The 55,966-nt window shown below is 69.4% G+C and carries 59 protein-coding genes and 1 pseudogene (1 of these 60 cut by a window edge); 30 read left to right on the top strand and 30 right to left on the bottom strand.

What is annotated here, in order from left to right:
- Positions 1-75: 75 nt before the first annotated feature.
- On the top strand, positions 76-1,926 hold the full coding sequence (locus tag HNQ79_RS27265) for a zeta toxin family protein (RefSeq protein ID WP_185035535.1): 1,851 nt from the start codon (positions 76-78) through the stop codon (positions 1,924-1,926).
- Here HNQ79_RS27265 and HNQ79_RS27270 read toward each other — a convergent pair.
- On the bottom strand, positions 1,890-2,195 hold the full coding sequence (locus tag HNQ79_RS27270; protein WP_185035536.1) for a hypothetical protein: 306 nt from the start codon (positions 2,193-2,195) through the stop codon (positions 1,890-1,892). The genes HNQ79_RS27265 and HNQ79_RS27270 overlap by 37 nt on opposite strands.
- A 184-nt stretch (positions 2,196-2,379) precedes the next feature.
- On the opposite strand from HNQ79_RS27270, the gene HNQ79_RS27275 reads away from it, so the two are divergent.
- Complete coding sequence (locus HNQ79_RS27275) at positions 2,380-5,064, top strand: ATP/GTP-binding protein (protein WP_185035537.1); 2,685 nt, start codon at positions 2,380-2,382, stop codon at positions 5,062-5,064.
- Between the two features lie 708 nt (positions 5,065-5,772).
- Here the strand turns inward: HNQ79_RS27275 and HNQ79_RS27280 are convergent.
- The 10 genes and pseudogenes from HNQ79_RS27280 to HNQ79_RS27325 all read right to left on the bottom strand — a co-directional run bounded on the left by HNQ79_RS27280 (position 5,773) and on the right by HNQ79_RS27325 (position 16,272).
- Complete coding sequence (locus tag HNQ79_RS27280) at positions 5,773-5,985, bottom strand: hypothetical protein (RefSeq protein ID WP_185035538.1); 213 nt, start codon at positions 5,983-5,985, stop codon at positions 5,773-5,775.
- Positions 5,986-5,995: 10 nt separating this feature from the next.
- Positions 5,996-6,580, bottom strand: a pseudogene (locus HNQ79_RS27285) (RHS repeat-associated core domain-containing protein); the annotation flags it as partial.
- A 303-nt stretch (positions 6,581-6,883) separates the two neighbouring features.
- Positions 6,884-10,183 (bottom strand): RHS repeat-associated core domain-containing protein, encoded by a 3,300-nt coding sequence (locus HNQ79_RS27290; RefSeq protein WP_229923740.1) that lies wholly within the window; start codon positions 10,181-10,183, stop codon positions 6,884-6,886.
- A 563-nt stretch (positions 10,184-10,746) separates the two neighbouring features.
- A complete protein-coding gene (gene lexA, locus HNQ79_RS27295) occupies positions 10,747-11,478 on the bottom strand; it encodes a transcriptional repressor LexA (RefSeq protein WP_185035540.1) in 732 nt (243 codons plus the stop codon).
- 281 nt (positions 11,479-11,759) lie between these two features.
- Positions 11,760-12,128: a PIN domain-containing protein gene (locus tag HNQ79_RS27300; RefSeq protein WP_185035620.1), complete on the bottom strand. Its 369-nt coding sequence runs from the start codon at positions 12,126-12,128 to the stop codon at positions 11,760-11,762.
- Between the two features lie 8 nt (positions 12,129-12,136).
- Positions 12,137-12,394 carry a hypothetical protein gene (locus tag HNQ79_RS27305; RefSeq protein ID WP_185035541.1) on the bottom strand — a complete coding sequence of 86 codons (258 nt, stop codon included), beginning with the start codon at positions 12,392-12,394 and terminating at the stop codon, positions 12,137-12,139.
- 96 nt (positions 12,395-12,490) lie between these two features.
- Positions 12,491-12,709, bottom strand: a complete 219-nt coding sequence (locus HNQ79_RS27310; protein WP_185035542.1) for a hypothetical protein — start codon at positions 12,707-12,709, stop codon at positions 12,491-12,493.
- A complete protein-coding gene (locus HNQ79_RS27315) occupies positions 12,706-13,824 on the bottom strand; it encodes a DNA polymerase Y family protein (RefSeq protein WP_185035543.1) in 1,119 nt (372 codons plus the stop codon). Before HNQ79_RS27315 ends, HNQ79_RS27310 begins: the two co-directional genes overlap by 4 nt.
- A gap of 114 nt (positions 13,825-13,938) precedes the next feature.
- Positions 13,939-14,163 carry a hypothetical protein gene (locus tag HNQ79_RS27320; RefSeq protein ID WP_185035544.1) on the bottom strand — a complete coding sequence of 75 codons (225 nt, stop codon included), beginning with the start codon at positions 14,161-14,163 and terminating at the stop codon, positions 13,939-13,941.
- A 60-nt stretch (positions 14,164-14,223) separates the two neighbouring features.
- Entirely contained in the window at positions 14,224-16,272 is a 2,049-nt protein-coding gene (locus HNQ79_RS27325) for an AfsR/SARP family transcriptional regulator (protein ID WP_185035545.1), read from the bottom strand.
- 111 nt (positions 16,273-16,383) lie between these two features.
- On the opposite strand from HNQ79_RS27325, the gene HNQ79_RS27330 reads away from it, so the two are divergent.
- Positions 16,384-17,262 carry an alpha/beta fold hydrolase gene (locus HNQ79_RS27330; RefSeq protein ID WP_185035546.1) on the top strand — a complete coding sequence of 293 codons (879 nt, stop codon included), beginning with the start codon at positions 16,384-16,386 and terminating at the stop codon, positions 17,260-17,262.
- 136 nt (positions 17,263-17,398) lie between these two features.
- On the opposite strand, the gene HNQ79_RS27335 is transcribed toward HNQ79_RS27330, so the two are convergent.
- Positions 17,399-17,710 (bottom strand): hypothetical protein, encoded by a 312-nt coding sequence (locus tag HNQ79_RS27335; protein ID WP_185035547.1) that lies wholly within the window; start codon positions 17,708-17,710, stop codon positions 17,399-17,401.
- A 129-nt stretch (positions 17,711-17,839) separates the two neighbouring features.
- Between HNQ79_RS27335 and HNQ79_RS27340 the strand changes: the two genes are divergently transcribed.
- Complete coding sequence (locus HNQ79_RS27340) at positions 17,840-18,115, top strand: hypothetical protein (RefSeq protein WP_221508215.1); 276 nt, start codon at positions 17,840-17,842, stop codon at positions 18,113-18,115.
- Positions 18,116-18,618: 503 nt separating this feature from the next.
- Here HNQ79_RS27340 and HNQ79_RS27345 read toward each other — a convergent pair.
- The 8 genes from HNQ79_RS27345 to HNQ79_RS27380 all read right to left on the bottom strand — a co-directional run bounded on the left by HNQ79_RS27345 (position 18,619) and on the right by HNQ79_RS27380 (position 24,874).
- Positions 18,619-19,242, bottom strand: a complete 624-nt coding sequence (locus tag HNQ79_RS27345; RefSeq protein ID WP_185035548.1) for a restriction endonuclease — start codon at positions 19,240-19,242, stop codon at positions 18,619-18,621.
- Positions 19,243-19,346: 104 nt separating this feature from the next.
- Positions 19,347-19,556 carry a hypothetical protein gene (locus HNQ79_RS27350; RefSeq protein WP_185035622.1) on the bottom strand — a complete coding sequence of 70 codons (210 nt, stop codon included), beginning with the start codon at positions 19,554-19,556 and terminating at the stop codon, positions 19,347-19,349.
- Positions 19,557-20,277: 721 nt separating this feature from the next.
- Positions 20,278-20,814, bottom strand: coding sequence for a hypothetical protein (locus HNQ79_RS27355; RefSeq protein ID WP_185035549.1), 537 nt, complete (start codon positions 20,812-20,814; stop codon positions 20,278-20,280).
- Between the two features lie 3 nt (positions 20,815-20,817).
- Positions 20,818-21,363 carry a matrixin family metalloprotease gene (locus HNQ79_RS27360; protein ID WP_185035550.1) on the bottom strand — a complete coding sequence of 182 codons (546 nt, stop codon included), beginning with the start codon at positions 21,361-21,363 and terminating at the stop codon, positions 20,818-20,820.
- A 639-nt stretch (positions 21,364-22,002) separates the two neighbouring features.
- On the bottom strand, positions 22,003-22,995 hold the full coding sequence (locus HNQ79_RS27365) for a hypothetical protein (RefSeq protein WP_221508216.1): 993 nt from the start codon (positions 22,993-22,995) through the stop codon (positions 22,003-22,005).
- Positions 22,995-23,573, bottom strand: a complete 579-nt coding sequence (locus tag HNQ79_RS27370; protein ID WP_229923741.1) for an RNA polymerase sigma factor — start codon at positions 23,571-23,573, stop codon at positions 22,995-22,997. Before HNQ79_RS27370 ends, HNQ79_RS27365 begins: the two co-directional genes overlap by 1 nt.
- A 604-nt stretch (positions 23,574-24,177) precedes the next feature.
- On the bottom strand, positions 24,178-24,492 hold the full coding sequence (locus HNQ79_RS27375; protein ID WP_185035552.1) for a hypothetical protein: 315 nt from the start codon (positions 24,490-24,492) through the stop codon (positions 24,178-24,180).
- A gap of 46 nt (positions 24,493-24,538) precedes the next feature.
- Positions 24,539-24,874, bottom strand: coding sequence for a hypothetical protein (locus HNQ79_RS27380; RefSeq protein ID WP_185035553.1), 336 nt, complete (start codon positions 24,872-24,874; stop codon positions 24,539-24,541).
- 199 nt (positions 24,875-25,073) lie between these two features.
- Here HNQ79_RS27380 and HNQ79_RS27385 point away from each other — a divergent pair, with 199 nt between their 5' ends.
- Positions 25,074-26,315, top strand: a complete 1,242-nt coding sequence (locus HNQ79_RS27385; RefSeq protein WP_229923742.1) for a hypothetical protein — start codon at positions 25,074-25,076, stop codon at positions 26,313-26,315.
- A 155-nt stretch (positions 26,316-26,470) separates the two neighbouring features.
- On the opposite strand, the gene dnaB is transcribed toward HNQ79_RS27385, so the two are convergent.
- The 5 genes from dnaB to HNQ79_RS27410 all read right to left on the bottom strand — a co-directional run bounded on the left by dnaB (position 26,471) and on the right by HNQ79_RS27410 (position 32,776).
- Positions 26,471-27,817 (bottom strand): replicative DNA helicase, encoded by a 1,347-nt coding sequence (gene dnaB, locus HNQ79_RS27390; RefSeq protein ID WP_185035554.1) that lies wholly within the window; start codon positions 27,815-27,817, stop codon positions 26,471-26,473.
- Positions 27,818-27,908: 91 nt separating this feature from the next.
- Positions 27,909-28,559 (bottom strand): DciA family protein, encoded by a 651-nt coding sequence (locus HNQ79_RS27395; protein ID WP_185035555.1) that lies wholly within the window; start codon positions 28,557-28,559, stop codon positions 27,909-27,911.
- Between the two features lie 205 nt (positions 28,560-28,764).
- On the bottom strand, positions 28,765-29,280 hold the full coding sequence (locus HNQ79_RS27400) for a hypothetical protein (RefSeq protein WP_185035556.1): 516 nt from the start codon (positions 29,278-29,280) through the stop codon (positions 28,765-28,767).
- A gap of 197 nt (positions 29,281-29,477) precedes the next feature.
- The gene (locus HNQ79_RS27405) at positions 29,478-30,317 is read right to left on the bottom strand and encodes a DciA family protein (RefSeq protein ID WP_185035557.1); all 840 of its coding nucleotides are present in this window, start codon (positions 30,315-30,317) and stop codon (positions 29,478-29,480) included.
- Positions 30,314-32,776, bottom strand: a complete 2,463-nt coding sequence (locus tag HNQ79_RS27410; RefSeq protein ID WP_185035558.1) for a hypothetical protein — start codon at positions 32,774-32,776, stop codon at positions 30,314-30,316. The genes HNQ79_RS27405 and HNQ79_RS27410 overlap by 4 nt, the downstream gene beginning before the upstream one ends.
- 239 nt (positions 32,777-33,015) lie before the next feature.
- Here HNQ79_RS27410 and HNQ79_RS27415 point away from each other — a divergent pair, with 239 nt between their 5' ends.
- Entirely contained in the window at positions 33,016-33,522 is a 507-nt protein-coding gene (locus HNQ79_RS27415; RefSeq protein WP_185035559.1) for a hypothetical protein, read from the top strand.
- A 929-nt stretch (positions 33,523-34,451) separates the two neighbouring features.
- On the opposite strand, the gene HNQ79_RS27420 is transcribed toward HNQ79_RS27415, so the two are convergent.
- The 5 genes from HNQ79_RS27420 to HNQ79_RS27440 all read right to left on the bottom strand — a co-directional run bounded on the left by HNQ79_RS27420 (position 34,452) and on the right by HNQ79_RS27440 (position 38,354).
- A complete protein-coding gene (locus tag HNQ79_RS27420) occupies positions 34,452-34,772 on the bottom strand; it encodes a helix-turn-helix transcriptional regulator (RefSeq protein WP_229923743.1) in 321 nt (106 codons plus the stop codon).
- Positions 34,773-34,846: 74 nt separating this feature from the next.
- The gene (locus HNQ79_RS34605) at positions 34,847-35,326 is read right to left on the bottom strand and encodes a deaminase (protein WP_185035560.1); all 480 of its coding nucleotides are present in this window, start codon (positions 35,324-35,326) and stop codon (positions 34,847-34,849) included.
- The gene (locus HNQ79_RS34610; RefSeq protein WP_185035561.1) at positions 35,326-36,006 is read right to left on the bottom strand and encodes a RibD family protein; all 681 of its coding nucleotides are present in this window, start codon (positions 36,004-36,006) and stop codon (positions 35,326-35,328) included. The genes HNQ79_RS34605 and HNQ79_RS34610 overlap by 1 nt, the downstream gene beginning before the upstream one ends.
- 2 nt (positions 36,007-36,008) lie before the next feature.
- Positions 36,009-37,442, bottom strand: a complete 1,434-nt coding sequence (locus HNQ79_RS35015) for a helix-turn-helix domain-containing protein (protein WP_185035562.1) — start codon at positions 37,440-37,442, stop codon at positions 36,009-36,011.
- 123 nt (positions 37,443-37,565) lie between these two features.
- Positions 37,566-38,354: a GntR family transcriptional regulator gene (locus tag HNQ79_RS27440; RefSeq protein ID WP_185035563.1), complete on the bottom strand. Its 789-nt coding sequence runs from the start codon at positions 38,352-38,354 to the stop codon at positions 37,566-37,568.
- A 394-nt stretch (positions 38,355-38,748) separates the two neighbouring features.
- Between HNQ79_RS27440 and HNQ79_RS27445 the strand changes: the two genes are divergently transcribed.
- From HNQ79_RS27445 to HNQ79_RS27555, 24 genes are all read left to right on the top strand, one after another.
- Positions 38,749-39,561 carry a hypothetical protein gene (locus tag HNQ79_RS27445; protein WP_185035564.1) on the top strand — a complete coding sequence of 271 codons (813 nt, stop codon included), beginning with the start codon at positions 38,749-38,751 and terminating at the stop codon, positions 39,559-39,561.
- A gap of 168 nt (positions 39,562-39,729) precedes the next feature.
- Positions 39,730-39,939, top strand: coding sequence for a hypothetical protein (locus HNQ79_RS27450; protein ID WP_185035633.1), 210 nt, complete (start codon positions 39,730-39,732; stop codon positions 39,937-39,939).
- 253 nt (positions 39,940-40,192) lie between these two features.
- The gene (locus HNQ79_RS27455; RefSeq protein ID WP_185035565.1) at positions 40,193-40,495 is read left to right on the top strand and encodes a WhiB family transcriptional regulator; all 303 of its coding nucleotides are present in this window, start codon (positions 40,193-40,195) and stop codon (positions 40,493-40,495) included.
- Between the two features lie 204 nt (positions 40,496-40,699).
- Entirely contained in the window at positions 40,700-40,888 is a 189-nt protein-coding gene (locus HNQ79_RS27460) for a DUF5999 family protein (protein ID WP_308437371.1), read from the top strand.
- Positions 40,889-41,009: 121 nt separating this feature from the next.
- Positions 41,010-41,387, top strand: coding sequence for a hypothetical protein (locus tag HNQ79_RS27465; RefSeq protein WP_185035567.1), 378 nt, complete (start codon positions 41,010-41,012; stop codon positions 41,385-41,387).
- A 55-nt stretch (positions 41,388-41,442) separates the two neighbouring features.
- Entirely contained in the window at positions 41,443-43,650 is a 2,208-nt protein-coding gene (locus HNQ79_RS27470; protein WP_185035568.1) for a coiled-coil domain-containing protein, read from the top strand.
- Positions 43,651-43,772: 122 nt separating this feature from the next.
- On the top strand, positions 43,773-44,261 hold the full coding sequence (locus HNQ79_RS27475) for a hypothetical protein (RefSeq protein WP_185035569.1): 489 nt from the start codon (positions 43,773-43,775) through the stop codon (positions 44,259-44,261).
- Positions 44,258-44,494, top strand: a complete 237-nt coding sequence (locus HNQ79_RS27480) for a hypothetical protein (RefSeq protein ID WP_185035570.1) — start codon at positions 44,258-44,260, stop codon at positions 44,492-44,494. Before HNQ79_RS27475 ends, HNQ79_RS27480 begins: the two co-directional genes overlap by 4 nt.
- A gap of 584 nt (positions 44,495-45,078) precedes the next feature.
- Complete coding sequence (locus HNQ79_RS27485; RefSeq protein ID WP_260421818.1) at positions 45,079-46,896, top strand: ATP/GTP-binding protein; 1,818 nt, start codon at positions 45,079-45,081, stop codon at positions 46,894-46,896.
- A 17-nt stretch (positions 46,897-46,913) separates the two neighbouring features.
- Positions 46,914-47,330: a conjugal transfer protein TraB gene (locus tag HNQ79_RS27490; RefSeq protein ID WP_185035571.1), complete on the top strand. Its 417-nt coding sequence runs from the start codon at positions 46,914-46,916 to the stop codon at positions 47,328-47,330.
- An 80-nt stretch (positions 47,331-47,410) separates the two neighbouring features.
- Positions 47,411-49,531 carry a chromosome segregation protein ParM gene (locus HNQ79_RS27495; RefSeq protein WP_185035572.1) on the top strand — a complete coding sequence of 707 codons (2,121 nt, stop codon included), beginning with the start codon at positions 47,411-47,413 and terminating at the stop codon, positions 49,529-49,531.
- 76 nt (positions 49,532-49,607) lie between these two features.
- The gene (locus HNQ79_RS27500; RefSeq protein WP_185035573.1) at positions 49,608-49,796 is read left to right on the top strand and encodes a hypothetical protein; all 189 of its coding nucleotides are present in this window, start codon (positions 49,608-49,610) and stop codon (positions 49,794-49,796) included.
- Between the two features lie 67 nt (positions 49,797-49,863).
- Entirely contained in the window at positions 49,864-50,394 is a 531-nt protein-coding gene (locus HNQ79_RS27505) for a DUF6197 family protein (RefSeq protein WP_185035574.1), read from the top strand.
- Between the two features lie 175 nt (positions 50,395-50,569).
- On the top strand, positions 50,570-51,376 hold the full coding sequence (locus tag HNQ79_RS27510) for a hypothetical protein (RefSeq protein ID WP_185035575.1): 807 nt from the start codon (positions 50,570-50,572) through the stop codon (positions 51,374-51,376).
- Between the two features lie 134 nt (positions 51,377-51,510).
- Positions 51,511-51,720 (top strand): hypothetical protein, encoded by a 210-nt coding sequence (locus tag HNQ79_RS27515; RefSeq protein ID WP_185035576.1) that lies wholly within the window; start codon positions 51,511-51,513, stop codon positions 51,718-51,720.
- 197 nt (positions 51,721-51,917) lie between these two features.
- A complete protein-coding gene (locus HNQ79_RS27520) occupies positions 51,918-52,349 on the top strand; it encodes an RRQRL motif-containing zinc-binding protein (RefSeq protein WP_185035577.1) in 432 nt (143 codons plus the stop codon).
- A gap of 127 nt (positions 52,350-52,476) precedes the next feature.
- Complete coding sequence (locus HNQ79_RS27525) at positions 52,477-52,713, top strand: hypothetical protein (protein WP_185035578.1); 237 nt, start codon at positions 52,477-52,479, stop codon at positions 52,711-52,713.
- Positions 52,710-53,309, top strand: coding sequence for a hypothetical protein (locus HNQ79_RS27530; protein ID WP_185035579.1), 600 nt, complete (start codon positions 52,710-52,712; stop codon positions 53,307-53,309). The genes HNQ79_RS27525 and HNQ79_RS27530 overlap by 4 nt, the downstream gene beginning before the upstream one ends.
- Before the next feature lie 12 nt (positions 53,310-53,321).
- Positions 53,322-54,011, top strand: a complete 690-nt coding sequence (locus tag HNQ79_RS27535) for a hypothetical protein (RefSeq protein WP_185035580.1) — start codon at positions 53,322-53,324, stop codon at positions 54,009-54,011.
- 93 nt (positions 54,012-54,104) lie between these two features.
- Positions 54,105-54,572, top strand: coding sequence for a Pycsar system effector family protein (locus HNQ79_RS27540; protein ID WP_229923745.1), 468 nt, complete (start codon positions 54,105-54,107; stop codon positions 54,570-54,572).
- Positions 54,569-54,700: a hypothetical protein gene (locus tag HNQ79_RS34065; RefSeq protein ID WP_260421819.1), complete on the top strand. Its 132-nt coding sequence runs from the start codon at positions 54,569-54,571 to the stop codon at positions 54,698-54,700. Before HNQ79_RS27540 ends, HNQ79_RS34065 begins: the two co-directional genes overlap by 4 nt.
- A 2-nt stretch (positions 54,701-54,702) precedes the next feature.
- Entirely contained in the window at positions 54,703-55,278 is a 576-nt protein-coding gene (locus HNQ79_RS27545; RefSeq protein WP_185035582.1) for a hypothetical protein, read from the top strand.
- 109 nt (positions 55,279-55,387) lie between these two features.
- Positions 55,388-55,783: a hypothetical protein gene (locus HNQ79_RS27550; protein WP_185035583.1), complete on the top strand. Its 396-nt coding sequence runs from the start codon at positions 55,388-55,390 to the stop codon at positions 55,781-55,783.
- Positions 55,780-55,966 carry the 5' portion of a DUF6919 family putative SAM-binding protein gene (locus HNQ79_RS27555; protein WP_185035584.1) on the top strand. Its footprint extends 413 nt past the window's final position, so only the first 187 of its 600 coding nucleotides appear in the window; its start codon is at positions 55,780-55,782; its stop codon lies beyond the right edge, outside the window. Before HNQ79_RS27550 ends, HNQ79_RS27555 begins: the two co-directional genes overlap by 4 nt.

Below are 55,966 nucleotides of genomic sequence, written 5' to 3' on the forward strand. Positions count from 1 at the left end.
CGTTGTTGCCCGCTGAGCGGGCCAGGTCCGCCGCGTACCGCACCGATCACCGCACGACTACGGCTAGGAGCTTCAGTGGGGGAACAGGTTCCCTTCGTCCAGGACGACGCCTTCCGGCGCATTCTGCCGACCTGGACCGCGGCGGCCGCCCGTCAGGACCGGCCGGTCCGCGTGTTCGTCGCCGGACCGCCCGGCAGCGGGAAGACCGCGGTCGCGGACCTGGTGCAGGAGGCCTTGGACCGGCGAGGTGGGGCGGTCCGTATCAGCAGCGATCTCTACAAGAGCCTGCACCCGCAGTACGCCGGTTTTCTCGCCGACGACGTTCGCACCGCCGGGGTGCGGGTCCGGGCCGACATACGCCGGTGGCAGGAGCAGCTCGCCGCCCAGGCGCGCGCCCGGGGGTATGACGTGGTGATCGAGACGGCCCTGGCGGAGGTGGAGGAGCTCCGGGCGGCCGCGGCCGCCGCCCGTCAGGACGGCGCGCGCCTTGAGCTGGTCGCGGTGGCGGCTCCGCTGGCGCTGAGTCAGGCGGGCATCCTGGACCGGTTCCTGGACGGCGCGATGGAGGGGTCGGGTGGGCGGTATGTGTCCTGGGACAACCACGACACCTGTGCGCAGCGGCTGCTGGAGAACCTGGCGGTGGTCGAGGAGGAGCAGCTGGTCGGGCGGGTGACGGTGGTACGGCGTGACGGTGCGGTGCTGTACGACAACTCCCTCACCGGCGGCACCTGGCGGCGCCGGCCGGGTGCGGCGCGGGCGGTGGTTGCTGAGCGGGAGCGGCCCTGGACGGCCCGCGAGACGGGCCAGTTCCTTTCGGGTCTCGCCCGTACGGAGCGGCGTGTGCACACGGCGGGGATCCCGGAGGACAGCCGTCTGGCGGTGCAGCGCGACGTCGCCAGGGCGGCGGCGCTGGCCGAACCCCTGCGCCGGATCGCGCAGCCGACCCGGCGTGCGCCCGGGGTTGACTACCACCGGCTGTCCCCCGCCGAACACGACTGGACTTTCACGGAGCTGATCGTGCCGGGCTATCTGGATGACGTCCTCACTCAGGAGCGGCCGCGGGTGGTGTACGTGATGGGACAGCCCGGGGCAGGCAAGACGCGGGCCGCCCGTGGGGTGCTGCGGGAACTGCGGGAACAGGGTCGGCGTCCGGTGCGCGTCGTGGGCGAACGGTTCAAGACGCGGCACCCGGACTACCTGGAATTACTCCAGGGCGAGCCGCGGACCGCCGGGGCCCGGATCCGCCCCGACTACACGGCCTGGCAGGAGCGCGCCGAAGCGTGGGTGCGGGAACGGTCCGGCGACATGGTCATCGAGATCGCGCCAGGCAGTGCCGGGCGGTTCCTCGAGGGGGCCGCGCGGTGCCGCCGGGCGGGGTACCGGGTGGAGTTGGTGGTGCTTGCGGTGCGGGCGGCCGACAGCCGTCAGGGCACTGCCGCCCGGTACGCGGAGGTCAGCCGCGGCGGCATGCCCGCCCGTTTCACCAGCACGGCCGGGCACGACCGCTGCTTCGCGGCTGTCACTGACGCCCTCGCGGCCGCCGAACACGACGGCGCGGGTCCGCTGGTGGACCTCGTGCAGGTCGTACGGCGCGATGGCAGCGTGGTGCACCACAACACCCGGGCCCCGGACGGACGGTGGGACCGCCCTGCGGACGGGGTACGGATGCTGGTCCAGGAGCGGCTGCGCCCGTACACCCAGGACGAGGCGAAGGTCTTCCTCGACCTTCACGGTGAGCTGTGGAGCCTGCTTCCCCGGTACCGGGGCGAGTTGGAGGAAACCCTCCAACTCGCCCGCCTGCTGCTGCCCGGGGCCCGTCGCCTGCACGCCGTGGGCACACCGCTGGCCGCCGTGCCCGAGGCAGAGCATGCGGTGCCGCTCGCGGTGGGCTACTGCCCGGTGAGCTCTTCCAAGAGAGCGGCGTAGCGGGCGGCAATGCGGCTGATCTGGGCGGCGTCGGCGCCCTCGGGAGCGTCTTCAAGGGCCGTTTCGTCCTTGGCTGCCTCCCGCTCACCAGCGGCCAGAGCGGCGAGACGTTCCTGATCGGGTTCCGGCGCCCGGCGCTCTGCCTGGATCTGCCGCCGGTACCAGGCGATGACCTGGCCCACGAGCTCAAGGGCGGCCTCGTGACTGACCGGCCGCGGCTCCGGGGAACCGGATGCGGGCGCGGGGTCGTGGGGGGTCGGGTCGTTCATGGGGTCCGCCTTCACATCGGGAATGAAAGATCATTTTGGGTGGCCGGGGCCAAGCCCACCAAGGCAACGCTGGCCAGGCCCGGTCCTCTACGCACCTGGCGGGTGCGTGCCGTTACGCCTCCTCTGCCCAACCGGGCCCCCGTGCACATAGGTTGGTGGCCGGTGATCACGCGCGGGGGTGGGTATGGCGGGGCGGGACTTACGGGCACTGTTCGGGTCGAACGACCGAGGCGTCACGGCCGGGGAGGCGTTCACGAACCGGGAGGGCCAGTGGCAGCTGGTCGCGGCCGCGCTCACCGAGCACCTGCAGCAGCTGGCTCAGCCCGGCTTCCGCATCGACGACTTCGAAGCACCCCGCCGTAATCTCCTGGCCTTCCACGGCGTCGGCGGCATCGGCAAGACGGTGCTCTCCCGCAAGCTGGAGAGCACCCTGAAGGACACGACGGACCGCCCGGCGCAGTGGGGCGCGCCCGTCTGGCCCGCGGGATGGCGGATCTGGCCGGTGCGGATCGACCTCGCCCGCTCCGCCGGCACCGACTTCGAGCACGTCATCCTCACGATCCGTCTCGCGCTCGCCGAACTCGGGCACCCGCTGCCCGCCTTCGACATCGCCCTGCGCCGCTACTGGGAGCGTCAGCACCCCGGGGAGCCGCTGGAGGAATACCTGCAGCGCAGCACCCTTACCACCAGGTTCGGGAAGAACCTGCCGCAGCAGATGCAGTCCGCGCTCTCCGACGTCGCCCAGGCGCTGCTGCTGCCCGGCACGGTCGGCACCGTCGTCGGCCAGGTCACCGGATCCCTGGTCAGTGCGCTGCGCGAACGCCGCCAGTCCGTACAGGCCCTGGCTGGGTGTGCCCGGCTCGCCGACCTCCTGGAGGCGGAAGCCGACCTGGACGCCCTCTCCTACTACCCGCACCTGCTGGCCTTCGAGCTCGCCCAGCTCCCCGCCGACAAGCGCGTGCTGCCGGTCATCCTCCTCGACACCTTCGAGGACGTCGGCGACCGCACCCACCGCGACCTGGAACGCCTGCTCCAGCGACTGGTGTGGCTGATGCCCAACAGCTTCTTCGTGATCACCGGGCGCTCCCGGCTGCAGTGGGCGGAGCCCGCCCTCGAAGGTCAGCTCGACTTCACCGGTCCCCACGCCTGGCCCGGCCTCGCCGCCCACGACATCCCCCTCCCCCGCCCCGCCACGGGGACCTCCCGGGGACGGCAGATCCTGGTCGGGGACTTCAGTGCCGAGGACTGCGAGGACTACCTCGCCCGCCGCCTCACCACCCCCAGCGGGCAACCGCTCCTCCCCGCGGGGCTGCGGGCGGAGATCGCCGCGCGCTCGCACGGGCTGCCGCTGTACCTCGACCTGGCGGTAATGCGGGTACTGGAGATCCGCCGCACCGGCCGCATCCCGGTCCCGGCCGACTTCGACGGCGGCTTCCCCGCCCTCATCACCCGCACCCTCCAGGACCTCACCCCCGAAGAACGGCACGTCCTGCGAGCCGCATCCCTCTTCGACGCCTTCGACACCGAACTCGTCGTCACCACCGCCGGCCTCACACACGAGGGCGCTGCCCGCCGGCTCATCGAGCGGCCCTTCGTCCGCGACAACCCCTTCGGCCTGTGGCCCTACTACCTGCACGCCCTGATCCGCACCACCCTGCGCACCGCCCCCGACGCCACCGACGACACCTGGACCCCCACCGACTGGACACAAGCCGCCGACCGCGCCCTCACCTCGCTGGGCACCCAGTGGCAGGCCCACACCGGACCCGGCGGCCGCCGGCTTCTGGTCGGCGCCCTGCGCCAAGGCCTCGCCCTGGCCCGGGACTTCCACCTCGACCTCGGCTGGCTCGCCGACGGAGCCTGGGCGTACGTCGGCGACTCCGTATGGGAGCCGCTCGCCCCGCCCGCCCCGCACAGGCCCGGCCCGGCACGGCTGGAGACGGCCGCCGACGCCCTGGTCGAACTCCTCAGCACCCTCGCCCGGCGGCAACACCAGCACCGCTCGCACACCGTCGCCCGCCTCACCGCGGTCATCGACAGCCAGCTGCTCCCCGACGACCTGCACCACATGGCCCTGTACTACCGGGCCAAGGCCCACCGCGACCTCGGGAACAGCCCCGCCTCCCGCACCGGCATGCAGGCCGTCGCCGACGGCCAGGGCCGCCTCGCTCCCGCCGCCCGACGCGGACTCGCCCATCTCGCCCGCATGGCCGGCGACTTTCCCACCGCCCTCACCACCGCCCGCACCCTGGGCTGGAACGGCCGCCACCACCGCGTCCAAGGCGACATCTGGTGGCCCCACGGCGACATGGACCGAGCCGCCACCGCGTACGCCGCAGCCCGCGACGAAGCCGAAAACCACGGCGTCACCGGAGAACGCGGCAACAGCCAGGCCCACCGCGCCTTCGCCCTCGCCTTCACTGACCCATCCGTCGCTGACAACGAACTCGCCCTCGCTGAGCATCTCCTGGCGGGCGTGGACCTGCGCGCCACCACCCTGATCACCCACATCGCAGCGCTCGCGCGCGACGCCGGCCGCACCGACGCCGACATCGACCACCGCGCTCAGGTACTGCGCGCCGAAATCACCGCAGCAGGCGTGACGTACACCGAACTCGCCCTGGACCTCGCCCTCGCCTTCCACTACGCCGTCCGCAACGACCAAGACCAAGTGGCAGCGACGATCGCCCGGCTGCGAGACAACACCCGCGGCGACGACTTCGCCTACTACAGCGACATCGCCGCCTTCATGGCCGACCTGCCCCCTGAGGAAGCCTCCCCCACGCGATGGATCGACGGCCCCGAGCGCGCCCGTACCCGCTGGCACACCCTGGTCAACGCCCGCCGCGCACACTTGAACGAGACGTAAAAGCGGATATCGAGCCGGTGACCGTCGACGCCCGGTCCGGGTTTTGTCCTCCGTCGATATCCGCCCGGCGCAAGATGCGCTGGGGTACGTGCACCGATTACAGGACGCCTGATTTTCTGCATGCATGCCGACGCAATTGCGCGTGCCCGCCCCGGCCGGAGCCGGGGCGGGCACGCGAAACAATTACCGAGTGCTGCGCACCCAGAGAGCGTCAGATTGCAGATAGATCGACTCCACTGCCGTAGGAAATCTTTCTACAAACCTTCCTCTTTGCGCCTATTTTTCGTTGTGCGCTGCCATATGAAGGCAAGCGGGTATGCGACAAGCCCCACTACCACCGCCCACGCCACGAGCCACAACATATCCAGCGTTCCCCATTGCACTGAGGGGATCACAAAGGGACCTGAAGCCAATAGCAGAATGATAGCGATGATGAGCCTTGTTTGATCATCGCCGTTTCGCACAGCTCGCACTCCTCGATCAGATAATTCGCTGTCTCCAGGCCGGCGGGGGCCGATTTGGAGAAGCGTCCGATGTGGGGGTCGTGGTAACGGGGCCTGAGGTTTTCAGGTTATCCCTTTCGCTGGGGCGGACGCGTAAAAATTGACTAGGCGGGACCTAGCAGCGACACGGGGCCGGGCAGAGAGTGTCTGCCTGGCCCCGTGTCTCATCGCCCGTCGGTGCACCTCTGGCCGTGTCGCCACCGCCTCAAATGACGCCGACCGCCATGAGCAATCCAGCGATTGCCATGATGGAACCTACGAGGATGAACATGATCCGACTGAAAACCTTCATCGGCTTGCCGCCGGTGATCCCGAATATCTCCTTAGAGCTCGCTACGCTTCCTCGGGTGAATCGCCCCGAAAAGATGGCAAAGCAAGCGCCAAAGATCGCGAGGAAAATGCCGAGCAAGCGGTCCATATGGTGTCCTTCAGTATCGGTTCATGAGGTCTCTTGATCCTACGTATTCTACTGTGGCTGAGCATTTACCTGTGCTCCAAGCAGTGCCGACTCCACCACCGCCGTCCCACCCCCCGGCGTCCCTGCTGACGGTGCCCACTACGGGCCCTACACCGCAGCTGCCCTGGGCTGACCAGCCGCTGTCCGTGTCTCCGCTGTCTGCGGTGAAACCACCGTCGACTCCAGGCGATCCTGCGCCGAAGGACACGGTCGGGTGCAGTTCTTTGCCATCACCCTTCAGGCCAATGCCGATGCAGATTCCGAAACAGGCTTCGATGCCGATGTTTCCGGTCGCCAGCCCTGACGGGTCGATTTTGTTGACGGGGTCGCCTTCGGCGTACAGATACGGGTTCTGCTCCTGGCCGGAAGGGTCGGGGCTGGTGAAGCGACCGATGCGCGGGTCGTAGTACCGCGCCTTGAGGTGGTACAGGCCCGTCGGGTCCTGGTAGCCGCCCGCGAAGCGGTAGGGCTGGGGGACCTTTTCGGTGAAGGTGCCGTCGACGCCGCGGGGGCTGTAGCGGTATTCGTTCACCTTGGTGCCGGTCTCGTCCGCGAGGCGAGGGCGGAACCGAGTAGAAGCCTTCTACTGCGCATCGCGCAGTAGAAGGCTTCACCTAGGCCAGGATGCCGGTAGCCCGCCGGAACTCGAACATCATGCTCACTCTCTCTTGCCGGACCTCATTACCTGAGCCGCGCAAACGAAAGTGACGATGGCAGCAGACACCGCCGTCACATAGGTGATCGAGGACTTTCCACCCGGGCCGATCAAGAGCAACAGGCACAGCACGAGGCTGAAACCTCCGAGCACTATCCATCCTGTACGGGACAAGGTAACTCCGTTTTGAGAGAGTCGAACTGACTAGTCGCGCAGTGTGGTGATGTACGCGACGGCTCCTGAAGCAGCAGAAACAGCGCCACATGCCACGCCAACGGGCACATTGCCCGAGCCGGCTGCTATCGCTGCGCAGCCACCAGTACCGGCAGCTACTCCACCAGCTGCCTTTCCAATAATCTTCCGGGTCTTTTCGTCGCCGCACAGTGCAGGCCCAGCAGCCAGGCGAAAGACCTTGTTGTCACACGCGTCGGTGCCTTGCGGGTCAACGAGGTTGACAGGGTCGCCCTTGGCATACAGGTACGGGTTCTTCTCCAGACCGGAGGGGTCGGGGCTGGTGAAGCGTCCGATGCGCGGGTCGTAGTAGCGGGCCTCGAGGTGGTAGAGGCCCGTCGGGTCCTGGTAGCCGCCGGCGAAGCGGTAGGGCTGGGGGACCTTTTCGGTGAAGGTGCCGTCGACGCCGCGGGGGCTGTAGCGGTATTCGTTCACCTTGGTGCCGGTCTCGTCGGCCATGGCCAGGACGGAGCCCAGTGCGTCGGTGAGGTAGTAGTACGACTTGCCGCCGGTCGTCATGGAGTTGAGGGTGCCCGAAGCTTCCCGGTTGAATCGCATGTCGCCGGTCGGGTCGGTCTTGCCGGCCAGGCCCAGGGGGCCGTTGTGCAGGGTGGTGTCACCGTAGTAGAGGCGCTCGGACTGGTCGGTGGAGCCGTAGAGGCCCACGTACTTCTTGCCCGCGACGGTGACCGAGGTCTGCTGGGAGTGGTCGGACCAGATGCCGCCGGTGCGGGCGCGTTCGGCGCCGCTGGCACCGTCGGTTTCGTTGCCCGCCTTGTCGTAGCCCCATCCTGCGGTGGAGCCGGCGCGGGAGATGAGCTGGGAGGCGTCGTTGTAGGTGAGGGCGATGCCGGAGGGGCAGCCCTTCGTCGAGCCCTGGGAGGTGAGGTTGCCTGCCGGGTCGTAGCAGTACTGGTAGGACGCGGCGAGGGTGGTGCCCTTCATCTCCTCGGAGTAGGAGAAGCGGCCCGCGCTGTCGTACTCGTAGGTCTTCTTCAGACCCATCACGCCGTCGGTGGCGGTACGGATCTTCGTCCCGTCCTTGCCCGCACCGTAGGTGTAGGTGTAGGAGGTGTTCGTCAGGGTTCCCTTGGGTGAGGTCGCCTTGATGGTGGTGGGGCGGCCGGACTTGTCCGGGGTGACCTCCTGGACCGTGCCGCCCGGGTAAGTGGTCTTCGTACGGACGTCGTTGGCGTTGTAGGCGTACGTCGTCGTCTTGCCCGACGGTTCCTTCAACGCGGTAAGACGGTTGGCCGCGTCGTAAGTGTAGTCGGTGAGGCCGGAGGGGTCCTTGTAGGTGTCGACGTTTCCGGCCGGGGTGTAGGTCAGCTCGGTCTGGGAGCCGTTCTGGAGGGTGCGGATCGTCTCGCGGGACAGCGGGTCGAAGGCGTACTTGATCAGACCGGCGTCGTCCGTGCGCTGCGAGAGGTTGCCGTCGCCGTCGTAGACGTAGGTGACCGTCGTGGTGGAGGAGGACACCTCCGTGATGCGGTCACGGCTGTCGTACTTGTAGACCGCGTTCACGCCCCGGCCGTCGACCATCGTCTCGATGCGGCCGGACCCGTCGTAGGTGTACGTGGTCTTGCCCAGCGGTGCGGGCGGGGTGACCTCGATCAGGTTGCCCTTGGCGTCGTACTGGAACCTGGTCACCTTGCCGCGGGCGTCGGTCAGCGTGCACCGCTGGCCCTCGAACCCGCCGCACGTCGGGGTCGCCTTGTTGTACGTGAACTTCTCCGTGCCACCGCCCGTACCGGTCACCGCTACGGATTCGGTGTTGCCGGCTGCGTCGTAGGTGTAGTTGGTCTTCTCGCCGTCGGGCATTTCCTGGTTGCCGGGCAGGTCCATGCCGGATTTCGTCGTGTACCCCCCGGCGAGCGCGGTGGCGCCGGTGGGGAGCTTGGACGAGGTGGGGTTGTTGCGGGCGTCCCATCCGTAGACCGTCTCGTTGCCGGGCGTCGTGCCGGTGCCCATGGCGTCGGTGGCGGTCTTGACGTTGTGATTCGCGTCGTAGGTCGTGGAGCGCGAGTGGCCCAGGGCGTCGATGGTCTTGGTGACGCCGCCGTCCTTGTTCAGCTCGTAGGTGGTGGTGTGCTGTTCGGGGTCGGTGACCTTCGTCTTCCCGGCCTCGTACGCGTAGGTGTGGGTCGGGCCCGTGTGGGCGTTGCCGTTGAAGGCGGTGGCCCGCTGCATGGAGGTGAGGCGGTTCTGGGCGTCGTAGCCGAAGTTGGTGACCCGGCCGTCCGGGGTGGTGATCCGGGTCAGGCGGCGCGAGGAGTCGTAGCCGAAGGCCGTGGACTTGCCGGCCGTGTCGGTGGTCCTGGCCAGGTCACCGGCGGCGTTGAGGTCGAAGACGGCGGTGCGGCCGGTGTGGTCCTTGGCCTGCCACTGCGACGCGTCCGTCTTCACCAGGTCCACCGAGCGGCCCGAGCGGGTCTCGGTCAGCTTGAAGCCCTTGTGCTCGGGGCCGGAGTCGTGCTGCGTGACGGTGATCGTGCCGTTGTTGCGGTCGGTGACCTTGGTGAGGGTGCCGCCCGCGTTGTACGTGTCCTTCGAACCCGACTTGCGGTCGGTCAGCGTGTACGTGCCGTCCGCGTTCTTCGCCAGGTCCTTGGAGTACCCGGCCGGGGTCGTGTACGTCCCGTCCGCCTTCTTCACGAAACTCAGGGACTCACCCGTGGCGTCGTAGACCACGACTTCGGTGTCGGTGATCTGCGCGTACCGTTCCCAGCCCTGCCACCAGCGCTGCGAGACCTTGCCCCACGGCGCGTCCATCGAGTTGTAGGTCCGGGTCAGCTGCAGGCTCTGGCCGACACCCGGCACGTCGAAGTCCGTACCCGCGAGCATCAGGTTGCCGGTCGAGTGATTCACCCTCGCGACAAGGGAGTCCGTGACCCGGATGTCGGAGATCTTGTGCCAGGGCACCGCACCCTGCCCCTTGGGCACCTCTGCCAGCAAGGGTGCCGCCGGCGCCGCCAGGCGGGCCTTCTGCGACGACTGCGCGCGCTGCTCCTGTGCAGCGCGCCAGGCTGCCCGGTCCTTCGACGGCGCCGCCTCCGGCTCCGGGGCGACGGCCTTGTTCGAGCCCACCTTCACCGGCGGTATCGGGAGCTTGGGTGCGTCCTTGCCCCATACGGAGTTCGCAGGCATCGGCGGCGGCTCCACCGGATCAGCCATCGCCGGCAGCGTGGTGGCGCCCAGAGCCAGCACGGACAACGCCACGACCACTGACCGTCTTGCCCGTATCTGCGTGCGGGCATGGGTGTGCTTCTGCATCAACTTCCCCCCATGGAAAGTCACTTACCGCTAGCCCCGAATGGCCACCGGAGGCGCACACAGTCACACACTCCGCACACAGAGAAGCCTGAGATACCCCGAAGAAGCGAACACATGCACGCAGGAATAAGCCCCTCCGATTGAGGGTGAAATGGCAGGACATCTCCTGAAGGGGATGAAGGTTTTGGCGGAGGAAGCGGAGATTTCACCGGAGAATCTGGCCTGTACCTTTCCCTGACGGCACGTGACCGTTTGCTTCAGAGAAGGCAGGCATATGTCTGCGTTGCTCAGGGTGCTGAGGTGCGAACAGTGCCCGGCAGGACGTTGGAGCTCCCTCGCTGCGCACTTCCACCCCTCCGTAGCGTGGCCGTCCAGCTTGGGGCACAGCTTTGGCCAGGTCCGGCAGGGGAGGCAATTTGCAGAAGGGCATGTGTGCGGCGCGGTTGAGCTGGCGTCACTTCGCCGTCAGAAGCCATCCTCGGAAGGTGCGCGGCCAGGTGCCGGAACAGCTGCATGCGGACAGCAGGGCGACCTCACGCAAGGCAAGGAAGGGATGGTTGGTGTCACAGTGGGCGCAGCACTGCGACGACTTTCCCGAGGATCGCCGTGCTGCTCTTCACCGGGATGGGGTCGAAGGCGGGGCTGCATGGCATCAGCCATAATCTGCCGTCTGCGATCTGCAGCTTCCTCACGGTGGCTTCGCCGTCGTCGTCGTCCAGCAGGGCGGCGACGATGTCGTTGTGTGCGGCAATGCGCTGACGCCGCACGGTGAGCACGTCACCATCGCATATCTGCGCCTCGTTCATGCTCTGGCCGCGCATCGTCACTGCGAAGAGCTCCCCCTCCCCCACCACACGGCGCGGCATGGGCAGCATCTCCTGGCCCTGCGGTCCGCTCTGGTGCGGTGCATCGACAGTGAACCGGGTGATCAGCGGGACCCAGGCCACCGCGGGCTGCTGCTGGTCTTCCTCGACGTGCTGCGCGAGGTGGCTGGCGAAAGCGGTGGGCTGCGGGTCGCTGACGAGAGCCAGTGCGCGGGCTGTGAGAGCGCAGGCGCGCGGGCGGTGGGGGTCGCGGTGCAGGAAGCCCTTGCGTTCCAGTTCCCTCAGATGGTGGGCGACCGAGGTGGTGGAGGACAGGCCCACCGTCTTGCCTATCTCGCGCATCGACGGCGAGTAGCCCCGGGTGCGTATCGAAGCGGTGATGCAGTCCAGGACGGCCCGCTGGCGGAGCGTCAGGAGGTCCGCATCATCGCGCGCGGGCGTGACGCCTAAGTGGATGGCGCTGTCGTTCATGGCCCGCCCTCTTGTCGATCTTGAACAGGCCGACCGTAGCCCGCCCGCCAGGCAAAGGGAACACACCTGTCCTGCGCAACACACTGGCGCAGGACAGTGCTCGGGCCAGGACCTGGCTCACCGCGGAGCCGTCGAGCAGTTCTGGTATTTGGTGCAGGGGGGCCAGGGCTTGGCGGCACGAATTGTGCAGCACGACGTCCTCGGAGTCACGCCAGTGATCACGCAGCCGATCGCGGGTAGGTAGAGGTAGCACTCGGAGCGCCGAAGGCCTGGTGTGCCCGCTACGGGGTGAGGTCCAGGACGCGGACCGCCTCGCTCTCCCACCGCTTCGGGGTGGTAGTGGCGATGACCGCTCCGTCGGGTCGGTCGGGGGTGGGTTGCGCGGCGTACTGGCTGTGTGCGGGCGCCCACGTCTCCTGTTGGGCGACGGCCAGCGCGGCGGTCAGGTCGAGGTCCAGGACGGTGATCCCGGGCATTGCGGCCAAGTGCTCGGCAGTACCGGGGCGGGCCCGGTCGGCTTCGACGAGGGCGCAGGCCGGGGCGTAGAGGAACCAGTCGGCTTCGGCATGGGCGCGGTGGATGAGCCGGGAGGCCAGCACGTTGCCCTGGCCGATAGCGGCCATCGCGCTCTCGTCCAGGACGATGTGCATCGCCCCGCTCACCGGGGCTGCGCCTGGGCGAGACGCCGGTCGAGCTCGTTGTCGAGGTTCTGCTCCTCGATTTTGGTGGGGGCGTACCCGTTCCACTCCTGGAGTGCGATCCGGGCGGCGGCCGCGCGGTCGGCGCGTTCCTGCGGGGTGAGGAGGGTGTCGGCGAGGCGGGCCAGGTAGGCGCGCAGCGATAGTCCTTCGGCGGCCGCGATCGCGGCGAGCCGGTCCTTGGCTTCCTCGGGGATCCGGACGTTGGCATCAGACATGGGGAAACTCCTTCCGGTGCCAGCAGGATACGTACCCGTACCCGTACCCGTCAGGTAGCGGGCGACAGCAGATTCCTGTTCTTCGACCTGCGTGCGTCAGTTGACAGCGACTCGCAGCCCGTACAAGGCGCCGGAGCTGATGGCTGCGGCCTGCTCCTGGAGGTCGTTCTCGGTGAACTCGAGGAGCGCTCGGTTTGCGGCCCGGCGCAGCAGTGGGACCACGCTGGCCGGTGGGCGTCCGCGCTGGGTGGCGGCGAGCGAGGCGAATGCATCCTCGTAGCCCGTGTAGGGGGTGGGAGTCGCGTTCATGTTCATGGCAGTTCCTGGAGCTGTGCGGGTCCGGTGTGTTCGAGGGCGGTTGCGGTCCGTGCCGCGGCAGAGCCCGGTGCAGGGTGCGGACGGGGTGCGGCTGCGCGTGCGCGTGGTGAGCGGGTGCGGTCCGGTACCGCGAGGGAGGCGGGTACCAGGGCCGTGTTGCCGAAGCGGGCGCGGAGGCGGTCGGCGACTGCCTCGACGGTGCGGGCATTGTCGTCGACGGGGTCGAAGGTGAGCTGGTAGGAGGCGTCGGTGACAGGGGCCAGTGCTTCGGCGCGGAGGGTGAGGGCGCGTACGCGGGCCCGCTGGAGTCCGAGCAGGGTGTGGATCTCGTAGGCGGTGGCGGCCAGCGTCCGGCTGTGCTGGGTGGGCTCGGGAAGGGTGCGGCTGCGGGTGGTGGTGCTCCGGTCCGCGTACTGGACGGTCACCGAGAGGGTGCCGGCGACCTGGCGGGTGGTGCGCAGGCGCAGCCCAAGTTCCTCCGTGAGTTCCAGGAGTGCCTTGCGCTGGGCGGCGGGCGCGAGGGTGTCGTGAGGGAAGTCGCGGCGGGCGCTGATCGATTTGGCCAGTTCGCCGGGTGCTACGGGGCGGGGGTCGATGCCGTGGGCGCGCTCGTGCAGGAGGCGTCCGGTGGCGGTGCCCAGGATGCGCTGGAGGGTGAGCAGCGGGGTGTCGGCGAGGGCGCCGATGGTGTGCAGTCCGTACCGGGTGAGGGTTCGGGCGGTAGAGGGGCCGATCCCGGGCAGGGCGGCGGCAGGGCGGGGCCGCAGGAACGACTCGACCTCGTCGGGAGCGATCAAGGTGGTGCGGCCGGGTGCGGTGAGGTCGGCGGCCATCGAGGCGATCAGCCGGGTGGGGCCTGCGCCGATGCTGGTGGGAATGCCGTGCAGTCCGGCCACCCGCATCTGGATCATTGCCGTGAGTGCGGCGGCGTCCTTGTCGAAATGCCGCAGCGCCCCGGTGATGTCGAGCTCCGCGCTGTAGTCCTGCGGCAACGGCTGCACCCAGGGAGTAAAGCTCTGCAGGAGCTCCAGGAGGTCCTCGTACTGCTCTTGGCTCGCGGACCCGTGCTGGAGGTGGAAGTGGACGCGAAGGATGGAGCGGTGGTTTTGCATGGGAGCTCCTTCCTTGCGGGGTGCGCCTGACCGTTTTCGAATGCTTGTTCGAAGCGTAGCGAGTGGAGTCCCCGAGTGCGAAAGGAGCGACAAGGCAGGAGGTGAGGGCGGCCGTCAGTCCCCGTGCCGCAGCCGCACGAAGCGGATGCTGGGGTGGCGCCCGCTGACCACGTGGAATTCGGCAATCGGGCCGTCGGACACCTGGTGAATCACCCGCCCGTCGGTGGTGTGCCCGGCAGGGGTGAGGCGGTCGGCGACGGCCGCGCCGACCTGTGCGGCCGCGACGGCATCCAGGCGCACCGTGGTGGTCAGCGGGCTGTTGTCGGCGAGTTCGGCCACCACGGCGTGTGGGCGGCGCGGTGAGCTTCTTCGGGATCACCACGTGCGACCCCGAGGCCGTCACCGACCGCCTGGCGGCGGCGATGGACGCCCTCTGAGCCCTGGGGACCTGATCAGGCCGGGGCCGTGGGGCGGGCGCGCACGAGCTCGGGGTTCGCGTATTTCGGTCGCTTGCCCCGCTCCGGCGCATGCCTCCGCCTCAGCCAGGTAGCGCGCCACCGGGCCCAGGGTCAGCATTCCGCTGGCGGCGCCGGCGTGCTCGGCACGGGCATCGCGCAGGGCAGCTCCGGCGCGTGCGGCGATTCCGCGCTCGCCGAGGCGTACGGCAGCGCGGGCGGTCAGGCACCACAGCGCCTCCTGCATGTGGTCACGCGGTGGCTCGGGCACCGCGTTGAGGGCGGCACGGGCCTCCTCGACTCGGTCCTGGGCGAGCAGCACGAGGGGGCGCCCCCAGGGTCGGTACGGGCCCCAGTCGAGGTGAGGGTCGGTGGGCGCGGGCCGGTCGTGCAGCAGGCGCAGCCCCAGTAGGGCGAGCGGGAACAGGCCCCGGTGCAGCCCCGGCATTCCGGCCGCCTGGAGGGCGTCCTCGGCAGCGCGGTAGTGCGCTGCCGCCGTGGCGGCGGTCGGTCCGCCGGGTTCGGCGCTGCGGGCGGCCGTGGCCCGCGCCCGGAACCACCCGGTGAGGACGGAGACGAGGGGCGCCTCGGTGGTAGCGGCGAGCTGTTCGGCTGCCTTGGCGTGCGAGGTTGCGGCGTTGAGGTCGCCGAGGGCCGAGGCGGATTGCAGGCGGACGAGTCGGCCGAGTACAGCGAAGTTCGGCAGCTCGTGCCGGGTGGCCAGGTCGAGGATCTCGGCGCCGATCCGGTCCCGTACCGCCGCGAGCCCGGGGCGGGTGAAAGACTGCAGGAATACCCCGTTCAGGGCGAACGCCAGCAGGGCGGGATCGGCCAGGTCCCGTGCCAGCGCCTCCGCCTGCCGTGCTGCCTGCTGCGCGCGCTGCAACTCGGTCCTAGACAGATCGGCGCTGCGGCTCTCGACGGCGACCGTGGCCAGCAGGCGGGCGGGCAGGTCGGCGGGGCTGTCGGGGTCGAGCGCGCTGAGCGTGCGCTCGGCAGCCGCGACGACGGCGCGGGACTGCGCGGGGTCGTCGGCCCGGCTCCAGAGGGCGGGCACGTCGTAGGCGCCGATGATCCGGGCGGTCAGGGAGAGGTCTCCCGTGCGTTCCGCCGCCTGGACGGCGGCGAGGCGGTCGCGCCGCGAGTGGACGAGGGCGTCGCCCCCCGCCAGTGCGAGGGTGCGGGCCAGATCCACGGTGGTGCGCGGACCGAGACGGACCCCATGGCCGGTCCATGCGGTACGTGCGCCTTCGGGGGGCACGTACCCGTTGAGGATGTCCGTCTCCAGGCGTTGGAGGTCGGCACCAGGGTCGAGCCCGAGTTGATCAACGAGCATCACGCGGGCGCGGCGGAGGGTGGCCAGCGCGTCGGCCTGGCGGCCCGCGCGGTAGAGCGCGCGGGCAAGCAGCCCCCACGTCGGCTCGCGCCACGGATGTTCAGCAACGTGGGCACCAAGTTCGGCGACGAGATCGGCCCCTTCCCCGGAGTCGAGGAGGATGCGGGCGCGCAGTTCCGCCCCCTCCAACCTCAGCTCCTCCAGTCGGGCCCGCTCCCGCTGCGCCCATGCGGAGCCGGTCACATCGGCGTAGGCGGATCCACGCCAGTCCGCGAGTACCCTGCCGAGGTCGGTCACCGCGTCGGGGTCGCGCCGGGCTCGGGCCAGGGTGTCCTGGAACCGGTGGACGTCCACGTCCTCACGCGGCAGGCGCAGCGCGTAGCCGGGACCTTCGGTGACGAGTACGCGCGGCGGATCGCGGGGCGGCCGGTGAGGTTCGAGGGCGCGGCGCAGCGCGGCGACGAACGTACGCAAGGCGCCCACGGCGCGGGCCGGCGGGTCGGTCCACAGGTCGTCGACAAGGCTGTCGGTGGTGACCATGCGTCCCTCGGCGACGACGAGCCGGGCGAGTACTTCGCGATGGCGGGGTCCGCCCAGGTCAACCGGACTGCCGTCGTCGCGGAAGGCCCGCACGGCACCGAGCACGTCGATTCGCATGCCCCCATCCTCTGTGCCAGGGGTCGGCTGCGCCCAACCGTACTGATCGACTGCTGATCGCCGTCGCCCAGGCTGATCCGGTCAGTCTCCCACCCGAAAAGACGGCCCTTCATGACGCTCACCATTCCCGGCTTCGATCACATCCGCCTGCCCGGTGCGGACGGTGTGGAGCTGTCTGCCGCTGTCGGCGGCAGCGGCAGTCCGGTCGTGCTGTTGCACGGTTTCCCCCAGACCCACCTGATGTGGCGACATGTCGCCGAGCGGCTCGCCGACGGGCACACGGTGATCTGTCCTGACCTGCGTGGCTATGGCGCCAGCGACAAGCCGGCGGTCACCGGTCCCGATGTGTACGCCAAGCGCACCATGGCCGCCGACGTCGTGACTCTGGCGGCGGCCCTCGGCCACGAGCGCTTCGCCCTCGTCGGCCACGACCGGGGCGCCCTGGTCGCCTTCCGGGCGGGGCTGGACCACCCCGAGACCATCACGCACCTGGGCATCCTCGACATCGTGCCGACGCTCGACATGTGGAACGTCCTGCGCGGCGCCTCGGCGGCGGTCGGCTACCACCTCTTCCTCATGGCGCAGCCGCCAGGTCTGCCGGAGGCGATGATCGCCAACAGCGCGGACGCGTTCTTCGGCTCGTTCCTCGACGCCTGGGCCAACGACCCGATCGCCATACCGGACGATGTCCGTGCCGAGTACCTGCGGGCGAGCGCCGCGGCGGTGACGTCGATCGTCGCGGACTACCGGGCCTCGGCGGGCATGGACGTCACGCACGACCAAGCGGACCTGGACGCCGGGTCGCAGCTGGCCATGCCCGTGACGGTCGTCCAGCAGGACTGGGGCGCGCAGCTGGGCTACGACGCTGCTGCGGTATGGAAGGCGTGGGCGCCGGACCTGGACCACCGGCTGACCCGAGCGGGGCACTTCATGGCCGAGGAGACACCCGACGAGATCGCCGAGGCCATCCAGGACCTGCTGGCCCGCTGAGCCTCCTGCTCCCGAGTCGCCGACTGGGCCACGGACGGTCGGCGAACCCTAGGTTTTCGGCGATGGACCGGTCCGGGCGCTGCGAGGCCAGGAACAGCTCCAGTCCCAGGTGTGGACGCTGGGGTGCCGCCGGGGGCTATTCGTCGGTCATGGCCGGGTCGCGCAGCGGGCGCAGCGAGCCGTCCCCATGGGAGCGGACGATCGGATACCGGCCATGGAAATTAATGAGTTCATGGACCAGCGGAGAGAGCCGGGAGCGGATCTCGGATGAGATGGTCAGCCCGCCGGCAACCACGTCCAGAGCGGCAACAACATCAGCCTGGGACCCGGTATCGCTCTCGGAGACGGCTGTCGTATCGACAGCGGCGTCACCCTCGCTGCCCGCATCATCCCCGCCCACCACACCCTCAGCGCACCCCACACCACCGAACTCCGCGTCCGGCAGCAACGCCGATCACCGCCGCGGGGCCCAGTGGCGGATCAACCCACTGACCCGCCCTCAGCTGGTTCTTTATCGTCCTGACCGCTTCGAAGGCGCGTGACTAGATTCGACCGCCTCCTGAGTAAGGTTCTGGCCATGGCTCAGGGAATGCGGCGGCAGCCCAAGGTGGACTTGGACAGCGGTGTCGAGGACGCGACGCTGCTCATCCTGGAGTGGCTCGGAGAGCAGGGTGTCGGTGCCATGATCCGGATCGACGCGGAGCGCGTGCGGGACGGTCGGCCCGCGTGGACGTTTGCCGCTTCTGGTGGGCCGCTGGACGGTGGGATGCGGGCTGACGGGGCCTCGGTTGCCGAGTGCATGGGTAGGGCGCTGCTGCGCTTGCGAGAGGCCGGGTTGGTTGTGCCCTTCTGAATGCTGTGCTCAGCATCGGAGTTGGTTGCGTTCAGTCTTGCGGTCTTGCCTGAGAGGGCCAGCATGGCGCACCAGGATGGAGAACAGGTTCTACCCAACCTGCCCGGGCCTTCTGGCTCCCAAGAACCTGAGCCAGCCCTATCAGGACGAGACCGCTCAGCATGAGCAGCGTGGTGCCTTCGAAGGGCATGATGCGGGCGGTCGCGAGAGCTCCTGCCAGCAGCAAGGCGCCAGCACCCCACATGCCAGGCCGTTTCACACCCCTGTTCAACCAGGGAAGAGCGACACGGTCAGCCACCACGGCCAGCACTCCCACGACACCCAACACCAGCGCCATCACCACGCTGACGGCCAGAAATATCACCGACACGTACCCTCCCCTTGATCACTTCTGCCGTGATGATCACACCAACTGCAGCTCACCACGATGCCGGACCCCGGCAGCGTGGCAACCTGCCGCCGCCGTCTCGCCGGGCAGCCGTGCCAGCCGATGTGCACGGTGATCAGGAGAGAGTGCCGGGTTTACGCGGTCGGGGTACGGCTGGGAGCAGTTCCCACAGGGGGCGCGCTCCGGCGGCCCATGCGGCGAGGGTGGTGCGGTCGACGACGTGGAGGCGTTGCTGCTGGGCGAAGGTCACCGCGGGTGCGGTCACCCGTCCGTTCGTCACGATGACCGCGACATCGGCGTGGTGTACGGGGCGTGCGGTGCCGTTGAGGACGTGGAGGTCGGGGGTGCCGACGGCGGCTCCGGCGAGACCGTTGCGCCGGTGTTTGCACTGGATGACCCACAGCCTGCCGTATGGGTCGGTGGCCTTCACGTCGGCGCCCTGGTCCCCGCCGCCGCCCACGCGGACCGCGTCCCGGCATCCGTCGCGGAACATCAGATCCCGGACGGCGTCCTCGAACCGGGAGTGGTGCAGCGCATCCAGCTGCGGCATCGCATACCGCAGGGCTTGCGCTTGTACGGCGTTCCAGCGGGCCCGCTGCTGCCGCTGGTACAGCCAGACACTTCCGGCTCCCGCCACCAGTACGCCGACGACGATGAGAAGCCACCAGTTCGCCAGCAGCCAGTTGACGGCCGACACCACCAGGCCCACACCCACGATGCCGGCCACGACGACACCCATGAGCTGCTCGTTCTCACGCTGACGCCGCTTACCGGACGTACGTGGACGCTGCTTTGAGCCGGTACGCCGGTTGCTTGCAGGTCGACGTCGGCGGGCGGGGGCGCTCACTGGCTGCTCTGGGTGACGCTCTGTACGAGCTGCTTCAGGAAGTCCGCGATTCCCTGCCCGACGGGGGTGGGCGCGATCAGGATGCCAAGGACCAGGACGATCAGCGCGGTGTTCCGTTCCTCGACGCGGCTGCGGGCCTGCGTTCGCCGTCGCAGCCGGAAGTACACGACGACGGCGAGCAACACCGCGACGTTGATGGTCAGAATCACCAGGCCCTCCCCCAGTACCGCCAGCGCGCCTACAGAGGCGCAGCCGCCTCGGCTCTTCTGTGTAGCGACAGCCTGATGGAGGTAACCGTGAGTTGCAGCAAAATGGCACAAAGTGATATGCCGATCGTCTGAATTCTGCCCCTGAGACGGCCCCGACGTCGCTCGAGCGATACCGGCAAACTGCACCAACACTGGCAGTTGCCTGCCTCCGTCACCTGACCAAACGCGCGCCGCGACGGGAAAGCCGCTCATCACGTCCCGGGAATGACGCTGGTCGCCCTCGAAGCGAACGGCTGATGTGGATGCGGCGTGTGCCCTCTCGTGCTCCAGCGCAGCATGACGGCGGGCACGGAATAGATCCCATGGGGGCGGTCCACGGCGGATCCGAAAATCGGCGAAAATCCCACGCCTCTCATAACGCAAGGGGTGACGCGCCGTGGCGTATTCGCGCGGCCGCACAAGCACCAGGCGTCCCCCCCTTCCACTGAGGCTCCGCTCCAGCGGCTTTGCGGGGGACGTCGGCTACGCCGCCGACCCCGCCACCTCGACCTGGGCTACCGGCTGTAGCTGCTCAGGCTGGCACTGCCGTTCCTCCGCCCCGATCGGATGGTGGGAATCCCACTGTGCTCTCCTGCGCGTCTCTGAACAGACATGGGCGCTCAATCCAGCAGGAAGGCTGTGACCGAGGGAGCACTCAGTCCGTACCGGCGGGTCGCACTCAGCACTGGGTGGGCTCGGGTGGCGTTGTTCCACTGCGGATGTGCTGCGTCCAGGCTGCAGTGGCAGTGGCCGCAGTGGCTTCGGGGGTGGTTTCCGCGTAGAGGGCGTAGCCGTCGCCGTAGCTGCCGCCGAGGTAGAAGCCGACCATGTACTGGTGGCCGGGGAGGAGGAGGTCGTAGCGGTTGGTAGCTTCGCTGGTGGTGTAGGAGCCGTCAGGTTTCGTGTCGACGGACTGACCGAGGGCGAAGGTGCGCGGGGGCGTGCCCTTCAGGGTTTTGTCCGTGCGGACTGTGACCGTCTGCACGCCGCCTGGGGTGGTCCGTTCCTCCGCGACGTAGCCCTGTTTTCCGGTCACGGTGACGAGCGCGACGTTCTGGCTCGCGGCGGCCACGTACTCCGGACGGGACAGGTCGGGGGCGCAGAGGGTGTGGGGGGAGGAAGTGTCGCCCTGCCACCAGGTGTAGCCCGCCCAGCCTCCTGCGGCCAGGCCGCAGGCGGACAGGGTTCCGACGAGGAGCGTGAAGGTGCGTTGCATGGGTTATCCCCAGAGTTTCCGGTAGTTGGCCTTGTCGATCTCGGTGGGCGACTGGAGTGGGTGCTGGGCGGGCTGGAGCCGCCACATGATCGACAGGATCCGGTCCGATTTGTGGCACAGGCCGAGTGCGTGCCCGAGCTCGTGCACCGCGGTGGAGCGCCAGGCGTCCCGTGTGTTGAAGGGGGCCTTGTCGAGCCGTCGTGTGTTGAAGTAGATGTGGTCGACGCCGGGGTGGGGAGCCCACCGGCCCAGATGGTTGCGCGTGGATGCCTCGTCGCGCCATTCGAGGTCGTTGACGGACGACGCGTTGTCCGGGGCGATCCGCACCCTGCTCAGGGCACCAGACTTCTGGTACCACTTGCCCACCGCCCACCGCAAGGCGTCGTTGTACTTGCTGTCGTCCTCCCAGAGCAGTTCCTTGCCGTCCACACTGGAGCGCCCCCGGGTCTCACGGTCTGCGGGGTCGGCGCATGGGGCGGCGGGGGCGGCAGCGGACGGCCGCTGAGCATGGCCGATGCCGGCCCCCAGGGCCGTCATGGTCACGATCATGAGTCCGACGGTGACGCGTAGCCGCGGCGGAGGAGGAGTCGGCATATGCAACTCAACGATTGCTACGCGATGCGGTTATGCGGGCGCAGCTATGTGAGGGCCGTCCGGCCGGGTGTTCGGACCCGTTCAAGCTCTCGAGCGGGGACCATGACGGTGGGGTTCGACGCAACCTACGTAACCCGGCAGGCAGTTCGCTCGGTGGGCGACCAATCCATAGCCGACCCTCAGCGGCTCACTGATCCGCACACGCCGTGACAGTAGAACGGGCCTGCCTCTGGACGCGAAGGAGACCGGCATATTCCGCCGCCGGCTCGCGGCGGCCGACCGGCGCGCCCACCGCACCGCCCCGAACGGTGCTCTGCCCGCCGACCGGGCTCTCGCGGTGCAGCAGAACGCCGTACGGGCGGGCGTGCCGGCAGAGCCGGTCGGCCGCCGAGCCCGGCCGCGTCCGGAGCAGCTCGGCGTCGGCTATTACTGGCTGTCCGCCGAGGGGCACCGATGGGCGTTCGTCGAGCTGTTCGCCCCGGACCTGACGCAGCAGATCTTGGGACGGAAGAATCCGGTGGCCGCCCTCGCCGCGCGGCCGGACCGAGCACTGTTGAGGCCGATTCGCATGTCTCCCCCGGCGGCGGTCGTTGGTCAGGCTTCAGCATGGATAACGGTGCTGCATCCTTCGGCAGCTACTACCAGGACTCCTTGCTCTTCGTCGGAGGGACGTGAGGCCTTGCGTACCCGTGCCTCCCAGTTCTCCGGCCAAATGGTCGTGACGTCCCACAGGATGCCTTCCAGGCCTACTCCGTCGAGTTTGGCGCTGCTCAGGTCCGCCCCGAGAAAGTCGTTGCTTGCCCGCTCCACCTCAGCAACCACTGCTTCCAGGGCGTTTGCCTCGCTGCAGTCGTGGGTCAGGTCATCGATCATGTCCTGAGCGACTGCGCCGACACCGAACAGGGAGTCGTGTTCCAGGCCACCCAGCGAGTGGACCGTCGGAGCCAGTTCTTCCTCCAGGAGATCCCGGAGTTCCTGGAGCCCGGTGAGGATGCGTCCTGTGTGGTGGCTCAGCAGGGCTTCGATGGTATCGAGGTAGTTGAGTCCGGCCAGTGCTCCGGGCGCCCGAGCCGGTTCCGGCAGTCGGGCCAGGCGGTCCAGATGCGACCTCACCGTATCGACCGCCCGCTCCGGGGTGCGGGCCAGCCGTGCGTTGCCGGCCAGTAGTCCGCTCAGTTCCTGCAAGGCGGTGATGCAGTCGCGCAGCGCATGAACCAGATCGAAGGGCCAGTACGTATGGGCCAGCCTGAGGGCCTGTGCCCGGTACTTCACCCGGATCGCGGGAGAGCGGCTCCACAGGAGCTCCTCTGCTGCCGAACGGCCTTCGGTTGCGGAGGCCCGCCCGGCCAGTCCGGCATGCGTCTCACGGAACAGACGGTCGCCGACAGCGCCGCCCACGGCCCGGTGCGTGGCGGCCAGGAGACGGTCGAGAGCAAGGTCCGGGGGGCGTAGTTCGGGTGGCCCCCCCTGAGCGTTGATGCGGTCCGCCACGGCGATGCCCAACTGCCGGTGAGCTGCCACCAGCAGGGCTTCGACGCCTTCCACGGAGTTCTGCCCAGGGTCTGCTGCCTGCGAGTCGGTACTCATCACACCTTCTTCCTTCCGCCTTCGCGGCGTCCTTCCAGACCCAGGTCTGCTTTTAGGGCTGCCCTTGCACGAGCAAGGTTCTGCCGCACCGCAGCCTGGGTCGTGCCCATGGCGCGGGCGCTCTCCTCTGTGGTGAACCCGTCCAGATGCCAGGCCAGTACGGCCCGCTGCTTGGCCGGAAGCTGGAGAAGCAGGGCTATCACCTCACGGCCCTCCTCCCCGATCTCGGCGGCCTGGGCCGGGGTCTGCCAGCGCAGCGTGGGTGGCGGCTCAGGCATGTCCGCACACGGATCTTCGACGACGTGCTGTTTCACCCAGGACCGCCAGGCCACCTTGCGCAGCCAGGCGCGCGGGTGAGTGATCGCGGCGCCGGGGACGCACATCTGGGTGAAGGCGTCCTGCGCTGCGTCCTGGGCCTCTGCCCAGGACGCCCCCTGGAAGAGCAGGAAGCGCACAAGAGCCGGGTACTGCTCGTCGTGCAGACTGCCCGCGAGCTCGACCCCGGGGAGCGGCGGAGCAGCTTCCAGCACTTCCACCGGGGGCAGGTCAGTGCTGAGCGCGTCCTCCACGGCGGTCACCTCCGCAACGCTCGTGTGCCGCCAGTCCGAGGCCCGGCCGGGAACCGGCAGGCGTAACGGCGGAGCCCGTCAGACAGCGCGTCCGATCGGTCAGTCCCGTCTCGGTGATGCGCGCCAACTCCACGCGGGCGGCCAGTCTCCGCTGAGCGATCCGCACGATGCCGCTGACCACGCTCAGAGCCACGGTTACCGCTGCTCCGACAGTCACTGGGTCCATTCCGCAACCTCTCCTTCCCGAACGGCCTCTGACAACCGCTCATACACAGGGGCACCCCCAACAGTGCGCAATGAAGCGGAAGTTGTGACATCTCGCAGGTCACACGCCGCTAGACCTGCATCCGTCTCGCTGCAGGTGCCGCGCAGGCCGTCGCGTGGCCTCCATACGGCACGCGCGGGCTCTTTCTCACAGTTCCCGCCCGCATCACCTCCCGTACGTCCCATCGGTGCCTGCAGGCTGTCAGCTGACGGCTACCCGCAGGCCGTAGCCGGAGGCGTCCTCCTGGGCCAGGTCCAGGAGCTGAGCGGTGTCGACGGCTCGGACGGTGCGGGGAAGGGACGGGGTCATGTCGCGATGAGGCCAAGAAGCCAGTGCGGCGCCGAGAGGTCAGCTGGGCCGGGATGCGATCTGCTGACGGGCAGGGCCCCAGACGTCCTCGAACTCCTCGAAGGTGAGTTGTTCGGGGTCGTGGCCTTCCCATTCCGAGACGGGCAGCTCGGCGGTGATCCCGAATCTGCTGTCGTAATCACCGAGGCGGCCTGCGTCGCGGGCCCGCTGCCACTCGGCGAGGGAAGCAGCTGCGATTGGGATCAGCTCTGGCCCTTCGAGTTCGACCTGCCGGATCACCCAGCCTTCGGCGTCGACCTCGAAGTAGAACCAGATGTCTTCCTCGTCCCAGTAGCAGCGCGTCCATGTGGTCACCAGGCCATGATGCCGGGCCAGAGGCGCCGCCCTACTCCGCTCTGTCTCATGACTGGACGATGAATCCTGCGGATCGGTCGAGCTGGAAAGGAGAACCGACCCGGGTTGGATCCCAACCTTGATCCCGTGCCTCTCGAATGCTGGCAACAACGTGAGCCGGACGAATGGGCTCCGCCTCGACGCCCACCCAGTTGCTGGGATGGGCCTGACCGCTGGTGACGATCAAGGTCGTGCCCGGCTGGCTGCCGCTGGCCGCCTCAACCGCATAGGTCAGCGGTGTCCAGCAGAGTCCCTGCATGTAGGAGGGCTTCCTGCGGATCCGCCAGCGGTACTCGATCCCGTCAACGGTTATGCGCCGGGAACCCTTCTTGTTCAGCGCCATCTTCGCCTCCTCCGCTGTGGGACTCTGCTGTGTTGCCGCGGTCGCGAAAAGCAGGTTGCACGCGAACGTACCGAACGTTGTCGCCGACAAGCGTCTTCGGGACTACGGATGGGTTGATCAGCCCATAATTGGAATCAGTGCCGAGCGACCCGGCGCATCGCACCCGCCCCGGGTGCACTCACCGCGATCGGAGAGCATCGTGAAGAACAGCCCGTTGTGGCGAGTGGTTGACAACGAAAGTGGTAGCCAGTCCATCGTCAGCACGCCCTCCGAGGCGGTCGCGTTCGTCAACAGCCGGTTCGACACCGATGACGGCGACGAGCCGTTCAGCATCACCGAGGTCGGTCCTCTCCTTCCGAAGCCGCTCGGGGTCATCACCGCATGGGCCGCCGAGAAGGACGGCGAGCGAACCGACGGGCGTACTGCCCCGATCACCATCAGGCCGGTTGTGACGGACAAAGCCGGAGAGTGCGATGACGTAGTGCTCTGGCGCGACGTGTACGTCTCCTGGGACCACGACATGTACACCGTCGAGGAGCCGGACAGCTCCGAGTACAGCGAGGCTTACAGCGCTGCCGAGTTGAGCGCGATCCTCGACGAGTACGCCGACGACTACGAGTACGCGCCTGAAGGGCCCGACAGCCACAGGTGGCCGAAACCGGAAGAGTTGATCACCTACGGCGCCCAGGAGTGCGCCAAGCGGTTCGGGCACCTCGACGACGACGCCCTGCTGTGGCTCGCTGCCACCCGCATCACGCTCGCCGTGTGGCGCAACACACCCGTCGAGAACTGGCATGCCGGGAAGAGTCCGCTCCACGACGGCACAATGATGCGGATCAACACGGCAACCACCCGACTCGTGCGCTCGATGCTGTCGTTCGACCATGTCGACTGGATCGGTCTCGGTCTCGCGATCGTCAACCCGTCCCGGGTTCTACCGACGGGGCAGTCTGTTCTCGAGCTCGGGCTGGCCTGCCACAATCCTGACGACCCGGCGCACGAGGCTGATCCGCGCGAAGAACTCGCGGAGATGGCACAGGACGCGATCGCTTGGGGGCGAGCGTACTGCCTTCGCGAGAAGACGTTCGGCTTGCGAACCCTGATCGAATTCTTCTGCGCGTCCGACAACGGCTGGTTCGGAACACCGAGTTGGGGACGCGTCGTCGATCGGTTCACTACGGCTGTCGACGACCGGGAGAATGCGCACTGGCACGTGCACCGAGACAAGCCTTGGTTCGACGAGTGGTTCACCAACCGCCCGGTCGACATTGCGGACACCACGGACCTTCGTCGGCTGCTCCATGCCGGGCCCGACCTGCTGTCCGAGGAGGCCGCCGAATGGTGCGTGGATGGTGCCATCGGCTACGTCTGCCGGGACGACCACGCGAACGGCTGCCTGCAGTGCGGCATCCCGCTGGCAACGGAGTCCCCCAACGAGTAAACGTGGGTACCAGCGTAGAAAAGCAGCAACCCACTGACCGCGCTCTCTCTTGCCTACTGCGACCTGCGAATCTCAGCATGGTGTCGGATCCGACTTCCATCCGACACCGACCGTGAGATTCCGACACGGAATTTGAGATCCCACATGGCCCGGGTCTAGGCGCGTGCCATGTCGATGAAACGCCCGTACATCGCTTGATGGGCGACGGTGAGTTTCGCTGTCGGGCCGTAGCGGTGTTTGGCCACGAGGAGGTCGGCTTCACCGGCGCGGGGTGAGTCCTTCTCGTAGGCATCCTCACGGTGCAGGAGGATGACGAGGTCGGCGTTGTCCTCCAGGGCGCCGGAGTCGCGGAGGTCGTTGATCTGGGGCAGCTTGTCGATGCGCTGTTCGGGGCTGCGGTTGAGGGTGGAGACGGCGATGACGGGGATCTCCAGTTCCTTGGCCAGGTGCTTGAGGCCGCGGGCAATTTCGGAGACCTCTTCGTAGCGGGAGCCGAGGGGGCGGGTGCCGTAGTGGAGCTGCTGGACGTCGTCGACGGTGATGAGCTGCAGGCCGTGCAGGCCGTGCAGGCGTCGGCAGCGTGCGCGGAGCTCGGTGAAGCTGGCGCAGGGGTCGTCTTGCAGGTAGAGCGGCGCTTCGGCGACTTCGGGCATGCGCCTGGACAGGCGGATCCAGTCCTGGTCGCTCATGGAGCCGGAGCGCATGTGGTGCAGCGGGACGCGGGCTTCTGCGGCCAGCAGGCGCATGGTGATGTCGATGCGGCGGGATTCCAGGGCGAACAGCGCCGCGGGCAGGTTGTGCTTGATGGCCGCGCAGCGCAGCAGGTCCAGGGCGAGAGTGGAGGTGCCCATGGCGGTGCGGCCGGCGAGGACGACCAGCTGGCCGGGGTAGAGGCCGCCGGTGAGCGCGTCCAAATCCTCGAAGCCGGTGGGGATGCCGACCGTCTGGCCGGGGTTGCTGCCGAGGGTCTCGATTTCGTCCAGGGCACCTTCCAGAATCTCGGTCAGCGGGTGTGCTGGCGGGATGAAGGACCGGCTGCGGCTGGTGGCGGCGAGGATCTCAGCCTGGGCGGTGTTGATGACCTCGTCCACACTGTCGACGGTCGCGCCGGCGGTGAGGTTGTCGATGTGGGCGGTGGCCACCTGCAGGCGGCGCAGCACGGCCATGGCCTGGACCGTATCTGCGGCCCTTTCCCACGTGCCAGTGCCGACGGGAGCGTAGGCCAGGGTGTGCAGATAAATGCTGCCGCCGGCCTTCGTCAGCTGGTCGTGCTTGGCGAGTTCGGCGCCGACCGTGACGGCATCCGCCGTCTCGCCGCGGGCGTAGAGCGCCAGGACGGTGTTGTAGATCAGCTCGTGCACGGGGCGGTAGAAGTCGTCGCCCACGAGGACTTCGACGATGTCGGAGATGGCGTCGGCCGAGCGCAGCATCGCGCGCAGCACGGTCTTCTCCGCTGCCAGGTCGTGAGGGGGCTGCCCCGCCTGAACGTTGTCCTCGCCCACGGAGCTCCTCCACACGTCAGCACGGGGGCCGGTGTGCCTCCGTGTGCACCGCAGGTCAGCGTAACGACCGGGGGCGCACCGGTGGGCCGGATCAGGACGGGGCGCCGCGCTGGGCGCGAGCTCGGGCCATGGCACGTGCGCGCACCAGTTCGCCCGGGGTCGCCGACAGCCGGTCGTCGCCGGCGGTGAACAGGTCCTCGGGTTCGCGGGGGGCTTGCGCGGCTTGCCGCCGCCGGGCGGCGAAGACCAGCTGTTCACCGGTCTGCGCATGCGGCTTGGGGTGCCGGAACGCCTGCGGCAGCGATGGGGCCTGCGGCCGCGCGGGCACGGGCGGGAGGAAGGCGAGCTCGCGTACTACCTGCTGGCCCAGAGCGTCGTTCACGGTGCGCATGATCTGCTGGGACCGGAAACGTCCCGTCGCCGCCCACACGGGAGACTCACCGCGCAGGCTCAGCACGCCGGAGCCGGGATCGAACCGGACCGCGATCAGGCCCACGGCGAGATTCCCGGCGAGTGCATCCCACTGGTTGACCAGGGTGGTCTCCACGGGAACGGGCCAGTCGAAGTGATCTGCGACTTCGGCGACCGTCACCTTCATCGGCACGGGCTGTGCTCCACCGGGCCGGGGCCGCGGGCGGGATCGGCGGGTGCCTGCCCGGCCGCGGTTGCGCCGGGCACCCTGGACGGCGTTGCGCAGGGCGATCCGTGCGAGGTCCTGCCCGTAGGGAGTCTGCTCTTCCACCGTCGCGCCCTCCTAGATCTGACCTTTCCAGTCGAGTCTGTCCTGTGCGGCTCACCCCGCCCCCTCCTGTCTCCGGTTGGCACGCTGCGCGCGGGGCCGGTCGATCGAGGCCGCCGCCTCGTCCGACATCACCGGCGGCTCGGGAACGCGCGGCGACGGAGTTCCCGCATCGTCCGGTTCCGCCGTTCCAGAGGAACGAGCAGATTTACCGTCGGCGGTCGCTGCGGGCGCGTACGACGATTTCCAGGGACACCAGCTGGTCCGCCCACGCGAACCAGGGCTCCATGTCGCCGAAGGAGGCGGCCTCCAGCTCTTCGGTGACGCGCCAGTCGAGGGCGCCCTTGGGGCTTGCTCCACCGAGGAACTGCGCATCGGCAAGCATTTTCTCCCGGTCTCGATCGAACTGGCGGACCAGCCCGTCACTGCTGCCAGGAAGGAGAACTGCTCCCGGCATGGACAGTGCTGCGCACAGGTCGCTCAAGGTCGGCTCTGCGGTCAGCTGCCGCAGATCGTCCAGCGAGAACCCTGGAGTGCCGCGGGCCAGCCTCTCCAGGAGCGCGGTCGCGAGCACGACGCACGCGCTGATGTGGCGCCAGGCCAGATTCTCGACAGCGTTCAGGTAGTCGACGGTGGCCGTCCCGAGTTCCAGCAGTGCGTCAGCGTGGCCGGTGAAGGAACTTCCGTCTCCGTACCGCTGGGCGTTGCCAAGCAGTTGGTCCACTCGGTGTCCCTGAGTATTTGCGCTCCTGAGTTCGTGCTGCAGGTCCGCGCAGGCACAGACCAAGTCGCGCAGAGCCTCCGCTTCGTCAACGGTCAGCAGATCCAGTCCAGGAAACGCAGGGCGCGTATTCAAGGTTCCTCCCAAGTAGTTGCTCGATCACGGTAGTGACGTGTCCGAACCGTCGGAGGGTGTTCACGTCACCTCACTGCTGAGGTCTGTTGCTGAAGTGCCGCAACGTCCGGCGCTGGAGCACTGCGAGACCGCTCGGCTCGGGCACGGCGTAGAGCGGCGGCCTCGGTCGCCGCGGCCTGGCGGCGCCGCTGGATGCAGGTCTGGTCGATCGGGGCTGGCGCATCGTGCGCGACGACGTCGACCTCGGGGAATGCCCGGCGCGACAGCTCCCGCATCGCGGCAGTCTGCCGCTCCACCGCCTTCGCGATGTCCGGGTCCGCCAGGGGCGGCCGTACTGCCTGGCGGTGGGCCTCGATCGCGCGTTGATACCCATCCGGCGGCGTCGGGCGCTCTATCGGTACGACCGGCGCGGTCAGTTGCGGCGCCGGGTTGGCGACCGGTACGTCGGGGCTGGCCTTCATGGGCGCGGGTGCCAGGACGTGCAGGGCGCGGACGTTCGCGTTCGGTACCCGCTTGTTGGCCGCCGCGACCAGCTTCGGCGCGTTCCAGCGCAGCTGCGTGCCGACTGCTGGGGCGTCGGGGACGACGTTTAGGCGGCCGGTGTCTGCGTCGAACGCCGTGGCCTGAACGCGCCCGGCGAGCTGGGGTACGGCTGCGGCGAGGATGGTGGCGAAGTCGGCGAGGACGCTTCCGCCGGCGGCCGGGGCGACCATGCCGCGCTCGGTCATCATGCGGCCGATCGTGCTGCCCAGTTCCAGGGGCTCGCGCCCGTCGCGCCGTACGACGGTGGTGGTGCGCCGCTTCGGCTTCCTGGCGGAAACGCCGTTCTTCTTCGCCGCTTCTCGGGCGGCGAGCAGGGCCTGGCGCGCGAGGTCGACGCCGCTCAGCTCCGTCTCGGTGGTCATGCGATCACCGCCCTTGCCGTGTCGCCGCCCAACTGGCGGGTGGCGAGCTCGGGCAGCCGGTCCGTCCACGGCGCGGACACGGCCGTCTCGGTGCGGGCCGCCTGCTCGCGCATTTGCTTCAGGCGCGTGGCCAGCAGGTGCTCGACAGCGCGTTCCCGGGCGGTGTCGGCGGCCTTCGTCGCCGCCGCGAGGGCATCCGCGCCGTGCGGGTTGTGCTGGAACCAGCGCCGGTTCTGCTCGGTCCGGTACGCCCGCTTCGCCTCGGCTTCGGCTTCCTCGGCCTGCCCCAGCATCGCCAGGGCGTTGCGCTGGTACTCCGCAAGGGCCTGCTCAGCGGTGTGGAGAGCCCCGAACGCGAGGACAGACGCGGTACCCGCCGGGTCGCCGCCCTGGTCGGCCGGGTCCATGGCGCGCAGGTAGTCGGCGCGGACAGCAGCGATCTGGCGCTCCATCACCTCCCGCACGTCGGCGGTGACGGCGGCGACGTCGCCCGGGTCGGTCAGGTCGGCGGACCAGGTGGCCGCGACCAGCCCAGCCTCCACGATCAGGGCCTCGGTCCGACGCCGGTAGCCGCACGCCTCGCACAGCCCGGCCGACCGGTCCTGCCCGCAGTCCTCGCACGCCAGGGCCTGGCGCACCGCATCGGCAGCAGCCGCGGCCGCCGCTTCGCGCTCCGCCCGCTCCTGGTCAGCAGCACGGGCCGCTTCCCGCCGGGCCTGCTCCGCGCGGGCCTGCTCACGGCGCCACACGAAGCTCTCCGCCTCGATGGCCGCCTGCTCCCGCATCCGCTCCTCGAGGACGCGCCGACGCTCACCGTCACCCAGGCCGGGCAGCTCCCGGTCGACGGCCGCAGCAAGCCGGGCGCGGCGGGCACGCCGGACGTGGAGCACGTTGCCGCAGTTCTCGCAGTCGCCGCCGGTGTCCAGCCGGATCCCGTCATCGCACCGCCGGTCCGAGCACGCCTGGCGCTGCACCAGACCACGCCCGATCAGCCACCCGTACGGCTTGTTGACCAAGGCCTCGCCGCCGGTCTGCTGAAGCCGGACCGTGAGCCGGCCGGCCAGCAGCTGCGGAGCCATCTCCGGATGGTTCAGCAGGCCCGCCAGCCGGGACAGCTCCGCCTCCGTCGCTGCTTCGACCTGGTCCTGCTGCCAGCCGGACAGCTGCTCCCACAGCCCCGAGACCGGCCCCAGAGCCACCCGCAGATCACGTCCGGCCGGGAGGCCCACCCTCCGCTGCTGCTGCGCCTTTCCACCACCCACGGCCTTCGGTCGGCCACCGGCACCGGCCACAGCAGCGCGCTGCCCCAGCTCCTCATCGACCGGGGACTCCTGCGGCTTTTCCCCGCGCAGCGGGCCGCCCTCCGCCACCGGCGACCCGCTCACGTCAGCGGCGGCATCGCCGTCGACGGCCTGGTCCTCGCGCACGCACGCGCGGTCCGGCAGACCACCGGTCCCCCCACGGCCTTCGCCGGAAAAGCCACAATCTAGCTGCTGAGGAACTACGGCAGTAACCCCAGAAGCGTGGTCTGCGTGGAGCTCTGCACCATCGGGACGCTCCTGATCCGCCGCATCCTTAGCGCCCTCAGCACCACCGAGCCCAGTCGTACCAAGGGCAGTGGCCGTACCGGCCGGAGCATGATCTCCGCCTGCACCATCGGGACGCGCCGAAAGTACGCTCTCAGGGCCCTGAACAGCCTCCACAGAGGCCAGCGTGCGGCCGTACGCGCGAGCCACCGGGAAAACCATGACCCGGGTCCGGCCGTTCATATGCGTCGACGTCGTCCGGCGCTGCCGCGCCACGACACCGGCCTCCGTCAGCCGTGCCAGGACCTTTCGGGCGCCCGAGGGCGAGCAGCCCAGCAGCCCGGCCAGCGTGGCCGCCCCGCGGCCCTCGCGCTTCTTCACCGAGCCGCCGCACAGCTGCAGCCAGCCCGACGCCCTTGTGTTCAGCACCATCAGCAGCAGCCCGAGCCGGTCGGTCGCGGCCCCCTTGCCTCTACGGCCGGCCAGCAGGCCCGGCGGCGTCGGCTCCTTGCCCTCAGGCGTCCAGCCGTGCCCGAACAGCGCCTCGATGAGGCGCAGCAGCGTTGCCAGCTCCGCCTTCGTCAGCGCCAGCGGATGCCCGGCCCCGCCGTGCGTGCGGGCCCGCCACAACGGCATCACCAGGCACCTCAGCCCCGTCGGATAGCCCTGCGCGTCCCGGACCTCCTCGGTGTGCACGCCGTCAGACGCGCGCAACGGGGCCAGCCCCCGGCGGTGCACCGTGGACTCCCCGACACCCATCCACCGGCCGAGCTCCGCAACCCAGATCGACGTCAGGTTGTCGTTCCGGTCGCCCTTGGGCGCCCGCGACTTCGCGTACAAGACCACCGCTGCGAGCCTCGCCACATCCGACTGTCCGGCGATCGACGGGTCAGCCAGCAGCGCCTGGACCGCGTTGCGCAGCCGCAGCCTCATTGCGCGACCGAGACGAAGCGGGTCGTCCAGGTCGCCGTCGACCGGCTTCCCGGAGTCCGGCACCGACCGCAACGCGGCCCGTTGCCGAGGAAGGACTGCTGTGCGCCCCGCGGTGTCATCGGAAGGGCGCGGCTGCCTTGCGGCGAGCGCCGCTCTCGTCATCACAGGGAGGCACCCCTGTCTACGCAGCACACCGCAGCGAACGGGAACCTGCCGTTGAACACCTCGTTGTACGGGACATGGCAGCCAAGAAGAAGCCCGCCGCCCGCCGCGCCCGCGAGGCCGCGCGTCGCGCCGCCGTAGCCGAACGCGCCCGCCCGAAGTACCTCTACGACCTCAAACCCCCGGGCACCTACTACCGCGAGTGGGACACCCCGCAAGGCACGGACGATGAAGCGATGAACAGGGTCAAGCGTGACTTCGGGCCGGACTCCGACGTAGCGCTCGGCATGCGTTTCATTCTGGAATACCGAAAGACCTACGGTCCGCGCGTTCCAGTAATGGCCGCGCGTCAACTCGATCAGATCGTCGTTCGTACAGACCTCGCGACCGATCTCGCTCAGACCATGGGCATCCCTCCAGAAGAAGCCCGCGAGCACCTGCACACCCTCCACGCGCGAGGAATCCTCCTGATCTCGGACGACGGCTCCCTGTGGATGACCGTCCCACCCGGATTCGGCACCAACGACCACTGGACGTTCGTGGACAAGAAAGCGGACAACCCGCTGGAAGGCGCTACCGAGTGATCCGAGAGCCGTAGCCGCCGTCCCGACCGGAGTGGCGGAGCAGTCCAACGTCGTTTGTGTCGTGGGGCTGGTGCACGTGCCGAAGCGGACACCCTCGTTTGGAGTGGTCAGAAACTGCGTCTCGTCTTCCATCTGCCGACCCTGCATCTGGCGACCTGTGGACAGAACCTGCTGAGCCCGGATCACCCCCGGCGCTCCCGCACGGCGGGCAAGAATCTCGAAAACCGTCCCACCCCACGGGAAACGCCCCCGGCGGACAGTGCCGTCGACGGAGGTGTCGACGACCTTTGCGAAGGGGTGCACGAACGGGGCGTTCGACATCACGACAGGGACCGGCGAGACCGCCCCGAAAGCCCTGCTCTCGTAGCTTCCTACCGGAAGACTCACTTCCTGTTGAAAGCAGGAGCAAGGTGATGAAGTGGACAGCGATCCCGTCACACGGGAAGTGCGAACACGGCGAACCTGTCCGAAACGGACATGCTCCCGCTTTTCAGGGGACACACAATCGGGCACTATGACGAGTACCTGCCTCCATATAGCTGGAACGGCCTGAGCCTCTCGAGGTCAGACGAACCAGATGTGCGGATGTGCGGACCTGCCCCCTTCGTGAGAAGAGGGCGGACACCGATCGGGCGGGGGGAGATTTCTCTCCCCTCCCGGTTCTCGTGACGTGCGAAGCCCCTGTGGTGGGGGCCACGCGGTGAAGCGAGTCGGTACTGATCTGGCTGTGGTGGCCGCGGTTAGTGGCCGGTGGTGCGGAGGCCCTGATGAGGGGCCGTGTGATGTTGAGCGGCTTGATGAGCCGCAGCTCGGGACCGGTTGCAGCCGGAACTGAGCGACCGACTCGGGTGAGCCCGGTCGGAGACGGGCCGCGCGAGGCCAGCGGGTGGTTAGTCCGCTTCTTGGCGCGCGCGGCCGATGGCCTTAGGTCATCCCGATCCCCCCTCGGAGGACGGCGTCGCGCTGCCCAAATCCAGTACAGCGGCCTCGGGGTAGCGCTTTGCGAGCTGGTTGAGCAGGTGGATGTACGCCTGTCGCTGCGGGCGCCGGGGGTTGCTCTTCCCTAGCTCCCAATTCACTACGGAAAGGCGCCTCACGCCCACCGCGTCCGCGATCTCCTGCTGGGTGAGGTTCGCGGCGAGGCGCAGCTGGGCGCGCACCCGCGGCGGGGGCAGGACGTCGTCCAAGCTCTCCAGCAGGGCGTCGACCCGCTTCAAGCGGTCCGGGTCGGACATAGCGCAAGCTCCCATGATCGATTGATCTGCGAAACATACACCATTTTGATCTGCGTCGGGGTCCGCTGCTGTCGCGCGCGTTGATGCGTTCAACGCGATCCTTCCTCGCCCAAGCCCGGTAGGTGGGAGTTGGGCGCCTTCGCGGCCGCAGCCAGCTCGGGCAGCTCCACCACGGTCACTCCGGCCTCCACCAGCTGCTCGTAGCCGACGCAGTCGACGAACAGGCTCGGCTCGCGCCAGGCGATGACTACGCGCGGGATGCCAGCCTCAAGGACTCGCTGCGCGCACGGCGTACGGGAAGCGCTGCGCTGGGAGCAAGGCTCCAGCGTGCTGTAGATCGTCGCCCCCGCGAGGCGCGGATCATCCTGCGGGAGTTGGGCCAGGGCGACTTCCTCCGCGTGCTCACGGGGGCCGGTCGCACGGGAGTAGCCAGACGCCAGCTCGGTGCCGTCCTCGCCGACGATGACCGCCCCGACCGAGTAGGCGCCGGCAGCCGGAGGGCACAGCGCGGCAAGGTCGATCGCACGCTGTATCCAGCGCACGTCCTGATCTCGGTCAGGTGCGTACATCAGCCGCGCTCCTTCGGTGCGTAGCGGAGGAGCACGACGTCGCCGATCGCGCGGGCCTCCAGCAGCTGCATCCGGGCGGTCGACCCGCCCGGGTAGTCGGCGTTGCCCAGGAACTTTGGTGCGTCGGCTTGGCCCACCAGCAGCGGCGCGACGGCAAGGTGGACCTCGTCGGCCAGGTTCTGCGCCATGAGCTGGGTGTGGATCGTGCCCCCGCCCTCCACCATGAGCCGACCGACTCCACGGCGACCCAGCTCGTCGAGGACCAGGCACCAGTTGAGCTTGGAGCCGACGCTGACCACGTCCGCCAGGTCCCCGAGGCTCGCCTTAACCTTGCCTACGGCAGAGTCGACCGTGAAGACGAGCTTCTGGCCTCCGAAGTGCCAGAACTTCAGGTCCGCGTCGAGATCGCCGGAGGCGGTCACCGTCACCTTCAGCGGGTACTCCGACCGGCCCTCCGCGATCCGTTTCGCGCGGCGCTCCTCCGAGTTGACCAGCAGCCTCGGGTTATCCTTCCGCATGGTCGTCGCGCCGATCAGGATCGCGTCGCAGGAGGCGCGCACCTCGTCCACGCGGTCGAAGTCGTCAGCGTTGGAGAGCAGCAGCCGCTCGGGGCGGGTGTCGTCCAGGTAGCCGTCGACCGACATGGCGGCGGACAGCAGAACGTACGGGCGGGCAGTCATGCTCAGACTTCCGTTTCTGTCTCGTGGGCGAGGGTGGAGTCGAAGTTGGCACGGAACTCGGACACGGCCGGTTCGCGCTGCCAGGGGATCAGGGCCTTATCGAGCCGGGCGAGCTCGTTCGTGATCCGGCCGGACCCGGTGTCCTCCGCGACGGTCAGCGCGTACATGCCGATCGCGGCCGCCTTCTCCGGGGCGTGGGCACCGGCCAGCGCCACGGCCTGCCGCGCCATATAGACGCCGCGGTCGCGGTGGTAGCCGTCGGGCATGAGCCGGATCGCGGCGCCGAACGCGTCGGCGGCTTCGTTGTGTTTACCGAGAGCCTCCAGGCCCTGGGCGCGGTGGACCTCCACGTATGAGGCGTTCAGCCACACACCCCACGGCGTGGGGTCGGAGGCCAGGCCATCGAGGGCGTTGCGGACGTCGTCGCTCGCTCGCTCGCTTTCGCCAGCGTCACCGCGCAGGGCGTGGCCGTACGCCTCGTAGGTGCGTGCGACGGCGGCGAGGCGGCTGCGCGGGCGTGCCATGCTGTGGGCGGCTTCGGCGAGGTCGACCACGTCGACCAGGTCCGCGACATCACCGGCCAGCTGGGCCTTGCGGGCCATCACGTACGTGGTCAGATCCTGGTCCCCAACCGTTTGCGACCACTGCATCGCCCGGTCCAGCCAGTACGACGCCGCCTTCGGGTCGCCCAGGTCCTGGTAGAGCCAGGACAGGAACTCGCCGTACTGCGTCTGGAGTTCCATCAAGTCGCGCCGGTCGATGCCCTTTGCGTCGCGCCGCAACTCCTGGATGACCTGGATGTGGTCGCGAGTCGCGCTGACCGCGTGCCAGGGGCCGAGAAGGTTGTCGTTGTCGATCAGTAGACGCCGGGTGCGGCGTAGGTGCTCCACCGGCGTCGATCCGTACGCCGAAGCGCCCCGCGCTTTGCGTACGAGCCCCGGCACGGCACCCGAGTCCGCGACGGCAGACGAACTCAGGCCGATGGCACTTGCTGCTCCGATCCCCACTCCACTGCGGAGCAGCGCACGCCGATTCAGAGCCACCCAGCCCACCGACCCATCACGTAGACGACATGGGACCGAGATCCCCTCACCGTCCGACGCTGCCTGGTCTGGCACGGCCAACGCCAGGCCCACCGATGATCTGGCCACATGAACGGGCGGATTGGCCACATGGCCACGCTCGTCACCGATTCGTTCCCAGAGGCGGAGCAGCATCTCGCTGGCGTCCAAGGCACTGTCCAGGAGAGCTGCCTGGACGCGGTCGGCCATGCGCTCCGCTCGTTCGAACCGCCCCAGGTGAGCGTGGTCGATGCGCGTCCGCTTCGAGAGCTCGCGGAGGCTGAGACCCCGCGAATTTCGCAGCTCGCGCAACTGGTAGCCCCAGTTGTGTAAAGGGGACACCCAGGGCGTCAACTCCCTTGGTTTCTGCGCCATCCCGCCCCAATCCTGTGGCTGATGTGGCCAGTTCGCCCGGCCACATGTCAGATCTGGAACTAGCAGCTCCCCCGGGCTTAGAACCGAACTGCACACAGTCGATTCCGGTCAGGGAGGTGGTGCTCAGTGTTCGTCTTCGTCGTCGTCCACATCCGAGAGGCGCGCGCTGGAATGCCGTCGGATGCTGTAGCCGATCTCAAATTCCTCAGCACTCATTCGGGTGTCGTTGAGTTCGAGAACCTCACCGCTTGGGGCCATCGTCAGGCGCACGACGCGCAGCAGGGGAACACCGACGTCAGCGGGCAAGTTCAGCGCTTCGGCTTCCTCGGGGGAAGGCATACGAGCCGATACCCCCTCGCTCCAGCGCAAGGGGCGGTGGCCCATCTCCTCCAGGCGGTCGTAGATCCCGCCGGGGCCTGTGTCAGCTTCGGCGAGCTGGGTGCCACGGGCGAGATCCGCCGGCAGGTAGCTGGTCGCCAGCTGCTTCGGTTTCCGAGATTCCGGGTCGCCCATCACGCGGTCGCGAACCAGGACTTCGGCCCCGGCGCTGAGCCTCATCAGCGCCGCGAGGTCGACTGGAACGATGCCCCAGCGCACGGTCGGAGGTTCCAGCGCCGTCCAGGGCTGCGCCGTTGGATCGAAGTAGTAGCCGATCTCATCCCGGAATACCTGGCGCGAACGAGTGATCCGCTTCTTCTCTGGGCGCTCGCGGACGATCGTGCCTCTGCGGCGGACCGCCACCACGAGGCCCTCTTGCTCCAAGAGGGCGATGGCGCTCCGCACCGTTTGGTAGCCCGCGCCGTACTGCGCCTGGAGCTCCGTGAGCATCGGGAGCTTGTCGCCCGGCATGTATCGCCCCTCGCTGATCTGCTTTCGCAGGTCAGCGGCGATGTCGCGATACGAGACGGGCATCGGCGTCACCTTTCGGAGTGCTGTGGGGGAACTGATTCTAGGGCTAGCTCTATCAGTCAGCCACGCGCGAGCACAACCGGTCGACACAAATAGAGCTATCGGTATTGACGTAACCCGCTGCCGTGGTCTCTACTAGGCGATAGCGATAGCCCTAACGCTCCGTTGAGTAGGGGTTACGCACTAGCGCTACCGCAAAACAGCAGGAAGCACCGTCTCTTCGGAGGCGGGGCAGTGGGGTGAGCCGAGCTCCCCCGGCCAGGCCCCTGTACCGAATAGCTCCACCTGATTCACCCCGACGGCGCTGCTGCGCTGTCTGTCCGCCAGGACCACCAGCCGAAAGGCCGGCCTGGCGCGGCAGAGAAGGCAGCACCCACACCCACGTCAGGAGGATCCGATGCCCCGCATTCGCCCCGGCCGTAACCGGTCCAAGAACACCAACCGCCGTGCGCCGCTCCTGCTCAGCACCATGGCCCCGGAGGACTACAACGTCCGTCCGGCCGAAGTGAAGTCGATCGCCTGCCCCGACTGCCGCACCTGGCGTCGCATCATGGGAGAGAAGATCCTCAAGATTCGCGAGCACGGCATCTCCGACAAGGTCGCGGAGGGCGGCAAGCGCACCCTCTGCCCGGGCACGGACCAAGTCGTGGTCATCGACATCGACGTGCGGCGCTGGCAGGTTAAGCAAGACCGCCTGCTGCGCGAGGCGATGCCGCAAGACAACCGGCGCGCTGCCCAGCAGTTCTTCAAGCCCCTCCCGCCTCCGCCTGCTCCGGTCTCCCGGATCGTAGGGGAGATCACGCTGGATTCGGCGCGCCAGTCCTACCTCGCTCACCGCAAGGGATGTAGGGACTGCATGAAGGGCCAGCACTGCACGGACGGCGAGCGCCTGGCGCGCCGCTTCGCGCAGGTGGTCATGAAGACACCCAACCACCGTGAGGCCAATGAGCTTTTGGCCCGCCAGGACGCGCGTACCGCACGGAAGCGCGCTCAGCAGCGGGCGGCGCGCGGTGAGCAGTGGGCCAAGCACGGGGGCGAGGCTGTCGAGACGGCAAACAACCAGTGCCGCAAGCGGGAGTCGGATGCGCTCTCCGAGTTCCGCGGCCCCGACCTTCCGATGCTGCCGCAGGACGTGCCAGCGCACGACCGGCGCCAGGCCGAACTGGGCAGGCAGTACGGCCGGAAGGCCCCCGCGACGTCGGCCGCCTGACCCGCACACCGAGACGGACGAACGACCACGGCCCTGTCCGCCCCGCAGTAGGGGGCGGACAGGGCCGTGGCTGCTCGTACAAGCAGTCACTCCCCAAATGGGGAGCGATCTCGACAGCCCTTGGGATTGCAGCCCTCGGACTGTCCAGGACCTGAATCGGAGGACCTGATGCCCAGCATGCCACGCACCATCCCCGCCCCGACGAACGGCCTCTTCAAGGACATGGAGGACGACGACAACCAGCGCGGCCCGGAGCGGGACGAGACCGACTCCTTCCACCAGCTGGTCCGTCACCTGGTGGCCGACGGCGACTCCCGCGCCGCGAAGGCCAGCCGCCTCGCCCGCCGCACCCTCGCGCAGATGGGAGCGGTCCGATGAACCCGGTCGCCAGCCTGACCGACGCGCAGCGCGAGGACTTGTCGAAGAAGAACGCGGAACAGAACCGACGGTCGGAGAGCAACCGCCGCTGAATACCCCGTCATTGCCCGTCGTCTCCGCGCCTCCATGGGCGGGGCCGACGGAGAGCGTCGGGAGCTCACCCACGCTCCGGCCGTCCGGCCGCACACACGCGAACAGCCCCGGGGATGCACCCCCGGGGCTGCTTCTTGCACGGACCTTCTGGGAGGCCCTGATGAACCACTCCATCGTAAACGCGGTCTACGCGCCCTCCGCCGACCTGCCGGTCAACACCAACTGGCGGGCCGCCTCCGCCTGCAAGGACGAAGACCCCGAGCTGTTCTTCCCGATCGGCAACACCGGCCCGGCCCTGCTGCAGATCGAGGAAGCCAAGGCTGTCTGTCGTGCTTGCCCGGTCCTGGAGCGCTGCCTGCAGTGGGCGCTGGAGAGCGGCCAGGAGCACGGCGTGTGGGGCGGCCTCGACGAGGACGACCGCCACCGGATGAGGCGCCGCACGGCCCGCGAGCGCACCGCCTGACGGGAGCGTCGGGCAACTTCCGGCCCGCCCCGCAGCACCGCAGCACAACGGCTGTCCGCACGGCGGGCCGCCGGCCCTCTCGTATATCTCCAGCCCGGAACACTCCCGGGCCCGCCTTCCTCCCCGCAGGAGAGCCCCATGGAACGCAGCCACCAGCTCGACACCGCGACGACCGCTACCGGCATCACCCGGCTGCCGACGTCGCTGTGCACCCACAACCCGCCGTGCCCCTCCGCAGAGAGCCCGGACCGCGAGGCCGCGCACGTCGTGGCCGCGTACCCGGAGCAAGGCTGGAGCCTGCTGTGCAACGCCGTCCTGATCTTCGAGGACACCGGCGAGCTGCTCCCCAACGGCCAGATCATCGCCCCGCACCGGCCCCTCGCTGCGGTCTGACGGCTGCCTGATCCGCCCGCACCGCCCGCCAACTCCCTGGCGGTCGGGTCGGGCGGTGACGGGGAGCCGGACAGCCCGGACCGCCAACCCCACGCCGGCGCACGCGATACGAGGAGAGCCCGTGCCACAGCAGCCACAGACGCAGGCCGTCCAGCCGCAGATCCGCTACATCAAGGGCGACATCGTCCTGTTCCGCAACGTCGAACGGTTCTGGCTCGGCAAACCGGACCACACCTCCGTGGGCCGGGTGGAACGTTCCTGGCAGCACGTCGACACCAGGAAGGTCCTCTACGACCTGACCGAGCTGGGAAGCCTCAGCTACCGCGCCGGGGTCGACCCCAACTACATGCGGCCGCTCCCGGCGGCCGACGCGATGCGTGACATCGACACCGCGCCGCTGAACGAGACGGACATCGGCGCGATGACCCCGGCCGCCGTTGCCTGGCTGCGTCATCACCTCGCGCGCGGCAATAGCACGTTGCCCGCCCCGCACGCCTGACCGATCCACCCACCGCCGCCCCCGCCGGGCGGCACCCGACCCGGAAGGAGGCGGCGTGGCCGCCACACGAACCCGCAAGAGGCCCACCGCCCGAAAGAAGCCGACGGCATCCCGTCCGTCCGCGGCTCCGCAGCCCACCGCCTCCCCCTCCATCGACGCCTCCCCGGCCGTGACGACGGAGACGGAGGCGGAGGTCGTCGACCTCGAGGCGATGGCCCGCGTCGCGGACGCCCGGGACCGGGCCGCCGACGTCATCGACACCGCGCGCGAGCAGGCCGCCGCCCTTCAGGCGGAAGCCGAGAGTGTGGCCGCGCGCACCGTCGCCGACACGCACGAGCAGGTCACCGTGCTGATGTCCGAGGCGCAGACCCACGCCGAGGGCATCACCGCCTACGCCGACCAGGAGGCCGTCGCCCAGCGCGAGGCCGCCAAGAGTGCCCTGGAGGCGGCGCGCGGCGAGGCCGACCAGCTCCTGGCGCAGGCCCGCGAGCGCGCCAACACCCTGGTGTCGGAGGCCCGCGCGCAGGTCACCGACCTCACCGAGCTGGCCGCCACCGACCGCGCGGCCACGGCCACGGCCGTTGCCGAGCTGCGCCGCATGGCGGAGGCCGATCTCGCTGAGATCAGTGCCTTGGTCGACCAGCGCCGCACCGACGCGGGCCAGATCCTGGCCCGCGCCCAGGAGCAGGCCGACGAACTGGTCGCCGCGGCACAGCGGGAGGTCGACCAGGCCCGTGAGCGGTTCGCCCAGCTCGCGGCGACGGCGGCCGAACAGTACGACGGCCGCCGCGCGGAGGCGGAGGCGCTGTACGCGGACGCGGTCAAGGCCGCTGACGACCGGCGCCGCAAAGCCGACCTGGCCGTCGCCGCCGCGCACCGTGAGGCGGAGACCGCTCGCGCCGACCTGCGGGAGGAACTGCGCCAGCTCGGTGAGGAGTTCGACCGCGAGGCGGCATCCAAGCGGGCCATCCTCGACAAGGAACTCGCCGGCCTCAAGGCGGCATGCGACAAGCAGCGCGAGCGGCTGCGGGAGGAAGCCAAGACCGTCGCGGTGCAGCTGCGGGAGACAGCTCAGAAGGAAGCGAGCCGCATCACCACCGAGGCGGAGCGCAAGGCGAAGGCCGTCACCGAGCGGGCCAAGGCCGATGAGGCCCGTGCCCGCCGGCTGCTCGATGAGGCCCGCGAGGCGAAGAAGTCGGCCTCCCGCTGGAACGGCTGGCAGCAGAACATCAGCCGCAAGGCGTGGAAGGCCGCCCCGTGGATCGCGCTCGCCGCCGGCGTCGGGCTCGCCGCCTCCGGCGAGTACGAACTGGCCCGCATGGTCGGCATCAACCAGTACGTCGCCCCGCTGCTGCCGGTCAGCATCGACGTCTACTGCGTCACCGCGTTCCGCGCCAAGAAGGACATCCCCTACGCGCTGCTGCTGATGGCGTCGGCGAACGTCACCTACCACGTGGCGGAGCAGGCCCACCTCGTGAAGGACGGCCAGTCGGCACCGTGGCAGCTGACCACGTTCGTCGTGCTGATCTTCGTGGCCGTCATCTGGCGCGTCCACACCCTCATGCACGACGACAGTACGGACGGCCACGGCGCGGATGCTGCGGTCGGCCGTACAGGTACGGACGAAGGAAACGGAATGCCCGCCCGTACAGGTACGCACCGGCGTACCGACGGAACGGACACCGGATCGTCCACCCGTACAGAAGGCGCGAGCCACGACCTGTACGCCGGGCACAACCCGGTTCGGCCGGACGGCACGGGCTCTGAATGGGACGGTACGGGCCCTGTACGCCCCGCCTCGCACCCGCCGCACGACGGCGGGGCCGAAGCAGCGGTGACCAGGGCGTACAGCGACCGTACAGGCGGCGTACACACCACCCCCGAAGGAGCGGCGCGTACAGGTACGGCGACTGCGGGGCGTACCGGTACGGCCAGTGCGGCCGTCCAGGGACGCCCCGGCGCCATCAGCGTCCGTACACAGCCCGGCGGCGAGAGCGTTCCGGGAGCCCGTACAGGTACGGACGCCGCGTCCTCGCCCGCAACCGGAATGGGCAGTACGGCGGGTTCGGAGCGTCCCGGTACGCCTGTACGCACGGATGAGGAACTCCTGCCGCTCGTACAGAACCTCCCCCGTACTGAGGACGGGTTCGTGACGCTCTACCAGGTCCGCAACCAGCTCTCCGTCAACAACAACCGCGCGGTACGCCTGCTCTCCAAGGCCGGCCTGCTGCGCCCCGAGGACGCGGACAAGCACCTGGCGTGATCCACGTCCGGCACACACCAGTGAGGGCCAGCCCGAAGGAAGCGGGCTGGCCCTCGCTGCGACTGCCGGAAGCAGTCCACAGCCCCCCGAGTACAGCAGATCCGACCCCCACGGAGGACCCCGTGAGCACCGAAAACAACTTCTTCGACGACCCGAACGCGGCGCTGCGCGAGATCGCGCAGAACCCCGCCGCCTACGCGCACTACCTTGCGGACTTCCACCGGGTCGTGCTGGACATGCAGACCAAGCTGGAGATCCTCCAGCGTGAGGCCCGCGTGCACTGTCGCGGAATGCACGTCGAGGGCGACAAGTGGGGCCAGGCCTACCTGCGCTCGTTCCCGGTGGAAAAGTCCCTGAACGATGTTCTGAAGAACCTCAAGAGCGTCACTTCGGGACTGGAAAAGAGCGCTCATAAGCGCCACGCCCACGACGAAAAAGTGAAGGAGGTTAAGAAAAACCGAAAGGAAAAGGCGCAGCTCAAGGCGTTTAAGAACAACCCGACGCTCCAGGCCGCCCCGGAAAACCCGGGTCGGCAGGGTGCGCAGAGCCCGAATCCGGGCTATGGTGGTCCCACGTCGATTTACAACCTGGACCGCAGGGAGTCGGCGTGAGTGCAGGTCGCCCGCTCACGAAAGCAGAGCGGAAGGATTTCAACCGTGCGGAACACGAGCGCAAAATCAAACAGGATTTGATTGCGCAGCACGGCAAAGACCTCGGCACCTTCTACGCCTGGCTCCGGATTGTGAACATCCGAGGCACCCAGGCATATCGCAGCGGGAACACGGAGTTCATCCGTGAGGCCGCGCTCGCCCTGCACAACGTCTACAGCCGCCACGTCGGCTAGCTTCCCGCGCCCCGCACGAAGGGCCGCTCCCGATCCCCGGGAGCGGCCCTTCGGCGGTCCCAACGCGTGCCGCGCGTGTCGCGTGCCGCGCGTGGCGTGCGCGCGTGTACGCGAGGCCAAGGCCGACTGTCAAGCCCAGGAGGAGGGGTCGCGTGTCCGACGACACCGACAGCAATGTCATCAACCTCCCCACTCGGGGCAGTGATTCCGGCGCAATGCCGGATGCCCCCGATGGCGGGGATCTCTTTTATTCCGAACCGTCCGGCGGCAGTGCGGACGACGCTGCTCCCCCGGGCTCCCCGGAAGGGTCGACCAGGGAAATTCCTGCCATTCGCGGCCCTATTTCCCCGGAAGTGGCATTGCGGGAAACGGGAATGCCCGACGCCCCGGATTCCGAGGATGAGGAATACGAGGAAGGCGAATACGAGCAGCCTCGTTCTCTTGCTGATCGCCTCGGTGACTGGCTGGAGCTTCGTTTGGAAGTGGCGCGGGACCGGCACGCCGGTGAAGCGCCGTTCCGGGAGGCGGAAATAGCGCGCAAGGCTGCGCTTGTGAAAGCCCGCACCGCTCAGGAAACCGCGCTGATGGAGCAGAACGCGCAGTTCCACGCTGCGCAGATGAAAGCGAAGTCCGACAAGGCGGCGGCGCGCGGCAAGGCCGACGCGGCGCGGTCCTCCGGCTCCGGCATGGGCGCCGACAAGGGCGGCCGCTCGAAGGGCGGCGGCGGGGGCAACTCCGGCGGCTCCGGCCGCGGCGGGGGCCGGGGGTCGGGAACGAACGGGTCCGGCGGCTCCGGTCGCGGTTCCGGGGGCGGCAACTCCCCCAAGGGCGTCGGGAAGGGCTCTGATCGCTCCGCTGGCGGCGGTAAGGGCACCTCGAAGGGCAATGAGTCGTCCGGTGGCCCGAAAGGCCGTCAGAACGGCTCTGGAGGCTCCGGGTCGGGCAAGTCCGGATCGGGCAAGGGCAGTTCGGGTGGCTCCGGCGGCAAGAACGGCTCGGGCAGTTCCGGGACCGGCAAGGGCGGTTCGAAGGGCGACGGCGGCAGGTCGAAGGACTCGCCGGCCGCCAGCCCCAGGACTGAGCGGGCCCGCGGCCGCCAGGAGCGTGCCGCCGCCCGCCAGGCGGCACGCCAGCAGCGGCGCGGCGCGAGCCAGGCCGCCAACCTCGCCGACCGGAGCAAGGACCGCGACCAGGACCGCGCCGCCGTCCAGGCGGCGCGCGAGGAACGCCGCAAGCTGAAAGCCGAGCGGAAGGCAGCGGCACGGACGAAGCGGGAGGCGGCCAAGGCCGCCGACGACCGCACCACCCTGGGAGCGGCCGTCGGGCAGGAGGCGCAACGCCGCTGGGACAAGCGCCGCCCGGCGGACAAGGACAAGGCCGCGAAGGACGGCAAGGCCAAGGACGACGCTGGTGACGCCAAGGACACCACCGGCGACAAGGACTCCGAGGCCACGACCAAGAAGATGACCAAGGACGACCCCGAGGAGCCCTCAGACGGCACGAAGGACGACTCCGCGACCAAGAAGCCGGACGACGGCAAAAAGGGCGGCGAGAAGCCGTCTGGCGCCTCCGCAGACACCGACGCGAAGGACGGCACGGGGACGGGCACTGACCCCAAGGCCGACGACGTCAAGGACCCGCCGGACACCGGTGACAGCGACGACAAACGCTCCTTCAAGGAGAAGGTCAAGGATTTCTTTACGAAGGCCGGCGAGGACAACACCCCGCCCGAGCCGCAGGAGTCCTCGAGGCTTCGGCCCGAGGACTTGGGCGACGTCACGGTGGAGCGCCCCGGCGGCCCGACCCGGACCCCGCAGCCCGAACCGGCTGAGGACGACATCGAGGACGCGGACGTCGTCGACGACCCGTCCGACCCCTTCGGGGCGCACGTCAGCAGCCCGGCGAGCCTCCCGCGCGCGCCGGAGCCGCACACCCAGCGTCCCGGCACCAGCCGACCCACTGCACAGGAGGACCCCGTGGCATCGGAGGTCAACAGGCCCTCGGGCCAGGCCCGGATGGCAGCCAAGCACCGCACCGACATCACCTTCGGCGAGTACCTGACGGAGATCGTGAACATCGCGATCGCCGCAGCCCTCGACAAGGACCGCGCCCAGGACCTGGCCGACGCGCTCGGCAAGGTCGCCGACGCCCTGCGCGACATGGCCACCGACCTGGGTGCCGATCACAACATCGCCACCGCGGTCGTCAACCAGATCACCGACCTGGCCGACGCCGCGGACCGCATGAAGCAGGTGGCCGAACGGTGCGCCACCCAGTGCGACATCGCCTCGGAGGCCGCCCGGATCGCCGCCATGGCGGTCGGCCGCGTCTACGGCCAGGACATGAAGGCCATGGACGACGCCGGCCTGGCCACCGCGTCCTCCGCCGCCCACCACGACTAGAAGGAAGGGGTCCGCTGATGAGCGACCTCGCACCCACCACCGGCGGCGGTGCCGCCGCCCGGACGGACGGCGACAACCGCTACAAGGCCGTCCAGCAGAAACTCAAGGCGCTCGGCCGCGCCATGGACCTGGCCACCAACGAACTCCAGACTCTGCAGCGCGACATGGAGACCAACGCCCGGCGCTCCGAGGGCCTGGCCGTCGACATCGCCAACGCCGAACTCGACCGCACGCACATCGAGATGACCAACCAGGTGTCCGTCGCCCTGGGCGGCGCCGCCATCGAGGTGAAGAAGCTCCACGAGACGGCCCAGGAAGTCTCCGGCCAAGCCCACGACACACGGCGCACCCACGCGCGGCTGTACGAGGGCCTGGACGACATCCGCTCCAGCCGCAAGGAGCGCACCCCCAAGCCGGGCTTCTTCGTCCGCTGAACCAGCCCTCTCCCCCTGATGGGCGGCCCCTTCCACGACGGAAGGGACCGCCCATCGCCACACCACGAAGGAGAAAACCGGTGTCCGTGCCGCGCAGCGTCGCCCTGGAGCGCACCTTCTACACCCTGAGTGCCCCGGTCCTCGCCGCGGCCCCGAACCTGTTCGCCGACAGCCCCGTCAACACGGTCGTGCAACTGGCCGGTGCGGCCGGTGTAAGCGGCTGGGTCCTGGCCGCCAAGAGCAACGAGCCCGGTGCGGGACGCAAGATCCTGCGCTGGTCGCCGCTCGTGACCGCCGCCGCGATAGACCTCGCCGCCGGCTACACGGTCGGCTGGGGCCCGTGGTGCCTGGACGGCCTTCTCGCCGCGAGCTGGGCGGCCGCCGGCCTGTTCGTGATGCCCTTCTCCCGGCACGCCCGCCGCCGTCACCGCCCCGCGCTCGCCACCCCGGCCCCCGCGCCGCAGCTGCAGGAAGCCCCCAAGCCGTCCCTCGCGCAGCCGGACGACGGCGCCGACAACTTCACCCGCCAGGTCCGCTGGCTGTGGGAGGAGCGCGGCTTGCCCGGCCGCACCATCGTGGTGATGGCCACCCCGCACGCGGGCATGCCCAACGACCTGTCGCTGCTGCTGCGCGCCTCCGAGGCCGGACGGCCGATCTCCAGCCTCACCGAGGAGGCCGTCGCCGCCGCGTTCGGTGTCGACATCACCGACGTACGGATCGAGGACGTGCCCCGGCAGTACGGGCGTGAAGGAGGACCGGGCTGGAAGGAAGTCCACGTCACCCCCGATCTGAACGAGCGCCGCCGCAAGGCGCCCACCACCCACGAGTGGTGGGCCGACCGGATCGGCGGTGACCGTGGGCCGGTGCCCGGCTCGCAGTTCATCAAGAAGATCCGCGACCACGACCGCAAGGTCACCCACTACATCGCCCAGGTCCCCGACGAACTGGGCGAGCCGCGCGTCAACCAGGACAACCTGGCCGCCGCGCTGAAGACCAAATACGACGACGGCCGGCTGTTCGTCACGGTCGACGGCAACCAGGTCCTGGTCTCCCTGTGGGACTCCAGCCCGCTCGCGCAGATCTTCCCCGCCACACGTGAGCTGCTGACCCCGGACAAGGACGGCCGGTGGGTGACCGGTTATCTCGGCAACGGGCAGCCCGCCCGCAACAGGGTCTACACCGACCGGGGCGCGGCCCACGGCTTGTTCGTCGCCCCGTCCGGCGGCGGCAAGACCCAGCTGATGGGCCTGCACGTCGCCGCCGACGCCCTGTTCGGCGCCGTGGTGTGGCTGGCCGCGGAAGCCCCGGACGAGAAGGCCGCCAAGCTGGGCGAATACACCGACCGCTACGGCGTCGGCGCGCTCTACATGATCCGGCTCCTGCGCACCCTGGACGCCCTGATGGAAATCCGCGGCGAGATGGTCTGGGAAGACGGCCGGGTCTACGACTGGGACCCCAAACTGGCGGGCTGCCCCTACCGGATGCTGTCCGCCTACCTCGATGAGTTCCTCTCCGCCGCCCGCCACGGCGACTACGGCGCGGACATCATGGACCTCGCCGAAAAGGTGTCGGTCAAGGGCCGCAAGTACGGCATCGGCCTCAAGGTCGCCGGCCAGTCCATCTATGTGCAGGACGGGTTCACGCAGCTTTTGTGCGAGAACCTGCGCGAGAACTGCATCCCGGTCATCTTGAAGGTCGCACCGAAGAAGATCGCCGACATGTTCAAGGCCCTCGGCATCTCCTCCGACAACACCCCCGATGCGCTCCCCCGCTCTTTCTCCCCTGCCGAGGCGGGCCGCATCGAGCGGGTGATGCGCGGCGAGCCCGAGCCGCCCACCGACTCCAACACCGGCGGCGCCGGGTGGATCGTCGAAGCCAAGCACCCCGAGGTCCTGCGCACCCTGTTCATGGACTTCAAGACCGGCCTCGACGCCTACTTCCCCGACATGGTCGCCTCCCTCACCGACTACGAGATCCGCGAACTTGAGGCGCGGGATCTGTGGTTCGACTGGACCGAGCCGCCTCGGCCCGGGGAATTCGGCCCCGAACCCGACGACGAGGACGACGACTGGGACGGGGAGGACAAGCCGAAGAAGGGCGGCGGCAAGCCCCGCCGCCCAGGGAAGTCCCCCGCACGCCGCGACGCGGTCACCTCGCCCCTCCAAGCACTGGAAGCCATCAAGAACCTCTCCGGCGTCTGACCTCACCCCGCACACCCCGCAGGGCCCGGCCGTATTCCGGCCGGGCCCTGCCCACACCTGGAAGGACACACCACTCGTGGCCGTATCGATCTCCGTCGTCGTCCTGCTCGCCATCGTCGTCTTCGTCCTCATCCGGGGCGGAACCGTACGCCTCCTGCCCGCCCTGGCCTGCGCCGCCTTCGGCTTCCTCCTCGCCTCCTCCGGTGCCGGGCCCTACATCACCGGCGCGATCAGCGGCATCACCGGCTGGATCTCCAGCATCTGACCCTGCCCGGCCGGCGGCGTCGACGGCCGCCGCCCCCTGCACCTCCGACGCCTTCCGAGGAGCCCCGATGCCCCACCTCATCCACGCCCCGCCACTGCCGGCCCGCACGAGCGCGCCGCCCGCCGAACTGTCGCTGGAGGCCCGCATGGCCGCCACGGACGCGGCGATGACCGTCCGGCTGGAGGAGGCCGCCGTCGCCTACGAGGTCAACACCGCGCACATCGACACCGTGCCGGTCGACCTGGGCGACGTCGTCACCCTCCCGCTCACCCCGACCCTCCAGCCCCCCACCCCGTACGCGACACCGGTGGCGGCGCTCCTGCAGCGCGCGCACCACCGGCTGCTCACCGACGGCTGGTGCACCGGCGCCTTGGTCGACGCGGAAGGCGCCCGCTGCCTGTACGGCGCGATCCACCACGAAGCCCGCGGCGACCAGAGCCTCGCCTCACGCGGCCTGGAGGTCCTGATGGACGCGATCCGCCGCGAGTTCAGCGACGTCGACTCTGTGCCGTCCTTCAACGACGCCTTCGCCAGCGGCCGCATCCCGCTGCGGATGCTCGACAAGGCCGCCGGCCTCGCCGACGCCCGCCTCCTCTGAACCTCCCCGGACCACCTGCCTCGTACCCGAACCCGTCGTGGTCGGGTGCGGGCCAGGCCGTCCGGCCTCCTTTACGCCGTAAAGACGCGCCTGGCGTGCGAACCATCGCGCCGCCCCCGGAACACCTCCCCACCACCGGCCACCACGCCCACCCGACCAAGGGAGCACCTTCGCCATGCAGTCCGACGACAAGCCCGTCAACGGCCAGCCCACCCCGAGCTTCCTCGACCTGCTCAACCAGAGGCCCCCGACGAAGAACACCGACCTGAGCAAGGACACCGACACCACGCGCCTCGCCCAGTTGCGGGCCGGCTGGAACGCCTCCTGGGAACAGGGCGGCTTCCTGCACGGGCGGTGGGAGGAACTACGCCTGGCCCCGAAAGCCGGGATGCACGGCATGGCCCGCTGGATCAAGGCACTCCTGATGCTGGCCGGGGTGTGCGCGCTCTTGATCCTGCTCGACACCGCGGGCGACATCTTCGGCGCTGCCCTGAGCCGCCTGGCCGACTCGGTCCCCGCCACCCGGGCCGGAACCAGCGCCGTGGGCGAGCTGTGGGGCGTGGTCGACACCCCGATCCGCTCGTACATCGACCAGCACAGCATGGGTCTCAGCGTCAGCGGATCCGCCGTCTACACCGCCTGGCAGCTCGTGGGTTGGTTCGGCCTGATCGGCGGGTTCCTCGGCAGCACCGGCGCCCGCATCACCTGGACCTGCTGGGGCGCGGGCAGCGTTCTCGCCGTGTGGTCCGCGGCCCCGGCCGACGGACGCACCGTCGCCACCTCGATCGCCGTCCTCGCCTGGACCCTCGCCTCCACCCTCGCCCTGCGTGGCTGGAGCCTGCGCCCGATCGTCAACAACTACCTCCCGCCCCACCCGGCGTTCCAGCCCCAGATCGAGATCCGGCCCGAGATCCACCTCCCCGCCCCGGCCCCCGCGCCCGATGGCGACACCCCCGACAACGTCCACCAGCTCCAGCGCTGACCCGGTCGCTCCGCCTGGCCCTCGCCCCTCCCCGCAGCCGCGGGGCGGGGCGAGGGCCGGACAGGCCGCCCGGCCTCAGCAACTTTCCCGCTCCCGCAGCACCCCTGCGGACGACCCCAAGGAGAGAGATCGTCTTGGCGAAAGCGCCCCGCGTCATAGGTGTCCTCGCAGAGCCCGCCCCGCCCACTTGGTGGCGCGCCCACCGGCACCAGGTCTTCCTGGTTCTCGGGCTGATCGGCGGCTTCTACCTCTGCTCACACACCAGCGACGCCGCGCCCCCTGCCGACCCGCCCCGGCCCGCACACACCGAACGACCTCACAGCACCGCCACCGCACAGCGCTGAACATCACCTCGTGCGCCCGCCACCCCGCACCGGGGCGGCGGGCGCACCGCTCTTCCCCGCTCATTCGCCGACCGCCTGGAGGACTTCACCGTGCTGACACCCCGGCCCCGCCGCAGGATCGGACGCCCGCGCCCCACCATCCCCGGCCCCCGCTACCCCGCGCCCCAGCGCCGACTTCCCGGTACCTGGAGCAGGTGATGGCCGACCAGGACCAGGACCTGGTCGACGTCGATCCGAACGACCCCGGCGACGGCTCTCTACCGGTCTTCCGGTGGAGGCAGGCCGGGCGCGAGAACCTCGCGACACGCCGCCAGCTCCGGGAGATGGGACTGCGCCCCGGCGCCCAGGAGCCCGTCGCGCGGATCGAGTGCCGTGGTGGCAAGCGCTTCGCGTGGCTGTACCGGATCGATCTGGCGAAGCCGAAGTTCGCGATGACGCTCGCGAAGGAGGCCGCGCTCGACAAGGCGATGGCTGCCCGTCAGACGTGTCCCGGCCCCTGTGGCCGGCGCTATTTCCACTGCCTTCCTCTGCGCTCCCTCGGGTCGTGCCTGGAGTGCGCCGAGGGTATCCCGGCCGCGCCCGACACCTATATGCACCACGGCGGCGCCCAACTGGCCGCTGCCGCCTGACCGTTCACCCCTGACGGCTGCCTGATCCACCCGTACCGCACGCTGCGGGCCGGGTGGTGACGGGGAGCCGGGCAGCCCGGCCCCGCGCACATGACCTGTCCCCTGTGCCCTGGGAGCCCACCTCTTGATGGCGAAGAAGCCGCCGCCCGCCGTGATCGGCGTCCTGACCGAGCCCGCCCCGCCCACCTGGTGGAGAGCCCACCGCCACCAGGTCCTGCTGATCGTCGGGATCTTCCTCGGCTGGCAGCTATGCGGAGCAAGCAGCGGAGCCGCCGATCACGACCAGTACGGCCCCGCCCGCCCCGCCCACAGCGCCACCCCGTCCGCGACGCCGTCGACCACCTCGAAGGAGAACCACCGGTGAGTGAGCCCGACAAGCCCCGCGAGCCCGAACCCGCCGTTCCGCCGCTGGACACCATCGACGACAGCCAGCGCGTCCCGCCGCCCCGGCGGCCTGCCCCGCCCCGGCCCCAGCCGATCAACGCCGCCGCCGACATCCCGCCCGGCGCCATCGCCGCCTTCGGCGTCGTCGGCCTGGTCGCCCTGGTCCTCGTCCTCAAGTGGGGCATCCCCAAGGGCATCGACTGGTACCACCACCAGGACTGGGCGTGGTTCACACAGTGGACCGCCACCGTCGCCGACCCCGTCCACGCCTACCTGAGCGCGCACACGGTCGGCCTGCCGCTCACGGCCACCAGCGCTTTCGTCATCTGGCAGGGCGTCGGCATCGCCTCCCTGGCCCTGTCCTGGTTCACCGGCGCCGTCGGCGCCCGGCTGACCTGGACCGCGCACGGGGCCTCCTCAGTGTTCATGGTCTGGGACGCCTCCCCCGCCGCCGGCCGCCCCGTCGCCGCCGCACTCGCGGTCCTGGCCTGGACGATCGGCAGCCTCTTCGCCCTGCGCGGCCTGTCCCTGCGCCCCCGCATCAACATCCACAACCACAACCACCCGGCCCGCTGAGAGGACGTCGACATGTTCCGGATCATCAGCACGGCCCGGCTCAACGAGCTGGACAACCTCGCCTCCGCGTTCCCCATGGTCCGGAGCAAAAGCGACCGCCTGGAGAAGGACCTGGAGACGGAGCAGCGCCTCACCAAGGAGCTCACCGCGAAAGCCGAACAGGCCACTGCCCGCTTCCGCCAGGAGCTCACCGACCTCGTTCAGCAGGCCGACGCCCGCGTCGCCGAAGCCAGGGCCTCGGTACAGCGAGCCCAGCACCAGGCCAACGCCCTGATCGACGGGGCCACGAAGCGGGCCAACGACATCGAGCGCCGGGCCGATCAGAAGGTCCGGGAGCTGAACGCACAGATCGAACAGCTCAAGGCCAAGCTGCCCCACCCGACGCCCATCCCGGAAGGGGTCGTCGCCCGGTACCAGAACCTGGTCGGCGCCCTCATCGACCTGACCCTGTTCACCATCGAGGACACCAACGCGGAGCCCGGCTACGGCTACTCCGCCAAGCGCGTCGACCTGAAGCTGGTCAGCCTCTGCGCCGGTTGCGGCTACCGGCAGGAGGAGACCCGCAAGGAGGTCTACGACACCGCCGAGACCCGCACCAACTTCCTGGAGAACACCTACGAGGGCGAGAAGCTCAAGCGCTGGGCGCAGGAGCACGCAGAGACGTGCCGGGCCGTCGCCCTCCCCCTCCAGCGCGCCGCCTGACCTGGTCTGACGGTTGCCTGATCCACCCGCCCCGCACGCTGTGGACCGGGTGGTGACGGGGAGCCGGACAGCCCGGCCCGGATGGGAGTCGACGTGACCACCGCCCCCCTCACCCTCACCGGCGACCGGAATCTGGACGCCGCCTGCACCACCGTCACCGGCGAGATCGCCCGGACCGACAACAAGGCCAGCCTGCTGCTCGCCTTCGACGGCGCAGTCCTCGCGGGCCTGGCCAGCGTCGCCGACAAGGACCTGCCCGTGTTCACGAAGGTCGTCGGCAGCCTGGCCGTCCTCACCCTCGCCACCGCGGCGGTCCTGCTCCTCCTGGTCGTCCGGCCGAACCTGGGCGGCGGCCGTATCGTCCGCGAGGGCCTGCCGTGCTGGGCACGCCTCGAGGAGAACGAACTCCAGGAGGCGATGGGCCAGGACACGCGCCTCGCCCGCGTGAAGTCTCTGTCGCTCCTCGCGGTCCGCAAGTTCCGGCGCCTGGCCCTCGCGGTCGACGTCATCCTCGCCGCGCTTGCCCTGCTGACCGTCGCCGCGATCGGAGTGCTGGTGTGAGCACCGCCGCCAGCTTCGTCATCAGCTACGCCAGCCTCGCCGGCGCTCTCGCCATCCCGTTCGTGATCGCCGCCGCCCGCCGCACCGCCGCCCGCATCCACGCCCAGGCCGACCAGAAGGAGCAGTAACCATGGCACCCAACCTCACCCTCTTCCGCCCCCGCACCGCCCCCGAGTCGGAGTACGCACCCGAGCCGTGGCCGGAGATCGGCGAGACCTGGAAGCCCGAAGGAGTGATCGTCTCCACGCGCTTCCTCGGAGTGGCCGGTGCCGTCGTCCTCGTCTACACCGCTGACGCCGGGGTCAACGGCACCTACTACGCGGTGGCCTGCCTGGGATGCTCGTTCCGCACCCGCACCAAGGACGACACCAACTACATCTCCACCGAGCAGGCGGGCGGGGAAATCGCCAACGCCCACGCCGCCCAGTGCCGGGCGCTGCCCCGGGACCTGCCGACCCGCCCCGACGACGACACCGCCCGCGAGATCGTGCGTCGGCGGCTGCATTCGGAGCGCCGCTCGGACTACGACGTCACGGTCTACCTCACCAGCTTCCACCTGGACCGCCTGGTCCTCCAGCGCTCGACCGAGTGGATCGAGGAGGAGCTGCAGCGCCTCGCGGACGACCAGCCGGAGTTCCTGACCGCCAGGCTGCGCAGTTACGGCTCCAGCACCGAGTTCACGATCCTGCGCTTCCCCAAGAGCTGACCGGACGCTCTCCGTACCGGCCCCGCCCGTCGCACATCGGCGGCCGGGGCCGGGCGGTGTCCGCCCGGTCAGCCGAGACCAGGCGACAGGCCCTCCCCCGGAGGTCACCGTGTCCCTCGCCCGCCGCTCCCTCATGGAAGTCGCCGCCGCCCGCTTCGGATGGCGCCACGCCTACGGCGACACCGCCCAGGTCGACGCGCTGCTCACCGAGCAGACCGAGGCCGCGTACACCGACGGCGCCCACCACGCCGCGCTCGCGACCGCCAAGAACGACGACGCGCTGGCCGTGCAGCCCGGCGCCCTGGACGTTCGCCGCCGCGTCCTGGACGACGTCCTCTACCTCGAAGGGCTCCTGGCCGGCGCCCGCAACCGGAACCTGCCCGCCGCGCTCATCGAGCGCCTGGAGGACGCCGTCGACCACGGCCACGAGCTGACGGTGCTGCTCGCCGACACCGTGCGCACCACCGCTGCCGTCCACGCGGCCACCGCCGGGAGCCACGGATGAAACTCCGTTTCCCGTGGATGAGCAGCGCCGACCGCAGGAAGTGGGCCGCTGCCTGCACCCTGCTCGACCTCAGTCACCTGACCGCCGCCTGGCTCGAGGGCACCATCCAGAGCCAGCCCGGCTACCAGCCGCGTTACGGACCCGATGACGAGACCCTGCCGTACGTGCCGGTCCTCGCCTCCG

The organism is Streptomyces candidus (genome assembly GCF_014207445.1).
Taxonomy (GTDB): domain Bacteria; phylum Actinomycetota; class Actinomycetes; order Streptomycetales; family Streptomycetaceae; genus Streptomyces; species Streptomyces candidus.

Bases quoted from the DNA above. Each gene is read 5' to 3' on its own strand.
- HNQ79_RS27270 (WP_185035536.1), bottom strand. From the start codon at position 2,195: ATGAACGACCCGACCCCCCACGACCCCGCGCCCGCATCCGGTTCCCCG.
- HNQ79_RS27275 (WP_185035537.1), top strand. From the start codon at position 2,380: ATGGCGGGGCGGGACTTACGGGCACTGTTCGGGTCGAACGACCGAGGC.
- HNQ79_RS27280 (WP_185035538.1), bottom strand. From the start codon at position 5,985: ATGGACCGCTTGCTCGGCATTTTCCTCGCGATCTTTGGCGCTTGCTTT.
- HNQ79_RS27290 (WP_229923740.1), bottom strand. From the start codon at position 10,183: ATGCAGAAGCACACCCATGCCCGCACGCAGATACGGGCAAGACGGTCA.
- lexA (WP_185035540.1), bottom strand. From the start codon at position 11,478: ATGAACGACAGCGCCATCCACTTAGGCGTCACGCCCGCGCGCGATGAT.
- HNQ79_RS27300 (WP_185035620.1), bottom strand. From the start codon at position 12,128: ATGCACATCGTCCTGGACGAGAGCGCGATGGCCGCTATCGGCCAGGGC.
- HNQ79_RS27305 (WP_185035541.1), bottom strand. From the start codon at position 12,394: ATGTCTGATGCCAACGTCCGGATCCCCGAGGAAGCCAAGGACCGGCTC.
- HNQ79_RS27310 (WP_185035542.1), bottom strand. From the start codon at position 12,709: ATGAACATGAACGCGACTCCCACCCCCTACACGGGCTACGAGGATGCA.
- HNQ79_RS27315 (WP_185035543.1), bottom strand. From the start codon at position 13,824: ATGCAAAACCACCGCTCCATCCTTCGCGTCCACTTCCACCTCCAGCAC.
- HNQ79_RS27325 (WP_185035545.1), bottom strand. From the start codon at position 16,272: ATGCGAATCGACGTGCTCGGTGCCGTGCGGGCCTTCCGCGACGACGGC.
- HNQ79_RS27330 (WP_185035546.1), top strand. From the start codon at position 16,384: ATGACGCTCACCATTCCCGGCTTCGATCACATCCGCCTGCCCGGTGCG.
- HNQ79_RS27340 (WP_221508215.1), top strand. From the start codon at position 17,840: ATGGCTCAGGGAATGCGGCGGCAGCCCAAGGTGGACTTGGACAGCGGT.
- HNQ79_RS27345 (WP_185035548.1), bottom strand. From the start codon at position 19,242: ATGGGTGTCGTCGTGGCCGGCATCGTGGGTGTGGGCCTGGTGGTGTCG.
- HNQ79_RS27355 (WP_185035549.1), bottom strand. From the start codon at position 20,814: ATGCAACGCACCTTCACGCTCCTCGTCGGAACCCTGTCCGCCTGCGGC.
- HNQ79_RS27360 (WP_185035550.1), bottom strand. From the start codon at position 21,363: ATGATCGTGACCATGACGGCCCTGGGGGCCGGCATCGGCCATGCTCAG.
- HNQ79_RS27365 (WP_221508216.1), bottom strand. From the start codon at position 22,995: ATGAGTACCGACTCGCAGGCAGCAGACCCTGGGCAGAACTCCGTGGAA.
- HNQ79_RS27380 (WP_185035553.1), bottom strand. From the start codon at position 24,874: ATGGCGCTGAACAAGAAGGGTTCCCGGCGCATAACCGTTGACGGGATC.
- HNQ79_RS27405 (WP_185035557.1), bottom strand. From the start codon at position 30,317: ATGACCACCGAGACGGAGCTGAGCGGCGTCGACCTCGCGCGCCAGGCC.
- HNQ79_RS27410 (WP_185035558.1), bottom strand. From the start codon at position 32,776: ATGAGGCTGCGGCTGCGCAACGCGGTCCAGGCGCTGCTGGCTGACCCG.
- HNQ79_RS27415 (WP_185035559.1), top strand. From the start codon at position 33,016: ATGGCAGCCAAGAAGAAGCCCGCCGCCCGCCGCGCCCGCGAGGCCGCG.
- HNQ79_RS27420 (WP_229923743.1), bottom strand. From the start codon at position 34,772: ATGGGAGCTTGCGCTATGTCCGACCCGGACCGCTTGAAGCGGGTCGAC.
- HNQ79_RS34605 (WP_185035560.1), bottom strand. From the start codon at position 35,326: ATGTACGCACCTGACCGAGATCAGGACGTGCGCTGGATACAGCGTGCG.
- HNQ79_RS34610 (WP_185035561.1), bottom strand. From the start codon at position 36,006: ATGACTGCCCGCCCGTACGTTCTGCTGTCCGCCGCCATGTCGGTCGAC.
- HNQ79_RS35015 (WP_185035562.1), bottom strand. From the start codon at position 37,442: ATGGCGCAGAAACCAAGGGAGTTGACGCCCTGGGTGTCCCCTTTACAC.
- HNQ79_RS27440 (WP_185035563.1), bottom strand. From the start codon at position 38,354: ATGCCCGTCTCGTATCGCGACATCGCCGCTGACCTGCGAAAGCAGATC.
- HNQ79_RS27445 (WP_185035564.1), top strand. From the start codon at position 38,749: ATGCCCCGCATTCGCCCCGGCCGTAACCGGTCCAAGAACACCAACCGC.
- HNQ79_RS27450 (WP_185035633.1), top strand. From the start codon at position 39,730: ATGCCCAGCATGCCACGCACCATCCCCGCCCCGACGAACGGCCTCTTC.
- HNQ79_RS27455 (WP_185035565.1), top strand. From the start codon at position 40,193: ATGAACCACTCCATCGTAAACGCGGTCTACGCGCCCTCCGCCGACCTG.
- HNQ79_RS27485 (WP_260421818.1), top strand. From the start codon at position 45,079: ATGGAGCAGAACGCGCAGTTCCACGCTGCGCAGATGAAAGCGAAGTCC.
- HNQ79_RS27490 (WP_185035571.1), top strand. From the start codon at position 46,914: ATGAGCGACCTCGCACCCACCACCGGCGGCGGTGCCGCCGCCCGGACG.
- HNQ79_RS27505 (WP_185035574.1), top strand. From the start codon at position 49,864: ATGCCCCACCTCATCCACGCCCCGCCACTGCCGGCCCGCACGAGCGCG.
- HNQ79_RS27510 (WP_185035575.1), top strand. From the start codon at position 50,570: ATGCAGTCCGACGACAAGCCCGTCAACGGCCAGCCCACCCCGAGCTTC.
- HNQ79_RS27520 (WP_185035577.1), top strand. From the start codon at position 51,918: ATGGCCGACCAGGACCAGGACCTGGTCGACGTCGATCCGAACGACCCC.
- HNQ79_RS27525 (WP_185035578.1), top strand. From the start codon at position 52,477: ATGGCGAAGAAGCCGCCGCCCGCCGTGATCGGCGTCCTGACCGAGCCC.
- HNQ79_RS27535 (WP_185035580.1), top strand. From the start codon at position 53,322: ATGTTCCGGATCATCAGCACGGCCCGGCTCAACGAGCTGGACAACCTC.
- HNQ79_RS27545 (WP_185035582.1), top strand. From the start codon at position 54,703: ATGGCACCCAACCTCACCCTCTTCCGCCCCCGCACCGCCCCCGAGTCG.